Annotated in this window: 53 protein-coding genes and 2 pseudogenes (2 of these 55 cut by a window edge); 22 read left to right on the forward strand and 33 right to left on the reverse strand. The window is 67.6% G+C overall.

All coding sequences use genetic code 11. The features are described 5' to 3' along the window. Together M5C98_RS02255 and M5C98_RS02260 are read left to right on the forward strand one after the other, a co-directional pair. Positions 1-7 carry the 3' end of a TerC family protein gene (locus tag M5C98_RS02255; protein ID WP_272550714.1) on the forward strand. 977 nt of this gene lie to the left of the window's left edge, so 7 of the gene's 984 nt are visible here — the last part of the coding sequence; the start codon falls outside the window, past its left edge; it ends in the stop codon at positions 5-7. Between the two features lie 21 nt (positions 8-28). Next, complete coding sequence (locus M5C98_RS02260) at positions 29-187, forward strand: hypothetical protein (RefSeq protein WP_272550715.1); 159 nt, start codon at positions 29-31, stop codon at positions 185-187. 69 nt (positions 188-256) lie between these two features. Here the strand turns inward: M5C98_RS02260 and M5C98_RS02265 are convergent, their stop codons facing one another. The 5 genes from M5C98_RS02265 to M5C98_RS02285 all read right to left on the reverse strand — a co-directional run bounded on the left by M5C98_RS02265 (position 257) and on the right by M5C98_RS02285 (position 6,642). Continuing rightward, positions 257-865, reverse strand: a complete 609-nt coding sequence (locus M5C98_RS02265) for a thioredoxin family protein (protein WP_272550716.1) — start codon at positions 863-865, stop codon at positions 257-259. A gap of 132 nt (positions 866-997) precedes the next feature. After that, a complete protein-coding gene (locus M5C98_RS02270; protein ID WP_272550717.1) occupies positions 998-3,214 on the reverse strand; it encodes a protein-disulfide reductase DsbD family protein in 2,217 nt (738 codons plus the stop codon). Positions 3,215-3,261: 47 nt separating this feature from the next. Continuing rightward, positions 3,262-4,065, reverse strand: coding sequence for an alanyl-tRNA editing protein (locus M5C98_RS02275; RefSeq protein WP_272550718.1), 804 nt, complete (start codon positions 4,063-4,065; stop codon positions 3,262-3,264). Continuing rightward, positions 4,062-5,567, reverse strand: a complete 1,506-nt coding sequence (locus tag M5C98_RS02280) for an MATE family efflux transporter (RefSeq protein ID WP_272550719.1) — start codon at positions 5,565-5,567, stop codon at positions 4,062-4,064. Before M5C98_RS02280 ends, M5C98_RS02275 begins: the two co-directional genes overlap by 4 nt. Before the next feature lie 58 nt (positions 5,568-5,625). Continuing rightward, positions 5,626-6,642, reverse strand: coding sequence for a zinc-binding alcohol dehydrogenase family protein (locus M5C98_RS02285; protein ID WP_272550721.1), 1,017 nt, complete (start codon positions 6,640-6,642; stop codon positions 5,626-5,628). A gap of 101 nt (positions 6,643-6,743) precedes the next feature. Here M5C98_RS02285 and M5C98_RS02290 point away from each other — a divergent pair, with 101 nt between their 5' ends. The 3 genes from M5C98_RS02290 (at position 6,744) to M5C98_RS02300 (ending at position 10,359) form a co-directional block, all read left to right on the forward strand. Further along, positions 6,744-7,724 carry a LysR family transcriptional regulator gene (locus tag M5C98_RS02290; protein ID WP_272550723.1) on the forward strand — a complete coding sequence of 327 codons (981 nt, stop codon included), beginning with the start codon at positions 6,744-6,746 and terminating at the stop codon, positions 7,722-7,724. A 67-nt stretch (positions 7,725-7,791) separates the two neighbouring features. Beyond that, positions 7,792-8,151 (forward strand): DUF2946 domain-containing protein, encoded by a 360-nt coding sequence (locus tag M5C98_RS02295; RefSeq protein WP_272550725.1) that lies wholly within the window; start codon positions 7,792-7,794, stop codon positions 8,149-8,151. 138 nt (positions 8,152-8,289) lie between these two features. Then, positions 8,290-10,359, forward strand: coding sequence for a TonB-dependent receptor (locus tag M5C98_RS02300; RefSeq protein ID WP_442867220.1), 2,070 nt, complete (start codon positions 8,290-8,292; stop codon positions 10,357-10,359). Positions 10,360-10,441: 82 nt separating this feature from the next. Here M5C98_RS02300 and M5C98_RS02305 read toward each other — a convergent pair whose 3' ends face one another. After that, positions 10,442-12,247: a methyl-accepting chemotaxis protein gene (locus M5C98_RS02305; RefSeq protein WP_272550727.1), complete on the reverse strand. Its 1,806-nt coding sequence runs from the start codon at positions 12,245-12,247 to the stop codon at positions 10,442-10,444. A 238-nt stretch (positions 12,248-12,485) separates the two neighbouring features. Here M5C98_RS02305 and M5C98_RS02310 point away from each other — a divergent pair, with 238 nt between their 5' ends. Both M5C98_RS02310 and M5C98_RS02315 read left to right on the forward strand, forming a co-directional pair. Further along, positions 12,486-13,814, forward strand: a complete 1,329-nt coding sequence (locus M5C98_RS02310; protein WP_272550728.1) for a sulfatase family protein — start codon at positions 12,486-12,488, stop codon at positions 13,812-13,814. Between the two features lie 7 nt (positions 13,815-13,821). After that, positions 13,822-14,676: a creatininase family protein gene (locus M5C98_RS02315; protein ID WP_272550729.1), complete on the forward strand. Its 855-nt coding sequence runs from the start codon at positions 13,822-13,824 to the stop codon at positions 14,674-14,676. A gap of 13 nt (positions 14,677-14,689) precedes the next feature. Here the strand turns inward: M5C98_RS02315 and M5C98_RS02320 are convergent, their stop codons facing one another. After that, positions 14,690-15,082: a carboxymuconolactone decarboxylase family protein gene (locus M5C98_RS02320; protein ID WP_272550730.1), complete on the reverse strand. Its 393-nt coding sequence runs from the start codon at positions 15,080-15,082 to the stop codon at positions 14,690-14,692. Positions 15,083-15,248: 166 nt separating this feature from the next. Here M5C98_RS02320 and M5C98_RS02325 point away from each other — a divergent pair, with 166 nt between their 5' ends. Continuing rightward, positions 15,249-16,208 carry a LysR family transcriptional regulator gene (locus tag M5C98_RS02325; protein ID WP_272550731.1) on the forward strand — a complete coding sequence of 320 codons (960 nt, stop codon included), beginning with the start codon at positions 15,249-15,251 and terminating at the stop codon, positions 16,206-16,208. 67 nt (positions 16,209-16,275) lie between these two features. Then, positions 16,276-16,797 (forward strand): HD domain-containing protein, encoded by a 522-nt coding sequence (locus tag M5C98_RS02330; RefSeq protein WP_272550732.1) that lies wholly within the window; start codon positions 16,276-16,278, stop codon positions 16,795-16,797. Between the two features lie 27 nt (positions 16,798-16,824). Here M5C98_RS02330 and M5C98_RS02335 read toward each other — a convergent pair. From M5C98_RS02335 to M5C98_RS02390, 12 genes and pseudogenes are all read right to left on the reverse strand, one after another. After that, positions 16,825-16,941 (reverse strand): annotated as a pseudogene (locus M5C98_RS02335) (oxidoreductase); the annotation flags it as partial. Between the two features lie 21 nt (positions 16,942-16,962). Continuing rightward, positions 16,963-17,634 carry a histidine phosphatase family protein gene (locus tag M5C98_RS02340; RefSeq protein WP_272550734.1) on the reverse strand — a complete coding sequence of 224 codons (672 nt, stop codon included), beginning with the start codon at positions 17,632-17,634 and terminating at the stop codon, positions 16,963-16,965. A 141-nt stretch (positions 17,635-17,775) separates the two neighbouring features. After that, positions 17,776-18,882, reverse strand: a complete 1,107-nt coding sequence (locus M5C98_RS02345; RefSeq protein WP_272550735.1) for a hypothetical protein — start codon at positions 18,880-18,882, stop codon at positions 17,776-17,778. 3 nt (positions 18,883-18,885) lie between these two features. Next, a complete protein-coding gene (locus M5C98_RS02350) occupies positions 18,886-19,983 on the reverse strand; it encodes an Ig-like domain-containing protein (protein WP_272550736.1) in 1,098 nt (365 codons plus the stop codon). Between the two features lie 324 nt (positions 19,984-20,307). Next, complete coding sequence (locus M5C98_RS02355; protein ID WP_272553114.1) at positions 20,308-21,273, reverse strand: threonine dehydratase; 966 nt, start codon at positions 21,271-21,273, stop codon at positions 20,308-20,310. 169 nt (positions 21,274-21,442) lie between these two features. Next, positions 21,443-22,108, reverse strand: coding sequence for a VOC family protein (locus M5C98_RS02360; RefSeq protein ID WP_272553115.1), 666 nt, complete (start codon positions 22,106-22,108; stop codon positions 21,443-21,445). A gap of 35 nt (positions 22,109-22,143) precedes the next feature. Then, positions 22,144-23,019 carry a PhzF family phenazine biosynthesis protein gene (locus M5C98_RS02365; RefSeq protein WP_272550737.1) on the reverse strand — a complete coding sequence of 292 codons (876 nt, stop codon included), beginning with the start codon at positions 23,017-23,019 and terminating at the stop codon, positions 22,144-22,146. A 206-nt stretch (positions 23,020-23,225) separates the two neighbouring features. Further along, positions 23,226-24,092 (reverse strand): PhzF family phenazine biosynthesis protein, encoded by an 867-nt coding sequence (locus M5C98_RS02370; RefSeq protein WP_272550738.1) that lies wholly within the window; start codon positions 24,090-24,092, stop codon positions 23,226-23,228. A gap of 14 nt (positions 24,093-24,106) precedes the next feature. After that, complete coding sequence (locus tag M5C98_RS02375) at positions 24,107-24,727, reverse strand: glutathione S-transferase family protein (RefSeq protein WP_272550739.1); 621 nt, start codon at positions 24,725-24,727, stop codon at positions 24,107-24,109. A gap of 4 nt (positions 24,728-24,731) precedes the next feature. Next, positions 24,732-25,922, reverse strand: coding sequence for an aminotransferase-like domain-containing protein (locus tag M5C98_RS02380; protein WP_272550740.1), 1,191 nt, complete (start codon positions 25,920-25,922; stop codon positions 24,732-24,734). A gap of 138 nt (positions 25,923-26,060) precedes the next feature. Further along, on the reverse strand, positions 26,061-27,020 hold the full coding sequence (locus tag M5C98_RS02385; protein WP_272550741.1) for a DMT family transporter: 960 nt from the start codon (positions 27,018-27,020) through the stop codon (positions 26,061-26,063). A 46-nt stretch (positions 27,021-27,066) separates the two neighbouring features. Continuing rightward, positions 27,067-27,666, reverse strand: coding sequence for a LysE family translocator (locus M5C98_RS02390; protein ID WP_272550742.1), 600 nt, complete (start codon positions 27,664-27,666; stop codon positions 27,067-27,069). 123 nt (positions 27,667-27,789) lie between these two features. On the opposite strand from M5C98_RS02390, the gene M5C98_RS02395 reads away from it, so the two are divergent. From M5C98_RS02395 to M5C98_RS02435, 10 genes and pseudogenes are all read left to right on the forward strand, one after another. After that, a complete protein-coding gene (locus tag M5C98_RS02395) occupies positions 27,790-29,262 on the forward strand; it encodes an aminotransferase-like domain-containing protein (RefSeq protein WP_272550743.1) in 1,473 nt (490 codons plus the stop codon). Between the two features lie 216 nt (positions 29,263-29,478). Next, positions 29,479-32,028 (forward strand): type VI secretion system Vgr family protein, encoded by a 2,550-nt coding sequence (locus M5C98_RS02400; RefSeq protein WP_272550745.1) that lies wholly within the window; start codon positions 29,479-29,481, stop codon positions 32,026-32,028. Positions 32,029-32,066: 38 nt separating this feature from the next. Further along, positions 32,067-32,534, forward strand: coding sequence for a DUF1795 domain-containing protein (locus M5C98_RS02405; RefSeq protein ID WP_272550747.1), 468 nt, complete (start codon positions 32,067-32,069; stop codon positions 32,532-32,534). An 89-nt stretch (positions 32,535-32,623) separates the two neighbouring features. Continuing rightward, positions 32,624-37,552, forward strand: a complete 4,929-nt coding sequence (locus M5C98_RS02410) for an RHS repeat-associated core domain-containing protein (RefSeq protein WP_272550749.1) — start codon at positions 32,624-32,626, stop codon at positions 37,550-37,552. 52 nt (positions 37,553-37,604) lie between these two features. Further along, positions 37,605-37,898 carry a hypothetical protein gene (locus M5C98_RS02415; RefSeq protein WP_272550750.1) on the forward strand — a complete coding sequence of 98 codons (294 nt, stop codon included), beginning with the start codon at positions 37,605-37,607 and terminating at the stop codon, positions 37,896-37,898. A gap of 6 nt (positions 37,899-37,904) precedes the next feature. Continuing rightward, positions 37,905-38,138, forward strand: coding sequence for an RHS repeat domain-containing protein (locus M5C98_RS02420; RefSeq protein ID WP_272550752.1), 234 nt, complete (start codon positions 37,905-37,907; stop codon positions 38,136-38,138). Positions 38,139-38,228: 90 nt separating this feature from the next. Beyond that, positions 38,229-38,985: pseudogene (locus tag M5C98_RS02425) on the forward strand (RHS repeat-associated core domain-containing protein); the annotation flags it as partial. Positions 38,986-39,147: 162 nt separating this feature from the next. Then, the gene (locus tag M5C98_RS24740) at positions 39,148-39,330 is read left to right on the forward strand and encodes an HNH/endonuclease VII fold putative polymorphic toxin (RefSeq protein ID WP_442867270.1); all 183 of its coding nucleotides are present in this window, start codon (positions 39,148-39,150) and stop codon (positions 39,328-39,330) included. Then, entirely contained in the window at positions 39,324-39,737 is a 414-nt protein-coding gene (locus M5C98_RS02430; RefSeq protein ID WP_272550754.1) for an Imm50 family immunity protein, read from the forward strand. Before M5C98_RS24740 ends, M5C98_RS02430 begins: the two co-directional genes overlap by 7 nt. Positions 39,738-40,019: 282 nt before the next feature. Beyond that, positions 40,020-40,439, forward strand: a complete 420-nt coding sequence (locus tag M5C98_RS02435) for a hypothetical protein (RefSeq protein ID WP_272550755.1) — start codon at positions 40,020-40,022, stop codon at positions 40,437-40,439. Between the two features lie 341 nt (positions 40,440-40,780). Here M5C98_RS02435 and M5C98_RS02440 read toward each other — a convergent pair whose 3' ends face one another. The 12 genes from M5C98_RS02440 to flgB form a co-directional block, all read right to left on the reverse strand. Next, entirely contained in the window at positions 40,781-42,031 is a 1,251-nt protein-coding gene (locus tag M5C98_RS02440) for an HDOD domain-containing protein (protein WP_272550756.1), read from the reverse strand. Between the two features lie 31 nt (positions 42,032-42,062). Then, positions 42,063-43,349 carry a flagellar hook-associated protein FlgL gene (gene flgL, locus M5C98_RS02445; protein ID WP_272550757.1) on the reverse strand — a complete coding sequence of 429 codons (1,287 nt, stop codon included), beginning with the start codon at positions 43,347-43,349 and terminating at the stop codon, positions 42,063-42,065. A gap of 18 nt (positions 43,350-43,367) precedes the next feature. After that, the gene (gene flgK / locus M5C98_RS02450; RefSeq protein WP_272550758.1) at positions 43,368-45,299 is read right to left on the reverse strand and encodes a flagellar hook-associated protein FlgK; all 1,932 of its coding nucleotides are present in this window, start codon (positions 45,297-45,299) and stop codon (positions 43,368-43,370) included. Positions 45,300-45,312: 13 nt separating this feature from the next. Next, a complete protein-coding gene (flgJ, locus tag M5C98_RS02455) occupies positions 45,313-46,230 on the reverse strand; it encodes a flagellar assembly peptidoglycan hydrolase FlgJ (protein ID WP_272550759.1) in 918 nt (305 codons plus the stop codon). Positions 46,231-46,296: 66 nt separating this feature from the next. Beyond that, positions 46,297-47,442, reverse strand: coding sequence for a flagellar basal body P-ring protein FlgI (locus M5C98_RS02460; RefSeq protein WP_272550760.1), 1,146 nt, complete (start codon positions 47,440-47,442; stop codon positions 46,297-46,299). 211 nt (positions 47,443-47,653) lie between these two features. Continuing rightward, positions 47,654-48,376 carry a flagellar basal body L-ring protein FlgH gene (locus M5C98_RS02465; protein WP_272550761.1) on the reverse strand — a complete coding sequence of 241 codons (723 nt, stop codon included), beginning with the start codon at positions 48,374-48,376 and terminating at the stop codon, positions 47,654-47,656. A 62-nt stretch (positions 48,377-48,438) separates the two neighbouring features. After that, positions 48,439-49,221, reverse strand: a complete 783-nt coding sequence (flgG, locus tag M5C98_RS02470; RefSeq protein WP_272550762.1) for a flagellar basal-body rod protein FlgG — start codon at positions 49,219-49,221, stop codon at positions 48,439-48,441. A 40-nt stretch (positions 49,222-49,261) separates the two neighbouring features. After that, on the reverse strand, positions 49,262-50,002 hold the full coding sequence (gene flgF, locus M5C98_RS02475; protein ID WP_272550763.1) for a flagellar basal-body rod protein FlgF: 741 nt from the start codon (positions 50,000-50,002) through the stop codon (positions 49,262-49,264). Between the two features lie 56 nt (positions 50,003-50,058). Further along, complete coding sequence (gene flgE / locus M5C98_RS02480) at positions 50,059-51,336, reverse strand: flagellar hook protein FlgE (RefSeq protein WP_272550765.1); 1,278 nt, start codon at positions 51,334-51,336, stop codon at positions 50,059-50,061. Positions 51,337-51,394: 58 nt separating this feature from the next. Beyond that, positions 51,395-52,045, reverse strand: coding sequence for a flagellar hook assembly protein FlgD (locus M5C98_RS02485; protein WP_272550766.1), 651 nt, complete (start codon positions 52,043-52,045; stop codon positions 51,395-51,397). Between the two features lie 21 nt (positions 52,046-52,066). Next, positions 52,067-52,471, reverse strand: a complete 405-nt coding sequence (flgC, locus tag M5C98_RS02490; RefSeq protein WP_272550767.1) for a flagellar basal body rod protein FlgC — start codon at positions 52,469-52,471, stop codon at positions 52,067-52,069. 36 nt (positions 52,472-52,507) lie between these two features. Beyond that, positions 52,508-52,966, reverse strand: a complete 459-nt coding sequence (gene flgB / locus M5C98_RS02495) for a flagellar basal body rod protein FlgB (protein WP_272550769.1) — start codon at positions 52,964-52,966, stop codon at positions 52,508-52,510. Positions 52,967-53,180: 214 nt separating this feature from the next. On the opposite strand from flgB, the gene flgA reads away from it, so the two are divergent. From flgA to M5C98_RS02510, 3 genes are all read left to right on the forward strand, one after another. After that, a complete protein-coding gene (gene flgA, locus M5C98_RS02500) occupies positions 53,181-53,939 on the forward strand; it encodes a flagellar basal body P-ring formation chaperone FlgA (RefSeq protein ID WP_442867221.1) in 759 nt (252 codons plus the stop codon). Between the two features lie 91 nt (positions 53,940-54,030). Continuing rightward, positions 54,031-54,366, forward strand: a complete 336-nt coding sequence (gene flgM, locus M5C98_RS02505) for a flagellar biosynthesis anti-sigma factor FlgM (protein WP_272550770.1) — start codon at positions 54,031-54,033, stop codon at positions 54,364-54,366. A 43-nt stretch (positions 54,367-54,409) separates the two neighbouring features. Beyond that, entirely contained in the window at positions 54,410-54,772 is a 363-nt protein-coding gene (locus M5C98_RS02510) for a hypothetical protein (protein ID WP_272550772.1), read from the forward strand. 122 nt (positions 54,773-54,894) lie between these two features. On the opposite strand, the gene M5C98_RS02515 is transcribed toward M5C98_RS02510, so the two are convergent. After that, positions 54,895-55,611: an RNA polymerase sigma factor FliA gene (locus tag M5C98_RS02515; RefSeq protein ID WP_272550773.1), complete on the reverse strand. Its 717-nt coding sequence runs from the start codon at positions 55,609-55,611 to the stop codon at positions 54,895-54,897. A gap of 4 nt (positions 55,612-55,615) precedes the next feature. Beyond that, on the reverse strand, positions 55,616-55,956 hold the end of the coding sequence (locus M5C98_RS02520) for a hypothetical protein (protein ID WP_272550775.1). It continues 457 nt past the right edge of the window; the window shows 341 of its 798 coding nt (coding positions 458-798); the start codon falls outside the window, past its right edge — the gene reads right to left on this strand; the stop codon is at positions 55,616-55,618.

Genomic DNA, 55,956 nt, shown 5'->3' on the forward strand with positions numbered 1-55,956 from the left:
CCGTTAATAACCCCAGGAGAGACTTGCGATGTCCATGGTCGAATCGATTTTGCTGTGCCTGCTGGTGACCCTGGTCATCACCACGTACGTCGGCTGGCGCTCGGGCAACGAGCGCCGCGATGTGGGGCTGCTCGCGGGCCTCACCGCCCTGTGCGGGGTGGGGACCGCGACCGCGCTGGCGGTGTGACGCGGCAAATGCAGCAGTCAGCGGCGGCCTTCGGGCCGCTTTTTTTTGCCCGCGCTGGTTCGGACGCGATCAGGCGGGCGACTTGTACTTGATCGAGCAGCCGTAGGGCTGCGTGGTCGCCGTGGCGATCGGCTTGCCTGCCAAGGCGTCGGCCAGGCCGGCCTTCACGTAGTTGGTGGCCTTCGGAATGTCGGCCGGGCGTGCGGAAGGAATGCTGTCGATGCCGCCGGCGTACACCAGCGTTCCCTTCGGGTCCACGATGTACAGGTGGGGCGTGGTGCGTGCGCCGTAGGCATGGCCGGCGGTGCCTTCTTCGTCCAGCAGCAGGGCGGTGGGCACGGCCTTGCGCTCGGTGAACCAGGCGGCCAGTTGTGCGGGGGCCAGGTAGTCGCTGCTGGCCTTTTCGGTGGAGTTCACCGACAGCCACACCACCCCCTGGTCCACCGCGCCCTTTTGCGTGGCCGGCATGTTGCCGCTGTCGTAATGCTTGCGCACGAAGGGGCAGCCCGGGTTGGTCCACTCCAGCACCACGTGCTTGCCCTTGAAGTCCGACAGCCGCACGGTCTTGCCGGTGGCGTCCTTCAACGCGAAGTCGGGTGCGGGCTGGCCCACGGTGGCTGCTGCCTGGGCAGCGCCCGCGGCGAGGAAAAGGCAGGCGAAGAGGGTCCGTCGAAGCATGGCGTTTCTCCTGTCGAAAGAACGAACGGGGCCGGGGCCCCCGGGGCGGCCCAGTGTCACCGACCCTCCTGCGCATCGCCACCCAAAACCCCCGTGCCGGCAGGGCGATGGCGATCCCGATGAACGAAACGCTTACAGGCCGGCGATGGCCGCGCGCACTTCCTGCACGCCCAGGATTTCCGACAACACCACGGGCGGGCGGCCCGGCGCCTGCAGCACGTACACCGGCACGCCGCTGCGCCCCAGTTGCGCCAGCGCGGCGGTGATGGCGGGATCGCGGCGCGTCCAGTCGGCGCGCAGCAAGGCCACGTTCTTGGCGGCGAAGTCCTTCAGCACGTCTTCGTGGGCCAGGGTGGTTTTCTTGTTGTACTGGCAGGTCACGCACCAGGCGGCGGTGTAGTCCACGAACACCGGCTGGCCCTTGGCCACCAGTTCCTCGGGCAGCCCGGGCTGCCAGGGGCGCCAGCCACCCGCCGTGGCAGCGGCCGCCGCCACCGCCGGGCTGGGCGGGGTTTCAAGCACTTTTGGTGCCCATGCCGTAGTCAAATATGCCAAGAGCGCTATCGAAATAGGAGCAATCGCCCAGCGGGTGCGCCCGGCGAGCGTGAGCGCCCAGACCGCCATGCTGAGCGTGACCAGCAGCGCCAGCAGGGCCGCCGCGCCGTCGATGCCGCTTTGCTGGCCCAGCACCCACACCAGCCACACCACGGTAGCGAACATCGGGAAGGCCATGAACCGGCGCAGCGTGTCCATCCAGGCGCCGGGCCGGGGCAGGGCGCGCGCCACCGCGGGCACCCAGCTGGCGGCCAAATACGGCAGCGCCAGCCCCAGGCCCAGCGCGCCGAACACCGCCAGCGCCTGCGCGGCCGGCAAGGTGGCCGTGAGGCCGAGCGAGGCGCCCATGAACGGCGCGGTGCAGGGCGAGGCCACGGCCACGGCCAGCACGCCGGTCAGGAACGCATCCACCGCCGGGTGGCGGGCCTGCAGGCTGGCCACCGAACTGGGCAGGAAACGCCCGAACTCGAACACGCCCGCCAGATTCAGCCCGATCACGGTGAACAGCGCCGCCAGCAGCGCCACCACGCCGGGCGACTGCAGCTGAAAGCCCCAGCCCACGGCCTCGCCCGCGGCGCGCAGCGCGAGCATGAGCGCGCCCAGCGCCATGAACGACAGCACCACGCCGGCCGTGTAAGCCAGCCCGCCGATGCGATGGGCGCGGCGGTTTTGCGCATGCTGGGCAAAGCCCACCACCTTGATCGCCAGCACCGGGAACACGCAGGGCATGAGGTTGAGGATCAGCCCGCCCAGCAGCGCGCCCGCCAGCGCCGCCAGGAGCGTGCCCAGCGGCGCGGCGGTGACGGGGGGCGCGGCCGGCGCACCCCCGCCCTGGGCCGCGTTGGCGCGCAAGGCCGCCTCCAGTGCAGGCGAGACGCTGGCCATCGCCGCGAGCTGGGGCCAGCCGCCCTCCAGGGGCAACTCGGTGCGCCAGCCCTGGCCGGCATGGGCCAGCACCACGGGCATGGGCGTGGGGCTGGCGCTGCGCTGCGGCGACAGCGGCACGCGCGCCGTCCACACGTCGCCCTGCCAGGCCTGTGTCCAGTCGGCCGCGGTTTCGATCACACCGGTGGTTTCGGGAAAGAACTCCAGCGCCTTGCCGCGCAGCGCGGCGGGCAGCCCGGCCACGGTGAGGGCGATGGCGTCGCCGTCCACGCGGGCGCTGCTGGCCGGGGCGCCCTTGGCGGGCGCCGGCAGCGGCTGGGGGTGCGCCTGCTGCGCCGTGTCGAAGGCCGCGGCGCTCAGCGCCGTGGTGCTGCGGATCGGCAACTGCAGGGTGAAGTCGCCTTCTTCGGGAATGCACTCCTTGCGGCACACCAGCCACGAGGCGCGCAGGTGGAAGGTGGCGGTGCGCGCCAGCGGGCCAGGCGCGAACGCATCGGAGACGGCCATGGGCACCGGCAGCAGCACCGTGCCCTCGTAGCCGTAGTTGGCCAGGTTGCCGATGGGGATCTTGCGCGGGACAGGCCAGGCGATGTCGCCGGCCTCGATGCCTGCGGGCACCTGCCACTCCAGCTGCGTGGGCAGGCCCGAGTCGCCCGAATTCATCCAGTAGGTGTGCCACTCGGGCTGGTGCGTGATCGACAAGCCCAGCCAGAGCGGCTTGCCCGGCGCCACGCCCTCGGGGGCGTGGGCCACCAGTTCGGCCTGCACATGGGGGGTGGTGACGGTGCTACTGCCGCTGCCGGCGCCGGTGGTTTTTGGGGGCAATTGGGCCCCGGCGCCCATGTGGAAAGCGCTGGCAGCTATCAAAAACAGAGCAGGCAGCAAGCGCTGGAGCAGGCGGTGTGACATGTCGCAGGGTGGGAGCCGCAGCCCGGGGTTTGGTTCCTGGGCCAGTGTCAGGCGGCGAAGCCGAGCACCACGCGGCGCGACAGGGCGCCTTTCTTCTCGATCTTGGTCACGACCACGGCGCCGATCTCGCCGGTGTGCGCCACGTGCGTGCCGCCGCAGGGCTGCAGGTCGATCTGCGGCGCACCGGCCTCGCCCGTGCCGCCCACGCGCACGGTGCGCACCTGGCCCGTGCCGCGCGGGGGTTGCACGCTCATGCTCTTGACCAGGGCGGGGTTGGCGTCCAGTTCCGCATCGGTGACGGTGCCCAGGGTGACGGCATGGCCTTCGGCCACCAGCCGCGCGATGCCGGCGGTCAGCGCGTCCTTGTCCAGCGCGCCGTCCATGTGGAAATCGAGCCGCGCATAGTCGGAGGTGATCGAGCAGCCGTTCACGGGCTGCGCCACCAGGTGGCACAGCAGGTGGGTGGTGGTGTGAAAGCGCATCAGCCGGTGGCGGCGCTCCCAGTCGATGCGCGCGGTCACGGCCTCGCCCACTGCCCAGGGCGCTGCCTCGCCCGGTGCCGGCACGTGCACGATGGCGGCCGTGGGCCGGCCTTCGGCGTCCTTGCCCTTGCGCGTGTCGGCAATGGCGACGGTGCTGCCGTCCGCCCGCACCAGCACGCCGCTGTCGCCAGCCTGGCCGCCCCCGAGCGGGTAGAACACGGTACGGTCCAGCACGATGCCGCCGTCCGGCTGCACCGCCACCACGGTGGCCCGGCATTCGCGCAGGTAGGCGTCTTCGCGGAAGAGGTCTTGCGTGGCCAGTGCGGGTGGGTGAGCGGTCGCAGGGGCGGAGCGGTCTTCGGTCGTCATGGCCCGATGGTAACGGCGGCGCCTGCGGGAGCGGCCTCCGTGCGGCGCGCCGTGGGCGTCGCGTGTGCCGGTGTGCACACCGGCGCGGGCGGAAGGCCGCCCACCTCGGCGGGCGTGGCCACCGATTCGCCGGGCGGCAGCATGCGTGCCTGTCGCCAGCGGCCGAACCGGTAGTAGGCGATGGACATCAGCATGGCGCACAGCGCGCTGGCCGGAAAGCTCCACCAGATCGCGTCCGCGCCCAGCACCGGCTGCAGCCCGTAGGCGATCGGCAGGCGGATGCCCCAGAGCGCCAGACCCAGGATGATGAGCGGCGGCACCACCGCGCCCGTGGCCCGCACCACGCCCGACAGCACGAAGGTCACGCCGAAGAACAGGAACGACCCCACCGCGATGTGGTTCAGGTGCCGCGCTGCTTCCAGCGCTGCGCTACCCTGCGGCAAAAAGAGCGACAGCGCCATGCGGTCCAGCAGGATGAGCGGCGCGATCAGCGCGCCCGTGAGCAAAAAGTTGAACAGCGTGCCGCTGCGCGCCACGCCGTCCACCCGGTCCCAGCGGCCCGCTCCCACGTTCTGCGCCGCCATCGACGAGCAGGCGGCGCCGATGGCCATCGCCGGCATCTGCACGTAGGTCCACAGCTGCAGCGCCGCGCCATAGGCCGAGGCCGTGACCACGCCCTGGGCGTTGACCATCCCCATCACCATGAGCATGGCCAGCGAGATCATCACCATCTGCACGCCCATCGGAATGCCCTTGACCACCAGCGCCCGCAGGATGGCGGGGTCGGGCACGAACAGGCGCCACTGCGCGCGGCCGATCCACAGCGGATGGCGCCGGTAGCGCAGCCAGGCCAGCAGCGCCGCGAAGCTCAGGGCGTTGGCCACCAGCGTGGCCATGGCCGAGCCGGCGATCCCCATGCGCGGCAGCGGCCCCAGGCCGAAGATGAGCAGCGGGTTCAGCGCCGTGTCCAGCACCACCACCAGCAGCAGGAACAGAAACGGCGTGCGCGTGTCGCCCGCGCCGCGCAGCACAGCCGAGATAAAGGCGAACAGGTACAGCAGCGGAATCGCCAGGAACAGCGTGCGCAGATACGCCTCGGCCAGCGGCAACGCGTCGGCCGGCGTGCCCATCCAGCCGAGGATTTCGCGCGACAGCGGCAGCCCCACCAGCGCGATGAGCACCGACGTGCCCCCGAAGAACGTGGCGCTGGTGCCCATCACGCGCTGGGCCTGCGCCAGGTTCCTGGCGCCCATGGCCTGCGCCACGAGGATGGTGGCCGCCATGCCCACGCCGAACACGGCACCGATCAGCAGGAAGAGGATGTTGTTGGCATTCGCCGTGGCCGTGAGCGCCGCCTCCCCCAGGTAGCGCCCCACCCAGATGGCGTTGATGGAGCCGTTGAGGGACTGCAGCACATTGCCCGCGAGGATGGGCAATGCGAACACCAGCAGCGTGCGGCCGATGGGGCCTTGGGTCAGGTCGCGCGTGGGGGGCTTTGGCATGCGGCATGGTGCCAGCCGCCAGGGTGGCCCGGCTGTCGGCCGATGCCGGCACCGGCCATCAGAACCCCTGCAGCACGACCTTGCCGATGGTGCGCCCGCTTTCCACCAGCGCGTGCGCCTGGCGCAGGTGGGCCGCGTCGATGCGCCCGCCGTCGGTGGTGAAGGTGCTGCGCAGGCGCCCGGCGTCCAGCAGGCGCGCCACTTCGGCCAGCAGTTCGCCCTGGCGGTACAGGTCGGGCGTGCCGAACAGCGAGCGGGTGAACATCATTTCCCAGTGCAGCGAAATGCTCTTGCGCTTGAGCGGCATCACGTCCAGCGAAGGCATGTCGTCGATCACGGCGATCTGCCCCTGGGGCTGCACGCAGTCCACGTATTGCGCCATGTAGGCCGGCGTGTGGGTAAGAGCCGCCACATGGGCCACCTGCGGCACGCCCAGTGCGGCCAGTTGCGGGGCCAGCGGCTGGCGGTGGTCGATCACGTCGTGCGCGCCCATGTCCAGGCACCACTGGCGCGTCTCGGGGCGCGAGGCGGTGGCGATCACGCGCAGGCCGGTGAGCTGGCGTGCGAGCTGGATCAGGATCGATCCCACCCCGCCCGCGCCGCCTACCACCAGCAGGGACTGCCCTGCCGCGGCGCCGTCGCCGCAGGGAACGCGCAGCCGGTCGAAGAGGATTTCCCACGCCGTGATGGCGGTCAGCGGCATGGCGGCGGCCTGCGCATCGGACAGCGTGGCGGGCGCATGGGCGGCGATGCGCGCATCCACCGTGTGCAGTTCGGCATTGGAGCCGGGGCGGTCGATGGCGCCAGCGTAATACACGCGGTCGCCCACGGCGAACCCCTGCACCGCGCTGCCCAGCGCCTGCACGGTGCCCACGGCGTCCCAGCCCAGCACCTTGGCCGCGCCGCCCTCGGGTGCGGCACTGGCGCGCACCTTGGTGTCCACCGGGTTCACCGACACGGCTTGCACGCGCACCAGCAGGTCGTGGTCTCCCGGCATGGGGGCGGGAAGGTCCAGGTCCACCAGGGCTTCGGGGTGGTCGATGGCTTGGGGGGCGTGGTAGCCGATGGCTTTCATGGGCAACTTTCTTCAAAAAAGGGAAAGGGAAACAGCGATGGCCGCACTGTAGGTTGGCAAAATGGATTTGATAAGCCGGCTTGAATCTCTATCTCTTTCAAATGAAATTTGAAAATATCTCCGACCTGCGCGTGCTGGTGGAAACCGCCCGGGGCGGCAGCCTCACCGCCGCGGCGCGGGTGCTGGAAATCACGCCCGCCGCGGCCAGCGCCATGCTCAAGCGGCTGGAGGCGCAGGTGGGCGCGCGCCTGTTCGAGCGCTCCACCCGCGCCATGCGGCTCACCGACCAGGGGCAGACCCTGCTCGACTACGCGGCGCGGGCGCTCGAGTTGCTGGAGGAGGGCGCCAGCCAGGCGGCCTCGGAGGCCGGGGCGCTGCGCGGCACCGTGCGCGTGGCCGCACCGTCGGACCTGTCGCGCAGCCTGCTGCTGCGGTGGTTCGACGGCTTCCTGCGGCAGCACCCGGGCGTGCACCTGGCCTTGTCGGTGAGCGACCGCGTGCAGGACGTGCGCCGCGACGCGGTGGACGTGGCCCTGCGCTACGGCGCGCTGGCCGATTCGCAACTGGTCGCCCGGCCGCTGTGCATCACCCGGCGCTTGGCCTGCGCTGCGCCGGACTACCTGGCACGGCGGGGCGTGCCGCAGCACCCCGCCGACCTGGCACGGCACGACTGCCTGACCCTGCACATCGCCGGCCGGCGCGAGGTGCGCTGGCATTTCGAGCGGGCGGCCGATGGCGAGGCGGTCTCGGTGGCCGTGGAGGGCGAGCGCAGCGTGGACGACGGCGCCATCGCGCACGAATGGGCGCTGGCGGGCGGCGGCATCGTCTACAAGTCGGCGATCGACGTGCGCGCCCACCTGCGCTCCGGCGCCCTGGTCGCGCTGCTGCCCGACTGGCTTGGCCAGCGCTACGCCCTGCACGCGGTGCTGCCCAGCAACCGCTTCGTGCCGGCGCGGGTGCGGGCGCTGGTCGATCACATCGCGCAGTGCTGCACGGCCCTGGTGGCCGAAGAAGGGATGGCGGCCAAAGAGACCAGGGGGGCCGCGATGCCCGTCCATCCCGGCTGGGTGGCCCTGCCGTGACGCCGCGCGCCCTGCGTTGCGGGGCCGCCCTGCGCGCCTGGCCCCGGCGCCGATAATCCTCCCGCCCATGAATGCGCTGCGCACGCCCTTCCTCACCGCCCGCTGGCTGCTGGCGTGGTTCGCGCTAGCGCTGGGCGTGGCCGCGGTGTCGCCCCTGGTGCACCCGCAGTCGCTGATGGTGGTGTGCAGCGCCGCGGGCGTGTTCCAGCTCGTGGCGCAGGACGATGGCGCCCCGCCCGATGGCGGTGGGCTGCACACGCTCGACTGCGCGCTGTGCCTGCCGGGCGGTGCGCCACCACCGGCACCGCCGATGCGTGTGGCACCGCCGCAGCCGCTGGCCCACGCCGTTCAGCCCGTGGCGGCCGCGCGCATCGCCGCCCTGGTGGGCGCGCCGCTGCCCGCACGTGGGCCGCCGTTCGTTTCGTGATGCCTTGAATCGTGCGCCGCACCCCGGGCTGGGCCCGGGGCGGCGCGTGGGCGAGCGCCTGGGCGCAGCCCTTCGGTTTTCTTTGCCCTCGCCCTGCATCGCCGCGCACCGGCCGATGCGGGAGAGGGCCCACGGACGATGGCCATGAAACGACTTTCCTTTCCCTCGGGCGCTGCGCGCCACACCCTTGCGCTGGCTGCCGCCACGGCCCTCGCGGCCCATGCGCAACCCGCGCCCGGCACTGCGGCCGAACCCATGGCCGATGCCACCCTCACGCTCGGCACCGTGCAGGTGCAGGCCGCCAGCGCGGGCCCGCTGCCCGTGCGCAACGTGTTCAGTTCGGTCGATATCCTGGGTGCCAGCGTGCTGCAGGACCAGCATGTGGACCACGCCTGGGAGTTGCTCGCGCGCGCGCCGGGCGTGCAGGTCACGCCGTTCCGCCAGGGCACCGATGCCGGGCGCTTTTCGATGCGCGGCTTCAACGGCGAAGGCCGCGTGAACGCCGTCAAGCTGCTGATCGACGGCATTCCCTCCAACGACAACGCGGGCGGCATGCCCTACCTCGATGCGGTCTTCCCCATCGACATCGAGGCCATCGAGGTGGTGCGCGGCACCAACGACCCGCGCTATGGCCTGCACAACATCGCAGGCAACGCCAACGTGGTCACGCGCTCGGGCGGCAACGGGGGCCGCGCCATCGCCACGGTCGGCAGCTTCGGCACGCGCGAGGTGCAGGTGGCCAAGGGCATCGAGAGTGGCAACTGGAGCCAGAACTACACGCTGGCCTGGCGCGACTCGGACGGCTACCGGGCGCACGCCGAAGGCACGCAGCGCGCGCTGTCGGGCAAATGGTTCTACACCAGCGACGACGGGCGCTGGCGCACGGGCCTGACCGCGCGCCACTACCGCAACCGCGCGCTCGAATCGGGCTACCTCACGCGCGAGCAGGCCGAGGCCGCGCCGCGCTCGTCCCCCGCCTACGCCAGCGCCGATCGCAGCGAGCGCGAGACCGGCCAGCTCGCCCTGCACATCGACGGCGAACTGGCCGACCGCCTCTCCTGGTCCGCCAAGGCCTATGGCAACCACTATGAGAACCAGCGCTGGGTGCGCTTTTCGCAGGCCGGCGTGCAGCAGGAGCGAGACAACGACGAGACGCACCGGGGCGCCCTGACGTCGCTCACCTGGCGCCCGCGGGTGGACTGGGCGCACGAGTTCACGCTCGAAAGCGGTGTCGATGCCCAGTGGCAGAGCAACGCCGCGCAGCGCTACCGCACCATCGAGCGCGTGCGGACCTCGCCGTTTCGTGACTGGAACTTCGACCTGGACACGCGCGGCGCTTACGTGCAGGCCGTGGTGCGGCCCGTGGCGGCGCTGAAGATCGTGCCCGCGCTGCGCGTGGACCGCATCGGCGGGCATTTCTCCGACGGGCTCGCGGGCACCAACGCACCGGTGCACGACTACGGCACCATCCGCCAGCCCAAGCTCAGCGTGGCCTACGCGCTCACGCCGGACACCAGCGTGTACGGCAACTGGGGCCGCACCTTCCAGATCGGCACGGGCATCGATGCCTATCGCACGCAGTCGCGCAACCTCGATCCATCCATCAACGATGGCTGGGAGGTGGGCGCCAAGTTCCGTCCGCTGCCCTGGCTGGAGGCGCGCGCGGCGCTGTGGCGCCAGCGCGCATCGGGCGAGGTGGCGCGCGTGCTGGGTGTCGATGGCCTGCCCGATCCCGGTGGCCTGGGCAACGTGGGCCGCACGCTGCGCAAGGGCTACGACCTGCAGCTCAACGCGCAACTGCACGCCCGCTGGACCGGCTGGCTGGCCTATTCGCACCAGGTGGCGCGCATCACCACGCCCGACCCGAGCGCGCCGGCCACGGCGGACCGCGAGGTCGAGAACGTGCCGCACCACTTGGCCACGGCTGGCGTCACCTACCGCGCCACCGAGCAATGGGAACTGAGCGCCTCGGCCAGCGCGCAGGGCGACTACTTTCTGGACCGCACCAACACGCAGGGCCGCGCCGGTCGCTATGCGCTGTTGAACCTCGGCGCCACCTGGCACCTCACGCCCGAAATGGATGTGTCGGTGCAGGTGAAGAACGCCACCAACCGCCGCTACGTCTATGCGTGGTACGACAGCGGCTCGTCGGGCTATTCGCCGGGAGATGGCCGCAGCGTGCTGGCCTCGCTCGGCTGGCGGTTCTAGGCGCCGGGCCGGCCGCCCAAGAAAAACGCCCCACGGCCGGTGGGGCGTGGGGCGGCGTTCGGTGGCGCAGGGGGCAGCGGCGTCAGAAGGTTTCCCAGTCGTCCGCGCCTGTGCCGGTGCTCGCCATCGCAGGCTGCCTGGCGGCTTTGGCTGGCGTGGCGGCAGGCATGGCCGACGGCGCCTTGGCGGGTGATGCCTGCAGTTTCCGCGCAGGGGCGGGCATGGCGCGCGGGGCCTTGGTGGCCGGAGCATGCGCCGAGGCCAGCGAGGCGGGCGCCGGCGCGGTTCGGCTTTGCGCCTGCGCGCGGCGGATGACGGCGCTGGAGGCCGATTCTTCGAGCCGGAAGACGCTCACGATCTCCACCAGGCGGGTGGCCTGGTGGTTCAGGCTGTCGGCAGCCGCGGCGGATTCTTCCACCAGCGCTGCGTTCTGCTGCGTCACCTGGTCGAGCTGGTTCACCGCATCGCTCACCTGCGAAATGCCTTGCTCCTGCTCGTGCGTGGCGGCACCGATCTCGCCGATCAGGTCGGCCACGCGGCGGGCCTGCTCGACGATCTCGTTCATGGTGTTGCCGGCCTCGCTCACCAGCGCCGAGCCCTGCTCCACCGTCTGCACGCTCTGGCCGATCAGGGCCTTGATCTCCTTGGCCGCATCGGCGGAGCGGCCCGCCAGGCTGCGCACCTCGCTGGCCACCACGGCAAAGCCGCGGCCCTGTTCGCCGGCACGGGCGGCTTCGACCGCGGCGTTCAGCGCCAGGATGTTGGTCTGGAACGCGATGGAGTCGATCACGCCGATGATGTCGCTGATGCGGCGCGAACTGGCGGTAATGTCTTCCATCGTGCGAACCACGTTGCCCACCACTTCGCCGCCCTTGGTGGCCGTGGCGCTGGCCGAGGTCGCCAGCTGCGAGGCGGTGCGCACGGTGTCGGCGTTCTGCTTGACCGTGGAGGCCATCTCTTCCATCGATGCGGCCGTCTGCTGCAGGTTGGAGGCCTGCTCTTCGGTGCGCTGGCTCAGGTCGGCGTTGCCCGTGGCGATCTGCCCGGCGCCGGTCGCGATGGATTCGCTGCTCTCGCGCACCTGGCTCACGATGCCGCTCAGGCTGGTGCGCATGGCGTTCATGGCCGCCAGCACGCTGTGGGTGTCGCCCTGGCGCAACTGCACGCCGACCGCCAGGTTGCCGTTGGCCACCTGTTGCGCCACCTCGGAGGCATAGGCCGGCTCGCCACCCAGTTGCCCCTTGATCTGCCGGGTGATGGCCCAGGCCACCATGGCGCCCGCGGCGGCGGCGAGCGCAGCCAGCGCCAGCATCAGCGTGCCGGCGGCTGCTGCCGACTTCTCGGACTCGTCGGCCGTGCGCACGGTGGCGCCCTTCTGGTAGTCGATCAGGTCGTCCAGTGCCTTGAAATAGGCAGCTTGCACCGGGCGCACCGGGCCAAGTAGCTGCTCGCGTGCCTGATCGTTCTGGTTGGCCAGGCCCATGTCCACGGCCTTGTTCAAGGCTTCCACATAGGCCGGCCGCGCTTGTCCGATCTGGGCGATCAAGGCTTTTGCCTCGGGGCTGGTCATTTGCTGGCTCAGGTGGCTGAGCAATTCGGCATTGCGTGCCTGGGCCTTGTCGATGCGGCGTTTTTCATCGGTCATCTGTGGAATGTCTTCCAGCAGCGCGATGTTGCGCGCTGCCCGGGCCACGGTGTTGATGCCATCCTTCATCTCTTGAAGCACCAGCAGATTGGCGATGCGCTCATGCGACAGCAGCTTGATGTTGCCGCCGACATGATCGAGCTGGAACCGTCCGAAGGCGGCCACCAGGAAACCGATGGCGATGACGAGCGCGAAACCCGAGCCCAGCAAGGTGCCCAGTTTCATGCGTTGGAAGTAGTTCATGGGAAGCCGCCTTTTTGCTTGAGTCGAATGCCGATTTAGCCGGTGCAATGGGTGTGTGTCAATGTGTAATTTTTATTTGACTTATGTAATCAATTCGTAGGACATCCACTCGCCTGCCGGTGCGCCGATGGCGAGGGGTCTGCTGGATGCGCTGGTCGGGCGGCGACAATCCGAACTTTGGTTCGTGCCCTGCGCTGCCCACGCTTTTCCCGCGCCATTTCCTCACCGCAACCGGCCCATGACCGCTTCCCGTCCCAATCTGATCTTCATCCTTGCCGACGACCTGGGCTATGCCGACCTGGGCTGCACCGGCGCGCGCGACGCCTACAGCGTGCCCGTGGATGTCTCGCCGCGACTGGACGCACTGGCGGCCGGGGGCCTGCGCTGCACGCGGGGCTATTCCAATTCGGCCGTGTGTTCGCCCACGCGGTTCGCGCTGGCCACGGGGCGCTGGCAGTACCGCCTGCGCGGTGCGGCCGAAGAGCCGCTGGCCAGCGTGCACGGCGACAAGGTGCTGGGCCTGCCACCCGGCCACCCCACGCTGCCTTCGCTGCTGCGCGATGCGGGCTACGCCACCGCCCTGGTGGGCAAATGGCACCTGGGCTACCCGCCGCACTTCGGCCCGCGCATGTCCGGCTACGACACGTTCTACGGCTTCCATGCCGGCGGCTCGGATTACTTCGCGCATTGCGACCCGCGCGGCCGCCCGGACTTCTGGGTCAACGAAACCGAGCACACCGAAGACGGCTACCTCACCGACCTGCTCAGCCGCCGTGCGGTGGACTTCGTGCGCGATCAGTCGGCGGACCGCCCCTTTCTGCTCAGCCTGCACTACAGCGCCCCCCACTGGCCCTGGCTCACGCGGGAGGACCGCGCCGAATCCCGGCGCCTCGCCGGCTTCGGCAAGCATGTCGATGGCGGGAGCCTGGAAACCTACCAGCGCATGGTCCACCACATGGACGAGGGCATCGGCTGGGTGCTGGATGCGCTGCAGGAAAAGGGCCTGGCCGAAAACACCCTGATCGTCTTCACCAGCGACAACGGCGGCGAGCGCTACTCCAACAACTGGCCGTTCGTGGGCCAGAAGATGGACCTGCTGGAGGGCGGCATCCGCGTGCCGCTGCTGGCACGCTGGCCCGCCCGCATCGACCCGGGCCGCGTGAGCGACACCCCCAGCCTCACCATGGACTGGACTGCCACCTTCCTCGATGCGGCCGGCGTGGCCGCCCACCCCGACTACCCGCTGGACGGCACCAGCCTGCTGCCGCTGTTCGACGACCCCGCGTGGAACCCGGAGCGCGACCTGTGCTGGCGCATGAAGCACCGCGAGCAGCGCGCGCTGGTGCGCGGCCGCCACAAGTACCTGCAGGTGGACGGCGTGGAATACCTGTTCGATGTGGTGGCCGACCCGCGCGAACGCGCCAACCTGCGCGACCGCGAGCCCGCGCGCCTGGCCGAACTGCGTGCCGCGTGGCAGGCGTGGGATGCAGAGCTGCCCGCGATCCCGCCAGAGGCCAAGGTCTCGCTCGTGTTCACCCGCAACGAACTGCCGCAGGCCACCTTCTGAACCGCCCATGACTTCCGCCCGCACCACGCCCCCGGCTCCAACTTCCCGCTTCTGGGCCGAATGGTCCGCCCGCGACTTCGCGCAGGCGCTGGCCTCGGGCCGGGCGGCGCAAACCGTCGCCGTGCTGCCCGTGGCCGCCATCGAGCAGCACGGACCGCACTTGCCGCTCAGCGTGGATGCCGCGCTGCTGCAAGGCGTGATCGATGCCGCGCTGCCGCAATTGCCGGCCGAGGTGCCGGCGCTGTTCCTGCCGCCGCAGAACGTGGGCCTGAGCACCGAGCACACGGCCTATGCCGGCACCCTCACGCTCAAGCCCGCCACGCTCATCGCGCTGTGGACCGAGCTGGGCGAATGCGTGGCCCGCGCGGGCGTGAAGAAGCTGCTGCTGCTCAACGGCCATGGCGGCCAGGTGAGCGTGATGGACATCGTGGCGCGCGAGTTGCGCCAGCACTGCGGCCTGCTGGTGTACAGCGCCAGCTGGTTCAGCCTGCCGCTGCCCGAAGCCGTGAGCGCGCAGTTCAGCGCCGAGGAACACCGCTTCGGCATCCACGGCGGGGAGATCGAGACATCGATGATGCTGCACCTCGCCCCCGGCACCGTGCACATGGCGCATGCGCAGCATTGGCGCTCCACCTCGCAGGACCGGGCGGAGCGCTACGCCCTCCTGGGCAACGGCAAGAGCGCCAAGATGGGCTGGGCCATGCAGGACTACCACCCGGCCGGCGCGGTCGGCAACGCCGCTGGCGCCACGGCGGAAAAAGGCCAGGCGGTCGTGCAGGCCGCGGCAGCAGGGTTGGTGCAGTTGCTGGGCGAGTTGCACGCGCTGCCGCTGGACACCGTGGTGGAACGCCCGGGGGGCTAGCGCTTTTCGGCGATCACGCCAGCGGCAGCGCAATGCCCGATTCCTCGAAGACCTCGCGCACCACGGACAGCCCGTTGAGCGCCGCGGGAAAGCCCGCGTACACCGCCATCTGCATCACCACCTCCACGATCTCCTGCGGCTGGCAGCCGACATGCAGCGCCGCATGCACATGCACCCGCAACTGGGGCAGGGCATGGCCCAGCGTGCACAGCGCCGCGACGGTCGCCAGTTCACGTTCACGCAAGCCCAGCCCTTCCCGCGCATAGATATCGCCGAAGGGAAACTCCAGCAGGTAGCGTGCGAAGTCGGGGAACGATTTCGCCAGCCCCTCGACCACCGCCAGGCCTGCAGGGCCGTCCACGGCACCCAGCATGCGCCGGCCGCGTTCGTAGCGTTCGGCGCTCATTGGGCACCGCCTTGGCGCCGATGCGGCTGGCGGGGCGGGGTGGGGTGGCCAGTGGCCGGAAGGGGTTGGAGTCGGGTCATGAAAATCCTTGAAGTGGGTGGAATGCGTTCACTCTAGGGATGGCTTGCAGCGTTGGGAATGACGCGATTCGTGATACCTTTTCGGTATGCCAAGCCTTCTCGACTCCCGATCCCTGGCGCTCTTTCTTGCGGTGGCGGACGCGCTCAGCTTCCGGCAAGCGGCCGAAGCCCTGCACCTGTCCCAGCCACCCTTGAGCCGCGCGATCCGCGAGCTGGAGGAACGGCTGGGAACCCGGCTGTTCGACCGCACCACGAAGGGCGTGGGCCTCACCGATGCCGGCCAACGCTTGCTGCCCTATGCGCGCAGCGTGGGGAAGCTGCTGCGCGATGCCGAGGCGGCGGTGGCGTGCCGGGGCGTGCCTCCCGCGCTGCGGCTGGGGCTGACCAGCGCGGTCGAGCCGGCCTGGTTTCGCGGGCTGGCGCAAAGGCTGCAAGCGGCCCAGCCCGGCACGACCGTCACCACCGTGTCGGACACCTCGCCCAGGCTGGTGCGGCAATTGGGCGTTGGCAAGCTGGATGCGGCCTTCGTGGCATTGCCGACGCAGGCCCCAGGGCTCGACGTGCTGGAGCTGGACCGGTTGCCCATGGTGGTCGCGATGCCGTCGTCCCATCCTCTGGCCCAGCGCAGGCAGGTGCGCCTCGGCGATCTGGTGCATGCCCCGGTCTTCTGGTTCGAGCGTGCCCGCCAGCCCGCGTTCTACGACCACTGCCAGCAGGTCTTCGCGCGCCATGGTTTCGCCCCGCCGAAACTGCGGGAGCCGGCGGACCACCACGTTCTGCTGGCCGAGGTGGCCGGTGGGCGCGGCATGGCGCTGCTGCCCCGGTCGTTCACCGCGCTGCGGCGGCCTGGCGTGGTGTACCGCGCGCTGGCCGAGGGCGAAGCCCTGGCGGTCGGTATCGGCCTGGCAACGCGGGAGGGCCGGCAGCCGCTGCGTGAGGTGCTGGTCGCCGCAGCGGGCGTGGTCCCTCAATCGCTTGCCACGCCGCCCCCGGCCCGCGCCAAGGCGCGGCGCGAGGCGCCGGGCGCTACCACCCGGCGCCGCTGAGCGCGGCGCCCAGCGCCGCAAAGCGTGGGCTGGTGGCGGCCCCAGCCGCATGGATCAAAATCCCCGCATGCAAACCCCCACCGTATCCGACGCCCGCACCTACGCCATCACGATGCACGGCACGCAGAGGTATGGAGCGCACCCTTATTCGCACCACCTGGACGCGGTGGCTGCGGTCCTCGCGCCCTTTGGTGAAGAGGCTCAGTTGATCGGCTACCTGCACGACGTGGTGGAAGACACCGAGGCCACCGTGGCCGATGTGCGCGCCCGTTTCGGCGATCGGGTGGCCGATTGCGTGGACCTGCTCACGGACGAGCCCGGCGCGACCCGGAAAGAGCGCAAATCCAGGACCTACGCCAAGCTCGCCCAGGTGACCGGGCCATTGGAGCTGGCGCTGTTGGTGAAGGTGGCGGACCGGCTCTGCAACGTGCGCGCGTGCGTGGCCGACGGCAGCCGCGCGCTCTGGACGGTGTACCAGGGCGAGCACGCCGTTTTCAAGGCATCCGCGTTTCGCCCGGGGCTGTGCGACGCGCTGTGGTCCGAACTGGACGCTCTGCTGGCCGATGGCGCGCTGCCGCAGGGCGCCTGAGTCGGTCGGGTGGTGGCGCCCGGGCGGTCAGCCCGCAGCGCGATCGGCCATGCGGTCCAGGGTTTGCATGGCATCGTCCGACAACGCCAGCGTGGCCGCGGCCAGGTTCTCGCGCAGGTGTGCGACCGAAGACGTGCCCTGAACGCGCGTGCCGCCCGCATCCGGTCAGGCGTGCGTCACCCAGCTCGCGTGTTCTTCGGTGTCCAGGTGCGGCAGCGTGTTGAAGGTCTGCATCATGAGGCGCTTTGGGGCGATGCTGAATTCGGTCACCGCGCTGTTGCGGATGCGCATGTTGAGCGCGATCGTCACCTCGGGCGGCGTGCTCAGCACCTCGCCCACGGCGGTGGAGATCGGCCCGCCGCTGGAGACCAGCAGCACGTGGTGCCCTACGTGGTGGCGGCGCACATGGTCCAGCGCCGCGCGGATGCCGCTGGAAAACGCCACCCAGCTGGGCATCCCCGCCGGGCTGATGGTGCCGCCCATCCACTGCGCCAGCGCGTCGCACAGCAGCCGGAAGTGGTGCCGGTACAGCTCGGGCGTGTCGGGCCGGGGCAGCGGGCCGGGATGGATGGCGGCGATGAGCGCCGCGCTGTCGTACTCGTTCAGGCTGGGCAGGGCCAGCGGCTCGGGCGCGATCTGCAGGCCTTCGGCGATGCCCTCCAGCGTCTGCACGTGCCGGCGCAGCGTGCCGGTGATCACCGCATCGAAGCGCACGTTGCGGGCCCGCCAGTACTCGCCCAGGCGCACGGCCTGCTCGCGCCCGCGCGGGCTCAGCTGGTCGTAGTCATCCGCGCCAAACGAGGCCTGGCCATGGCGCACGAGGTAGAGGGTTCCCATGCCGGCGATTCTGGGCGGGGCCGCGTCGCACCTTTGTCTCTCGGGTGACGATTGCTACTATTTTGATAGCTAAATGCCGGCGATTTCAATGTGCTGGCGGCCATTCCGACACAGGTGTTGCGCAGAATCCGCAGTCGTCCGTCAACGTACCGAGTCCATTCGATCCATCAGGTAACGCAGGTCGAACATCAGCGCCCTGGCCGCCAGGCGGTCGAGGGCCGGAGCGGGCGTGGCACTGCGTTGTGCGGGTGTGCGTGGCAACGCGACCGAGACTTGCGTGTCATCGTCTTCGCCGGCCTTGGCGTCCACGAGATCGCGATGGTGATCGATGCATTCCTTGCGCATCGCCGCTACCGCTGCACGCGCTGTTGGCTTGTTGTTCATTTCCAGCGCGGGAATCAAAACGTCGAACTGGCGGTTTAATCGTGCCAGCGTGTCGGTACTGGCATGACCGTATTTTGGCCAAGTTTGTACATGCGCTTTGATGCGCCGCGCCAGTTCGCCAGCGTTGTACGGATCAGGGATGGGAATGAGGGGGGCTAGAACAGGCACCAGCAGGTAATCCAGTTCCTCGATTTCATCGACCTTCGCTTTCCAGAACGGAGTGTCTGGCAGTCCATCCAGTCCCCAAGGCTCGGCAATGCGCCCCTGCAGATACGTGCGTGCCACGCCGGGTAACTCGGCCCTTGATACTGTAAATCCACTCTGCGAGTGCCCTGGCTCTATTCCATAGGAGTCTGTGTCTTTCAACCCCAAAGTCCAGACAAAGCTGGTCTGCCCTGCTTCTTCGTCAACCCGCAGTCCGGCACTCCAGCCTTTTGGTGCCTTGATAACAGTTTGTTCAAAACTTCTTTTAGCGGTCAATTGATCCCAATACTGTTGGGTCCACTTGTCGTTCTCTGTCCGAGCATTTGACGTTATTGGTGGCAAATTCGGAGTCTCATAAATCATCGGGATACCCCAGATGTGAATAATGCTGATGTTTTGTTTTGCACCTCGTTGATTGCGGACGATGTATTTGTAAAAGAACGGCTTGCCGTTGCCTTTAATGCTTGATTGAATAGTCGGCTGAATGGCTGTGCGTGCCTCGTAGGTTTTTTGAACCCACTGAGAAGATTCAGGAGCTTGAAAGTGGAGTCTCCACACGTTTAGTGACGCATCATAAACCGCGCTGTCTTGAGCATGGGCTTGGTTTGTGCCCAATAGTAGAACCAACAGGGTGAGGCGAATGTACTGAGTGATGTTCATGATTTAATGTTCCGATTTCCAGCAAGCCGTTTGTTTTTCTAGATACACATGAAAGTGTGGGGCATTCACGTAGTGATGAAGAAGTGAAAAAGGAAAATTTACTTTTTTGTTCTTGCAGAACTTATCGTAAAAGTCACTTTGCTTAGATGCAGAAATTGGATTGTTGGCTCGCGCAAATGAAATGTCTATTTCACGACCTTCTCGATGCCCCGCATGTGGCCCGCGCCAGTTGGACGTGATGTCATAGCGGCCACCCCAAAACAGGCTGGCATCGTTCAATGCCACAGTTCCCCAACCTTCAGCGGCAAAAGAGCCAATTAAACCGAGCAGATTTTGCAACGACTGTTGCGTCAAATAGTACTGATTGTGGTGATACCGCCCATTGCCCTGGTGGGTTTTATCCACACTGGTCAATGCATAAACGAAAGTGCCATCTGCATTCTGGGGTGGATTCGGAGAAATGGGCAGCAGGTCTGCCACCTTGACTTGTATCTCTTTGGAAACCGGGCTATTGAAGCAAACGGCGCAAGCGACTTGGATCGTATGAATCCCCGCCACTTCGGGGGCTTTGAAGGTGATTTTGACTTCCCCATTGGCATCCGTGACGCCCTGGGTTGCGCTCAACACGCCCTTGGGGCGGGCCACGTCGTGGTGTTCATGCCCGCCGGAATTGGGGGTGACATCGACCGAAAAGCCGAGCGCCACACCGGACTTGGCGGCGGTGCTATTGGTGACCTTGGCAATCAAGGTGATTTCGGCAGAACCGCCCGTGCCGGCGGGGCGCGTTTCTGATGGTTCTGACAAACCGACCAAGGTTGGAAATTGCTCGTAGTAGCATTTGTTGATGGCGGCCCAATACGGGCCTTCCGTGCCCATTTCCTGGCAGGTGTAGCCCGTGCCAGCAGTGGGCGAAGGACTTAATTGCCCATTCCCGCCAATGGTGCAGGCTTCTTGAACGGAGGGATAACAACTTCTACCATCCGCTCCCCTGCCCCCAACTGTCCAGCCTTGCGCGGTAATCTGCCCCTGCACCGGGGACGCCGCCACTGCCGCTAGTACCAAAGAAAGCGTGTACCTTCGTGAAGAAAGTCGATACATCATTTATTCAAAGTTAACTTTTGGAAAAGTCCCGAAAGTTAACATGACTGGATGTGATTTCACGTTGTTTTTTTACAACGCCGTGGACACTGCTTTTACTGCCGTTTAAAGCAGAAAGATTGGAACGCCGCCTTTGGAAATTCGAATGACGGCGGATTTCCATTGGCCACTTCAGGCCGCATGGCGCATAGCGGCCCAAAAGCAATTGCTATTTTTTAATAGCGATATGCCGCCGTTTTTATTGGTTTGGAGGCTATTTTTTTGAATTTTTGACCATATTCATACCCCTCCAATTCGTGTTGTCCGGTGATTGGAGGGGCGCATGCTTCACAGCACGCCGGCGAACATCGCCGCATCCACGTTGCCGCCGGTGAGCGCCAGCCCCACGGCCAGGCCCGCCAGCGAATCGCGCTCTTGCATCGCGGCGGCGAACGCGGCGGCGCCCGCGCCTTCGGCGACGTTGTGCGTGTCGGTGAACAGGGCTCGCATGGCGGCGGCCACTTCGGCGTCGGTCACTTGCACCACGTGGTCCAGGTGCGGGGCCAGGATGGCGAGCGCGGCCGAGTCCGCCACGCGGCAGGCCATGCCGTCGGCCAGCTGCGTGGTGACGGGCGCCTCGACCACGCGGCCGGCGGCGATGGAGTCGGCATACGTGGTGGCGTGGGCGCTGACCACGCCGACGATGCGCACGCCGTGGCCCAGCGCGCGCTTGGCCGCGATGGCCGAGCAGGCGCCCGACCCCTGGCCGATGGGCACGTAGGCGACCGCCAACTGCGGCACCGCGCGCAGGAATTCCCACCAGTACGTGGCCACGCCGCGCAGCAGGTCGGCATGGAAGCTGGGGACCATGTGCGCGCCGCGGTCGGCCGCCAGTTGGATGGCGTGTTCGCGCGCTTCCTGGAAGTCGTCGCCATGCTCGATCAGGGTGACGCCCAGGGCGCGCATGGCGGCGTTCTTTTCCACCGAGTTGCCGCGCGGCACGACGATGGTGCAGGCCACGCCGTGGCGGCGCGCGGCCCAGCCCATGCTCTGGCCGTGGTTGCCGCGCGTGGCGCTGACCACCTCGCGCGGCAGGGCGCCGCGCCGGGCGAGCTGGTCGAAGTACGTGAGCCCGCCGCGGATCTTGAACGCGCCCACGGGCGTGTGGTTCTCGTGCTTGAGCCAGCACTCGGTGCCCAGGCGCTCGCTCAGCAGTGCCCAGCGGTACTGGGGCGTGGCGGGGAAGTCCGCGTACACCACCTGGGCGGCGGCTTCGATGTCGGCGAGCGTGGGGAGCGCCGACAGGGCGTCCATGGCGGCTGCGGCACGCGGGCCGGCGCTGGCCATGGTGCCGGGAGGGTTCTGCGCGTTCGCCGGGGTGGATGCCAGGGTGGATGCAAAGGGGGCGTTCATGCGAAGGCTTTCTTTCGGAACGGGGGGCGGAGCGCGAACGGCAGGAGGTCTTCGAGGATGGCGGGCCGCATCAAGGGGCTTCCTGCGATTGGAGGGTGACGGGGCCGCGGGGCGTGGTCAGCACGGCCTGCAGGCGCGGCGCGGCACCGGGCGAGACGGTCACCTGCGTGCCCAGTCCGAGGGCGGCGCAGGCGCTGGCCAGCGCCGTGGCCTCGGGGTGTTCCAGCCGCAGCGACTGCAACTGCACGCCGCTGGCGGCGGGCAGGCTGTAGCAGGGATGGCGCTCGCCCCACTGGATCAGCGTGGGCAGGCAGCCGCCCAGCAGGCGCTGGCCGTCCGGCCGCAGCGTGATCTGCCACTGCAGCAGTCCGAGCGGCGTGGGCCGGCTGGCGGTGGCGACCTCGCCGCGGTCCAGCCCGCGCGCGGCCAGTGCCGCATGGGCGGTGGCCACGTCGCGGACCGAGGCCACCCAGTGGATGAGCTGCGGGCCGTCGCGCGCCACGCGGGCCTGCAGCGCGGGGTCGTCCATGTCGAACCAGCGCCGCGTGCCCGCCGCTGGCCCGGGGGCGGCGGGGTTGATGGCGATGATTTCCAGGTAGGTGCGCGGGTGCGCCGGACCGCTCAGGTTGAGCAGTCGGTTGTGCGTGCCCATGAGCGGGTGTTCGCCCCCCATGGCCGGCACCACGCCCAGCGTGCGGCGGCACCAGTCCACGCCGTGGTCCAGGCGGTCCGCCATCACCACCAGGTGGTCGATGCCGGTGTCGGGCAGGTTCACAGCAGCACCTCGCCGTTCACGCAGGTGACCGATCCGCCGCCGACCCAGATGCGCTCGCCGTCCTGGTGCACGTGCACGCGCCCGGCGCGGCCCATGGCCGTGCCCTGGCTGGCGACGTAGCTGGGCGGCGCCAGGTGCGCGCCGATGAGCCACTGCGCCAGGGCGGCGTTCAGGCTGCCTGTCACCGGGTCTTCGGCCAGGCCGTTGTTGCCCGGGAAGAAGGCGCGCACCTCGAAGGCGATGCCCTCGTCGGCATGCGCGCCGATCACGCCCACCTTGCCGTGCGGGCCCACCACGCCGATGTCGAGCTGGCCGAGGATGGCGCTGTCGGGCTGCAGGGCCAGCACCTGCTCGGCGCTGGCGAGCATCACGCCGCGCCAGTTCGGGCCGTTGTCGCACCAGGCATGCGCCACGATGTCGCTGCGCTCGATGCGCAGGCCGCGCGCGATCAGGGCCACGTCCTCTTCGGCCAGCGGCCCGCTCTTGAGCAGCGGCGGCGCGGCGAAGGCCAGCCGGTCGCCATCGCGGCGCAGCGTGATCAGGCCCAGCGCGCATTCCTGCACCACCTGGCCATCGCTGCGCGGCTGGCCGCCCGCCTCCAGCCAGGCGTGGCAACTGCCCAGCGTGGGGTGCCCCGCGAACGGCAGCTCGCGGCCGGGGCAGAAGATGCGCACGCGGTAGTCGGCACCCGCCGCGCGGCCGGCGTCGGTGGGCGGCAGCAGGAACGTGGCCTCGGACAGGTTGGTCCAGTTGGTGAAGTGCTGCATCTGCGCGGTGGAAAGGTCCGAGCCGTCGAGCACCACGGCCAGGGGGTTGCCCAGGTAGGGCTGCTGGGTGAACACATCGACTTGTTTGAAAGGGCGTTGGCGCATGGTGTGGGCTTCTTTGCGAGGGATGAAAAGGGCGGCGGGTGGGCCGAAGGCGAAAGAGAAAAGAGCGAAAACGGACAGGGCGGGGCCCGGCCACGCGCCCATGCGGCGGCGCGGCGCGGGCGGCACCGGGCGATTCGAGACCCCAGGGGCGGCGCGTCAGCCGGTGGGGATCTCGCGCGGCGGTGCGGTGGCGGGCGGGGCGCAGGTCATAGGCGGGCAGTGCCTTCGATGCAGGTGAGGCTGCAGCCTCCGACCCAGACCTGGCCCTCTGCGTCCTGAGTGATGTGCACGCGGCCGGCCCGGCCGAGGCTCTCGCCCTGGGCCACGAGGTAGCTGCGCGGCGCGCGGCCTTCGGCGATGAGCCACTGCGCAAAGCTCGCGTTCAGGCTGCCCGTGACCGGGTCCTCCGGGTTGCCCATGGGCGCGGCGAAGGCGCGCACCACCACGCCGGGCTGCGTGGTGTCGGCGGCATGGGTGCCGACGTGGATCACGCCGACATCCTGGCCCAGGTCTTTGAGGCGGGCATGGTCGGGCCGCAGGCCGTGCACCGTCTCGGCGCTGTCAAGCACCAGGCCCAGCCAGCGCGGGCCGTTGTCCAGCAGTTGCGCGGCCTCGATCTGCTGGGTCCGGATGCCCAGCGCCCCGGCGATCAGCGGCACCAGCGCGGGGCTGGCATCGCTGCGGCGCAGCGGCGGCGCGGCGAACGCCAGCCGGTCGCCGCTGCGCTGGATGCGCACCAGCCCGCCGGCCGACTCCTGCACCACCATGCCGGCATCGCGCGGCGTGTGGCCGGCCTCCAGCCAGGCATGGCAGGTGCCGAGCGTGGGGTGCCCGGCAAACGGCAGCTCGCCCCGGCGGGGCGTGAAGATGCGCACGCGGTAGTCGGCCCCCGCGGCGCGGCCGGCCTCGGTGGGCGGCAGAAGGAAGCTGGTTTCCGACAGGTTGGTCCACGCGGCGAAGCGGCGCATGTCGGCATCGTCCAGGCCCTCGGCATCCAGCACGACGGCCAGCGGGTTGCCGTCGCCCGGGCGGTGGCTGAACACGTCGATCTGCTTGAAAGAGCGCTGGCGCATGGCGGGAACCGGTGTCAGGCCAGCGGCTGGTCGATCACGCCGCGCGCGCCGGGGCGCGCCAGCAGGCCCTGGTACCAGGCATCGAGGTGGGTGCGCGCAGCGCGCTCGTGCGGCAGGCCCCACCAGCGGTGGATTTCGCAGCCCACCACGATGTCGGCCATGGTGAATCGCTCGCCCGCCAGGCAAGGCTGCTGCGCCAGGTGCGCATCCAGCCGGTCCATGAGGGGCTCGGTGGCCGCCACCGACCGGGCGATGGCGGCCCGGTCGCGCTGCGCCTCGGGCGTGCGCACCCACTGCAGGAACGCATCGCGCCCCGCGGGGTTCAGCGTGGTCTGCTGCCAGTCCATCCACTGCTCGGCCACGAAGCGCGTGCGCAGGTCCTCGGGGTAGAGGGTGCCGCTGGCGTGCTTGGCGCACAGGTAGCGCACGATGGCGTTCGACTCCCACAGCGTGAAGCCGTCGTCCTCGATCAGCGGCACCATGCCGTTGGGGTTGAGCGCGAGGAACTGCGGCTCGCACACGATGCCGAACTGCCCGCCCGCGTCGGTGCGCTGCAGCTCCAGGCCCAGCTCCTGCACGGTCCACACGACCTTGCGCACGTTGATGGACGACATCCGTCCCCAGAGCCGCAGCATGCTTTTATGCCTTCTGGGCGACGCGCGCCCGAATGGCTGCGGCCAGCGCGCCCACGCCGGTGTTGATCTGCGCGGCGCTGGCCGTCACGAACGACAGGCGCAGCGTGCGCTGGTCGGCGTTGTCGGCATAGAAGGCCGCGCCCGGCACGAAGGCCACGTTGCGGTCCACGGCCTCGGGCAGCAGGTCGATGGCGCTCATGCCTTCGGGCAGGCGCACCCACAGGAACATGCCGCCGTCGGGCTTGTTCCAGTGCACGTCCAGGCCGGCCATCTCGCGCGTGAGCGCCTCCAGCATGGCGTCGCGCTGCTGCTTGTACAGCGCGCGGATGGTGGGCACATGGCGGCCCAGGAAGCCGTCCTTCATGACCTCGTGCACCATGCGCTGGTTGAAGCCCGGGCTGTGCAGGTCGGCCGCCTGCTTGGCCTGCAGCAGCTTGGGGAACACGGCCTTGGGCGCCACGATGAATCCCAGGCGCAGGCCGGGCGCCAGCACCTTGGAGAACGAGCCCAGGTAGATGCAGCCTTCCGGGTTGCGCGCGGTCAGCGGCGCAGGCGGGGGCTGGTCGAACCACAGGTCGCCGTAGGGGTTGTCCTCGATCAGCGGCAGGTTCAGCTCGGCCGCTTTCGCCACCAGGGCGGCGCGGCGCTCCTCGCTCATGGTGCGGCCGGTGGGGTTCTGGAAATTGGGCAGCACGTACAGGAAGCGGGCCTTGTCCGCGCCGCTGCCGGTTTTGGCTGCGAGGTCGTCGATCTGCACGCCTTCGTCGTCGCTGGCCACGCTCACCACTTCTGGCTCCATGGGCGCGAAGGCCTGGATCGCGCCCAGGTAGGTGGGCGTTTCCACCAGGATGCGGCTGCCGGCGTCGATCAGCACCTTGGCCACGAGGTCCAGGCCCTGCTGCGAGCCGGTGGTGATCAGCACCTGCTCGACGCTCACGTCCCACGGCAGGAAGTCGGCGACCGCCTGGCGCAGCGGCTGGTAGCCCTCGCTCGCGGCGTACTGCAGGGCGGCCTGGCCGTCTTGCGACAGCACGGCGCTGCAGGCCTTGGCGAAGTCGTCGATGGGGAAGGTCTTGGGGGAAGGCAGTCCGCCCGCCAGGCTGATGATGCCGGGCTTCTCGGTCACCTTCAGGATCTCGCGGATCACCGAAGGGTTCATCTTTGCGGCGCGTGCGGCCAGGGTCCAGTTCGTCATTGAATGCATCTCCAGGGGGCGCTTGTTCTCCGGGGCGCCGGGGTCGTCGTTGAGGAAGCCGTTGTGCGGCAGGTGGCGGGCATGCGGGTGGGCCCGCCGGGGAAAGAGCTTAACCGCGCATCGCGGCGGGTTGGGGGTTCATGCAGGGGCTTTGCGTACGGGCGCCCGGCGGCCGACGACCACCGTGGCCATCACGGCGACGCCGAAGCCCAGGCTGACCGCATCGAGCGATTCGCCCAGCAGCGGCACCGAAAACAGCATGCCCAGGAACGGCTGCACCAGCTGCACCTGGCTCACGCGCACCGTGCCGCCGAGCGCCAGGCCCCGATACCACGCAAAGAAGCCGAGCCACATCGAGAACACCGACACATAGGCCAGCGCGCCCCAGGCCGATGCCGGCATGGGCGCCGTGGGCCACGACCAGGCGCCCAGCGGCAGCGTGGCGGGCAGCGAGATGACCAGGGCCCAGCAAATCACAAAGCCCGAGGGCATGCGCTGCGACAGCCGCGCGCCGTAGCCGTAGCCCACGGCGGCGCACAGCACGGCCGCGAACAGCAGCAGGTCGGCCGGGTGCAGCGAAAGGCCGGCGCTGCCCGAGCGCAGCACCGCGAACGCCACCACCATCGCCGTGCCCAGCAGGGCGCACAGCCAAAAGCGCGGCGACGGGCGCTGGCGGTGCAGCAGCGCACCCACGCCAGCCGTGGCCAGGGGCAGCATGCCGATGATCACGCTGGCATGCACCGCGCCCACGTCGCGCATGGCCAGCGAGGTGAGCAGCGGAAATCCGAACACCACGCCCAGCGCGGTGAAGGCCAGCGGCCGCCATTCCTCGGGCCGCGGCCAGGGCGCGCGGCGCGCCCACAGCAGCAGCGCCGACAGCACTCCCGCGATCGCCGCCCGGCCCATGGCCATGAAGACGCCGGACATCTGCGGCGCCTCGGGCGTGCCCACGGCCAGCCGCGTCATGGGCAGGGTGAAGGCGAAGATGGCCACGCCCAGCAGGCCCCACAGCAGGCCGCGGGTTTCGGGCGACTGCCGGCCGGTGGCCGGGGCCGTGGAGGCGCCGGGGGCGCCCGGCAAGGTGGCGGGGTGCGTCATGGGCGGAGTCCGGTGAAAGAAAGGGTGCTGCGGCAGCGGGGGACGGTCATGCGTTCACCATCCAGGCGGCCGTGATCACCAGCACCAGCGCCATGGCGCGGTTGAACCACAGCAGCCGCGTGCCCTGGGCGAGCCAGTGGCGCAGCAGCGCGCCCGTGGCGGCATACAGCAGGTTGCTGGAGAACGCGAACACCACCATCACCGGCAGCACCACGCCCAGCCGCGCCAGGGCATCGTCGCGCCCGGCGATCCAGCCGGCCACGATGGTCAGCGCCAGCAGCCAGGCCTTGATGTTGACGAACTGCATCGCCGCGCCCTGCCAGAAGCCCACGTCCATGCGCCCGGCCTGGGCCTGGCCCAGCTGGGCGCTGCGGCTCAGCTTGAAGGCCAGCCACAGCAGGTAGCCGATGCCCAGCACCTTGATGCCCAGGCGCACCGCCGGCACTGCCATCACCAGTGCGCCGACGCCGCCCGCGCACACCAGCAGCAGAGCGCTCCAGCCCACGGGCACCGCCCAGACGAAGCGCATCGCGTGGCGCAGGCCGCGGTTGGCGGCGATCGCCGTGGCCAGCGTGGTGTTGGGGCCGGGGCTGAAACTCATGGCGGTGGCCAGGGCCAGCAGGGCGGTGAATTCGACGAAGGGCATGGGGACTTTGAGGGGTTTGTGGCTCCAATGTAGGAGCAGAGTCCATTACAGTTGCAATACAGTTATTTCGACAATTTCATGATCTGTATTGGTGTTTGCATCAGCACAGTGAAGGAGCCCTCCATGCTGACACGCACCGCCCGCCGATCCCTGACCGAACAACTGGCTGAGCGCTTCGCCGAGCGTATCCGGGCCCGGCTGCTGCCCGCCGGCGCGCGGCTGCCTTCCGTGCGCGAATGCGCGCGGCTGCAGGGCGTGAGCGCGTACACGGTGGTGGCCGCCTACGACCAGCTCCTCGCACAAGGGCTGGTGGAGGCCCGCAGCCAGCGGGGCTTCTATGTGCGAGATATTGCACAGAAAATGCCTGAAGGGCATATTCCACTAGGGCATTCTGCTATAGAAAAAGTAGCAAACGACCGCAAATCGTCCCCCGTGCTGTCGCCCCTGCCTTCGGGCTCGTGCGTCAACGCCACGGCGCTGATCCGGGGCATGTTCCACCAGGCCTCCAGCCACCCGCAGCCGGGGGCCGGCGTGTTCCCCCGCGACTGGCTGGAGAACACCTTCATGGGCGCGGCGGTGCGCAAGGTTGCCAGCGGCCGGGCACTGCAGGACAGCTCGCTGCAGTACGGCGACCCCATGGGCGAGCCCACCTTGCGCGAGGTGCTGGCCCGGCGCCTGCAGGGCTTCGGCGTGCCCGCGCAGGCCAGCCAGATCATCACCACCATGGGCGCCACGCACGCGCTGGACATCGTGAGCCGCACCCTGCTCAAGGCGGGCGATACCGTCATGGTGGAGGAGCCCGGCTGGTCGGTGGAGTTCGCGCGGCTCGATGCGCTGGGCATGCGCATCCTGCCGGTGCCGCGCGGCGCCCAGGGCCCCGACCTCGCGGTGATGGAGCGCTATTGCGAGGTGCACGCCCCCAAGCTGTTCGTGAGCGTGAGCGTGTTCCACAACCCCACTGGCTACTGCCTCACGCCGGGCAGCGCGCACCAGGTGCTACAGCTGGCCGGACGGCACGGCTTTCACATCGTCGAAGACGACACCTACAGCCACATCGCCCCCGAGCACGCCACGCGCCTCACGGTGCTGGACGGCCTGGCGCGCACCATCTACGTGAGCGGCTTCGCCAAGATCCTCGCGCCCAACTGGCGCATCGGCTACCTGGCTGCGCCCCCCGACTTGGTGGAGCCGCTGCTGGACACCAAGCTGCTGTCCACGCTGACCACGCCCTCGCTGCTGGAAAAAGCCATGGCCTTGTGCATCGAGCAGGGCATGCTGCGCCGCCACAGCGACCGCATGCGCCAGCGGCTGGCCCAGGCCCGCGCGCGCAGCGTGCAGCTGGCGCTGGAGGCCGGCTGCACCTTCGCGGCCGAGCCGGCCGGCATGTTCGGCTGGGTCGAGACGGGCGTGGACACCGATGTGCTGGCCCAGCGCATGCTGGACGAGGGCTACCTGCTCGCGCCAGGCGCGCTGTTCCACGCCAGCCGCCAGCCGTGCACGCTCATGCGCATCAACTTCACCACCACGCAGGACGCGGCGTTCTGGCGCGTGTTCCAGCAGCAGGCGGCGGCCCTGGCCGGCGGCGCGCGGGGGTGACTCCGGGAGGGGCGGGGCGCTCCCCCCGCCCTCCAAAACGGGCCCTCCGTCTGTGTGATTTCGTGCGAGTTGCGGCAGAAACGGCCGCAATTGGTTACATCTAGAGGCATTTTCCCGCTGGTGGGGGGATTTCCGGGGGGTGGGATGCGCTCAGCCGCGCACTATCATTCGGCCCATTCCAATCCGACCCAACGGCCCTTTGCGGCCGCTGCACCCATGACACGCCGAGTCACCATCCAGACGCCCCTGGGCGAGCAGTTGCAGTTTCGCCAGCTGCAGGGCAAAGAAGCGCTGAGCGAGCTGTTTTCTTTGGACGTGGACCTGCTGAGCGAGAGCAAATCCATCGACCCCAAGGCCCTGCTGGGTAAGAGCGCCACCATCGTGGTGGAGACCGAAGGGGGCGGCACGCGCTATCTGGACGGCATCGTCACGCGCTTCGGGCTGCAGGGCCAGGACCACCGCTTCTACACCTACAAGGCCCGCCTGAGCCCCTGGCTGTGGCTGGCCACGCGGCAAAGCGACTTCAAGATCTTCCAGAACAAGACCGTGCCCGACATCATCGAAGAGGTGCTGGGCAAATACGGCTACCCGCTGCAGCGCAAGCTCACCCAGAGCTACCGCACCTGGGACTACTGCGTGCAGTACAACGAGACCGACTGCGCCTTCGTCTCGCGCCTCATGGAGCACGAGGGCATCTACTACTTCCACGAGCACAGCGCCGGCCAGCACGTGCTCACCCTGGCCGACGACATCGTCGCCTCGCACAGCCCGCTCGCTGGCGCTGCCGTCATCCCGTTCTACCCGCCCGAGAAGGCCGCCGTCGCCGACAAGGAAAACATCCACGCCTGGCAACTGGCGCAGGAGATCAAGCCCGGGCGGCACTACAACGACGACTACGACTTCAAGAAACCCAAGGCCGACCTGTCCAACATGCGCCAGACCCCGCCGGGGCATGCGCACGACAGCCACGAGATCTACGAATGGCCGGGCGGGTACACCGAGTTCGGCGACGGCGAGGCCTACGCGCGCTCGCGGCTGCAGTCGAGCCTGACCGGGCACAGCACCGTGCGGGGCGAATCGCGCCACCGGGCGCTCGCCCCCGGCTACACCTTCACGCTGGAGAACCACCCTCGCGAGGACCAGAACCAGCAATACCTGCTGACCGGGCTGGAATACCACTTCAAGGAAAACCCCCAGGTCAGCGCCGTGGCGCCCGGCCCCAAGGGCACGCCGCAGGAAGAGGGCTCGTTCCAGAAGTTCACCCTGCAGGCCCAGCCCACCAGCCTGCCCTACACGCCGGCGCGCACCACCCCCAAACCCAAGACCACCGGGCCGCAGACCGCGGTGGTGGTGGGCCCGCCGGGCGAGGAGATCTGGACCGACCAGTACGGGCGGGTGAAGGTGCAGTTCCACTGGGACCGCATCGGGGCGATGGACGAGAACTCCAGCTGCTGGGTGCGGGTGTCGCACCCGTGGGCGGGGCTGAACTACGGCAGCATCCACATCCCGCGCATCGGGCAGGAAGTCATCGTGGACTTTCTGAACGGCGATCCGGACTACCCCATCATCACCGGGCGGGTGTACAACGGCATCCAGATGCCGCCGTGGAAGCTGCCGGACAACAAGACGCAGTCGGGCACGCTCACCAACTGGAGCAAGGGCGGGGGCGGGGCGAGCATGCTGCGCTTTGAGGACAAGAAGGGCATCGAGCACCTGGAGCTGTCCAACACCTACGGCAACACGTACCTGAACATGGGGTACCTGATGCACCAGGGCAGCGGCTCGCAGCGCGGGTACGGGTTCGAGCTGCGCACGGACCTGTGGGGGTCGATCCGGGCGGACAAGGGGCTGCTGATCACCACGTACCCGCAGGACTTCACCTCCAAGGTGGCGAGCAACAATCCGGATGGGTTCGATCAGCTGGGCAGCGGGCTGGCCGGCACCGCGGCGCTGATGAAAGAGGCCGGAAGCGCCGTGAAGGCCATGGACTCGGCCATCGGCGCCATCAACGGCCTCAAGACCTCGCACATGATGGCCCTGGGCGCCGGGGTCGCCTCCATGGTCGGCGGCCAGGCCGGGGCGTCGTCGCTGGCGAAGGCCGCCGCGGCCGTCGCCGCCTTTGCCGATGCCGGCGGGGACGGCGGTGGAGGGGGCGGGCCCGAGGTCAGCATGCCGACCAATACCGACCCGGCCATGCCCCAGTCGCAGGCGCTGCGCGAGCTGTCCAAGGACATCACGAAACCCATCGTGTCCATCGTCAGCCCCGAGGGGCATTCGATGATCAGCCCCAAGCCCATCGTGATCAGCTCGGGGCAGAGCGCGTCGATGCACGCCACGCAGCACATCACGGTATCGAGCGGCGCGCAGCTCACCCAGCTGGCCAAGGGCGGCATGCTCACCCACGTGTCCGAGGGCGGGCAGCGCAATACCGTGACCCAGGGCGACGTCGCGTCCGAGGCGCAGGCCGGCCACATGAACCTCACGGCCCACCAGAACATCACCATGGCGTCCAAGACGCTCGATGCGAGCGTGCTGGGCCACGAGAACGTCAACATCAAGGCCACGCAGGATTCGGTCCTGGTTGATGCCGGACAGCACATCCGCCTGGAGGCGGCCGATAGCATCACCCTGGTGTGCGGCAAGGGCAAGGCGTACATCAAGCTCACCAAAGACGGCGACATCGAGATCGTCGGCGTGCGCAAGGGCCTGCTGCGCTTCACGGAAAGCCTCGACGAGTTCGGCAAGCCCATCAACATGAACTGCTGATCCACCGGCATCGCCGGCAGCAGCCTAGGAATCCATCCATGCAATACCACATCCAGGAGGCGGCCTTCGAGCTGCCCTCCGACGGCTTCATCGACCGCAGCGTGAACGTGCTCATCTTCGGCGACCCGGCGCTGCCGTTCAACGTGGTCGTCACCCGCGACTACTTCGACGAAGGCAGCGGGATCGAGGCGCTGCTGCAGGAGCAGCTGCGTGCGCTGTCCACCGTGGGCAAGAGCTATAAGCAGCTCGACATGAGCCGGGCGCGCCTGCCGCTGCACGGCACCGGCGGCGCGCAGCCCGCCAGCGAATCCGACGCCCCCAACGCCGTGGGCGCATCGGTCTCGTACAGCAAGCAAGGCCACACCCTGTACCAGCGCATCGTGCTGATCGAGCTGCCCGAGCGCAAGGCGCTGGTGCTCACGGGCACCCATGCGGCGCCCTGGAAGCCGCACCACGAAGCGCAGTGGGCGTCCATCCTGCAAAGTGTGCGCGTGCGGCCGCAGTAAGGCACGCCCCAAGGCTCCACGCCGCCATCGCGACAGACCGCACGGCCTTTTAAAAACCCGCCCACCGGCGTACCTCCCTTCCGCGTTCCATGCCCAAAGCCGCCCGCCTGCACGATCCCATCGCCCACACCTATGCCCGCGAGGGCCATGCGGCGGGGGCGGCCACGGCGGTGGCGATCGAGTTCGGGGCGGCGGTGGCGATCGGCGCGGCCGTGGGCACCATCGCCTGCCCGGGGCTCGGCACCCTGGCGGGCTTTCTGATCGGCGCGGCCGTGTTCGTGGGCACGCTGGTGGTGAGCCACATGTTCAGCCTGGTGGGCGACTTCTTCCAGTCGTTCGGGGAGGCGCTGGGGCGAAGTTTCAGCTCCGATTGCGGCGAGCTCACCGCGACGGGGTCGGCGACGGTCTTCATCAACAAGCTTCCCGCCATCCGCGCCGGGCTGGACGTGGCCATGTGCGACAAGCACAGCATGCCGCCCAGCCTCGTCAACTTCGGCAGCGAGAACGTCTTCATCGACACCTTCCGCGCCGGCCGCGAGGGCGACTACGTGGATTGCGAGGCCAAGATCAGCAAGGGCTCGGAGGACGTCAACTTCGGCGGCGAGTCCGTGCCCGTGGCCAATTTCCGGGCGCAGGAAATCCCGGACTCCGACCGCGAACTGGCGGCCAAGGCCCGGTTCTGGGCCGGCATCCTGGGCGGGGCCGCGGGCGCCCTGAAAGCCGGCATCAAGTGCTTCGGCATTGCCGTGGGCATGGGTGTGGTCGGCGCCAAGGTGCTGGGCGAGGTCATGCCCTCCTTCGATGGCGGGCAGGGCGCTGCGAAGGGCGCGGGCAACAGCGCCGGCACGGCCCTGGGCAACCTGCTGCAGGGCAAGCCCGTCCACGCCGTCACCGGGGCCAAGGTGCTGCTGGGCGACGACGACACCGACTTCGCGCTGAGCGGCGCCTTGCCCATCGTGTGGCAGCGCACCTATGCCTCCACCGATGCACGCACGGGGGTGCTGGGGACCGGCTGGAGCCTGCCGTTCAGCGTGGAGCTGGTGTTCCAGGACGGCAAGGCGCATTACATCGACGAGCAGGGGCGCGACATTCCGTTCGACGACCTGCCCCCGGGCGGGCAGATGTTCAGCGTGCCCGAAGGCCTGCAGCTGAGCCGCAGCGAAGGCGGCGTGTACTACATCGGCATGCCTTCGGTCGGCTGGGTGTACACCTTCGGGGCCCGCCAGAGCCAGGCCGAGGGCGAGCGCCTGTCCCTGCGGCAATGGGCCGACCTGAACCACAACGCCATCGATTACCACCGCGACGCCCAGGGCCTGGTGCGCCACATCACCGACACCAGCGGCCACCGGCTGGCGCTGCACTACACCCCGGACGCGGTGGCCGGGAGCGGGCCGCGCCTGTTGCGCATCGACCTCACCGCGGGCGGGCCGCCCGGCACCCTGGTCGAATACCGCTACAGCACCGAAGGCGACCTGGTCCAGGTGACCGATCGCACCGGCCGCACCGTGCGCCGCTTCGCATGGGCGGAGCACGCCATGGTGGCCCAGACCTTCGAAAGCGGCCTGGTCGCCCACTACCAGTGGGACCGGCCGGGCCCGCAGGGCCGTGTGCTGCGCCACTGGCTCGACGATGCGGGTGGCGGCCTGCCTGCCACCAGCTGGACGTTTGAATACGACCTGCCCGGCGAAGCCGACGGCGACCGCCGCACGCGCGTCACCGACCACCTGGGGCGCGTGCAGCTCTTCGATCATGACGCTGACCAGAACGTCACCCGCTACGAAGACCCCCTGGGCCACATCCAGCGCATGGAATGGAACGGCCAGTGGCAACTGCGGGCCTGGACGCGGGCGGATGGCAGCCGCTACACCTTCGACTACGACCGCCTGGGCAACCTCGTGCACGCCACCGACCCGCTGGGCCAGAGCGCGCGCATCGACTGGCACGAACGCTTGCAGCGCATCCGCGCCACGACGGCCGTGGACGGCTCGCGCTGGCACTACGAATACGACGAACGCGGCAACTGCACCGAAGTGCTGGGCCCGCCCCTGGCGCAGGATGCGCCGGATGCGTCCCTTGCGCCGGATGCAAACCCTTCGGGCACTCCGGCCGCTGCCCGCTACCGGGAGGCCACCGTGTACGACGCGCGCGGCCTGCCCGTGCTCACCACCGATGCCAATGGAGGCCGCCAGCAATGGCGATGGACGCCGCAGGCCCTGCTGGCCAGCCATACCGACTGCTCGGGCAAGACCACCCGCTTCGAATACGACGCCAGCGGCCACCTGCGGGTGCGCACCGATGCCCTGGGCCAGGCCACCCAGTACATCCACGACCCGCTGGGCCGCCTGCTGAGCGTGCAGCACCCCGATGGCAGCGTGCAGAACTACGCCTACGACGCGGCCGGCCGACTGGCCTCCACCAGCGATTCGAGCCAGCGCGCGACCCGCTACCAGTACAACCTGCACGGCCAGCTGCTGACCCTGCAGGCCCCGAACGGGCGCGCCATCCACCTGGGCTACGACGCAGCGCACCGCCTGGCCACGCTGGTCAACGAGAACCACGCCAGCTACGAGTTCGCCTACGACACCGCCGACCGCCTGCTGGAAGAGCGCCGTCCCGATGGCAGCCGCCACGCCCTCGACTACGACCCCGCCGGCCGCGTGGTGGCCTTGGTGGAGCACCCGGGCGAGGACGACGTGCGCCTGCAGGGCATTGCCGGGCATGTGCCGGCCTCGCCCATCCGCACGCTCTACCGGCGCGATGCGCTCGGGCGCCTGCAGGAAAAGCAGATCCTTCCCTCCGGCGAGGGCGCGCCGGGCGGCGCCCTGCTGCAGCGCTTTGCCTACGACCCGCTGCACCGGCTGGTGCGCGCGCAGATGCTGGACGCTGAGACGCAGGCCCCTGTCCACACGCTGGAGTACGCCTACAACGCCCTGGGCGATGTGGTGAAGGAGGCTGCCACCGACGCCGCCACCGGCGAGCGCACCGAGCTGCGCCATGCCCACGATGCCCTGGGCAACCGCACCGAGACGGGCCTGCCCGATGGGCGCACGCTGCACCACCTCTACTACGGCAGCGGCCACCTGCACCAGATCCATCTGGACGGCGTGGTCGTGGCCGACATCGAGCGCGACGACCTGCACCGGGAAGTGCTGCGCACCCAGGGCCGCCTGGCCAGCCGCTACGCCTACGACGCCCTGGGGCGGCGCAGCGCGCAGTGGACCCAGTCCGCCGCCCTGCGGGTGACCGGCGCATGGGCCCCCGGCCGCGCTGCCGGCCAAAGCGCCGCCTGGGCCCAACGCCTGCAGCGCCCCGCCGCCACCGACAGCCTGCTCAAGCAGTGGGAATACGACAGCGCGGGCGAACTGGCGCGGGCGCGGCACAGCCGCCATGGCGAGACCGAATACCGCTACGACCCGGTCGGCCGGCTGCTCTCGGCGGTGCACGCCGGCCTGCCGTCCGCCCTGGCGCCTTCCGGCCAGGGCGCGGCGGGCGAAGGCGCCGCCGCCGTGCTGAACGAAGTCTTCCACTACGACCCGGCCGGCAACCGCGTCGCCGACCGGGCCCAGGCGATGGACAGCGCCGGCCGGGGCTGGGTGCGCAACAACCGGGTGAAGGTGCTGCAGGACAAACGCTTCGACTACGACGGCTTCGGCCGGCTGGTGAGAAAGCGCATCGGCGCGCACACCGAGCAGCACTTTCGCTACGACGCGCAGCACCGCATGACCCAGGCGGCCGTGGTGCGCGCGGGCCAAAACGGCGAGCCGGTGAGCCAGGTCTTCCGCTACCGCTACGACGCGCTGGGCCGGCGCATCGCCAAGGCCGACGCCTTCGGCGAAACCACCTTCACGTGGGAAGGCCTGCGCCTGCTGCAGGAGCGCCGGGGCGGGCAATGCAGCAGCTACGTCTACGAGCCGGGCAGCTACACGCCCCTGGCACGCATCGACGGCCAGGGCGCGCTGGAGCCGGAACACCCCGCGTCCGCGCTGGCCCTGGGCGATGTGGACACCGCGCGGGGCAAGGAAAACTCCGTGCCGACGACCAATGGCGAGTGGGCGGATGCGCACCACGCGGTCGCTGGGCCGGTGGGTGGGTTAGCGCGCATGCTGGCGGCGCAGCAGGAGCCAGAGCGCCGGGCCGCCGACCAGCCCGTTCCCGCCGATCCGGCGCCGGCCCAGGTGGAATCCGGGCGGGCACGCATCTACTACTTCCACACCCAGGCCAATGGCCTGCCGGAGGAGCTATCGGACCGCAACGGCAATCTGGTGTGGCGGGCGCAATACCGGGCCTGGGGCAGCGCGGTGGCGGAAGAGTGGCAGGCGTTCGATACCGTGGGCCGCCCGGTCGGGGCGCCGGTTGCCGAAAGCTGGGCGCGGGCAAGTCAGCAGACGGCAGCGGCGCCGCAGAACTTGAGGATGCAAGGGCAGTACCTGGATCGGGAAACGGGGCTGCACTACAACACGTTCCGGTATTACGACCCTGATTTGGGGGCGTTTACGACGCCTGATCCGATTGGGTTGGCGGGGGGGCTCAACCTGCACGGGTATGCACCTAATCCTGTCAGCTGGGTTGACCCATGGGGTTGGAGTTGCACTTTTGACAGTAAGGCAAATAGGTGGCGCGACGCAGAGACTGGACGATTTACTAATCGTCCAGTAGATCCTTCTGAATTGGTTGTCAATGGAAAATTGAATCACGGAGATGTAAATAAATGGGCTGCTCAGGGAGGCATTCCCGATCAGTGGCAAGCTTCTCCGCAATTTCCTTCAGGAGGATTTAAATATAAGACCTCTTCTGGAGGTGTTGATTACTCAATCCATGGGCACGGATCGAATCCCAATGCGCCTGCGGGCAGTAATGCGTCACAGGGGCCAACGGCTTCCATTACTTCGCGGCCCACAGGAGGCAATTTTGGTTCTCAGCAGAGCACTTTGTCCACAGGGGGTAAGGTGCAAAGTCAAGGGCGGAGTAATAGCCAAATCAATGAGTCCCACATCCCATTGGATGGATCACCTTATTAATTAAATTATGCTAGAGAAAATTGCTAATCGACTGAATGAGGCTCCAACTATTATGAATCTTGCCCAGATGAAAGGATTCATTTTGGAATTAATGGCTGTTCCTTTTGGTGTGCTCAAGGGTGATATCCTGGCATTTTGCAATATATTGGAGACTCTTTTAGAGTCTTATAATGCGGGAACATATTTTGAAGTGGGGGAAGGTGATAAGCAATTTTTTCTTGATTTTTCCACTTGGATTCAGGAATTTTCAAAGGAAATAGGTATATCTGCCTGGAACAGGGAAGGGCTTGAATCAATAGCAAAAGCTTTTTTAATATTTCCTGACGAGGTTTATGGAGGTAATTGAAGGAAAATGGGCTTTTATATAGCCTGGAGTGTAGTGGGCCGCGCCGGCTGTGGCTGGGTGCGCAACAACCGGGTGAAGGTGCTGCAGGACAAACGCTTCGACTACGACGGCTTCGGCAGGCTGGTGAGAAAGCGCATCGGCGCGCACACCGAGCAGCACTTTCGCTACGACGCCCAGCACCGCATGACCCAGGCGGCCGTAGTGCGTGCGGGCAAGAACGGCGAGCCGGTGAGCCGGTGAGCCGGTGAGCCGGTGAGCCAGGTCTTTCGCTACCGCTACGACGCGCTGGGCCGGCGCATCGCCAAGGCCGACGCGTTCGGCGAGATCACATTCGTGTGGGGAGGCCTGCGGCTGCTGCAAGAGCGCAGAGGGGGCCAGACCAGCAGCTACGTCTATGAGCCGGGCAGCTACACGCCCCTGGCGCGCATTGACGGCCATGGCGCGCTGGAGGCGGAACACCCAGCGGCGGCGCTGGCCCTGGGCGATGTGGACACCGCGCGGGGCAAGGAAAACTCCGTGCCGACGACGAATGGCGAGTGGGCGGATGCCCACCACGCGGTCGCTGGGCCGGTGGGTGGATTGGCGCGCATGCGGGCGGTCATGGACAAAGCCCATTCGGCGCAACCGGCCGTGATGGAAAACAGCACGCCAACGCCGAGGGTTGAAGAAGTAAGCGCCCGGTCAGCGCCGCCAGGCGCCCGGATTTATTACTTCCATACCCAGGGCAATGGCTTGCCGGAAGAGATGTCGGACCGAAACGGCAACCTGGTCTGGCGTGCGCAATACCGGGCCTGGGGCAGTGCGGTGGCGGAAGAGTGGCAGGCGTTTGATGCCGTGGGCCGCCCGGTCGGGGCGCCGGTTGCCGAAAGCTGGGCGCGGGCGAGTCAGCAGACGGCAGCGGCGCCGCAGAACTTGAGGATGCAGGGTCAGTACCTGGACCGGGAAACGGGGCTGCACTACAACACGTTCCGGTATTACGACCCGGATCTGGGGGCATTTACGACGCCTGATCCGATTGGGTTGGCGGGAGGCGAATCTACACAGCTATGCACCTAATCCGATTACTTGGATTGATCCATGGGGATGGTGCGATAAAAATGCGGAGACTCCTCGTGGAAGAAATGCTGCACTTAATGAGGCAAAGCGTGATTTAGGTATTCCTCGTTCTCAGCATCCGGATGCTGTCAATAAAGTGCCCATGACAGACCGTAATGGGAAAGCAATTTTAAGATCTGATGGTAAGCCACTTATGACCCGTGAGTATACATATACCCGTCCAGATGGGACTAAGGTAGTTATTCAAGATCATTCTGCAGGACATCAATTTGGTCAAGGTGGCGTTGGAGATCAAGGGCCGCATTTTAATGTGAGGCCGCCTGAGAAAACCCGCACAGGTTCGGTGCCGGGAACAAAGGACCATTATTCATGGTAAACATCACAGAAAATTGGTTGGAGATGCTTGCGGATGGGGCTGGGGCGATCAGAGCTATATATGGAGAAAAAATCCCTGGCCTCGAGAACTTGGAGATTCATGAATTGATTATTCATCATGATGGTCCTAGAGTTTCGCTGAGATTTGATTTGCCGGAATTTCCAGTTCGGCCGCCTAAAAAATGGTTAGCTGCTGGCGCTAATAAAGTTCAAGTTGTTTTTTTATTGGTATCTGTCTGCGATTTAAAGATATCTGGAATTAAATCAAATGGAAAATTTAATATAAATCTTGATAAAGACGGCGCGCATATAAATTTGCAAGGAGGCGGTGATGAATTCGAGATTTTCATAAAGGCAGATTTTTTAATGGTCAATGCCATAAGTGCTTATAAAGATAGCGCTATTTGATGCGGACACGCAGGCCCCGGTCGTTTTCTATGGATCTTGTGGAGAAGAAGATCAGGGAATTCATGTTGTTATCGTCGGGTGGAGTTTTTTAATCTAATATATCCTTTCACGAGGCTTTGAGTGGGCTGACTTATGAAATATCTGATGATTTTGCGGGTGTTAGCTTGAAAGAAATGTTTAAAATAAAAAATTAAGAATATTTTGAGGATTGGAGGTGTTTTTTATTGCATTAAGCAGTGCTATTGAGAAATAAAATTCGGGTATGTTTGGAGTGCAAAAAATATGTTATTAAACTCAGATATTATTCCCGGGGCGTCTTTGGGAGGGGTATTGATTGGTGAAACAATTGACTCTGTTTTTGAGAGGTTTTCAGAAAAATACGAAATAGAAATATTTGATGAGATTGCGGTTTTCGAGGGTGGTTTGATTTCGATTGGCTACACGCCATCAGGTATTGTTCACTCTGTGATGTGCGGTGATCGATTTCCTGGCAACTACAAAGGAATATTGTGGGTCGGGATGACTGTCTCCGACGTAATCGCTAAAACCAAAAAGCAGATTGCATTTGGCGGTTGTGTCGTCGTTGACGGAATTGAAGGAATTGGCTTGCCCTTGCCGCCAAGCTTCGATGATTTTGAAAAAATCACTGACTTTCTATCTCTCGACCATATGTTCGGGAATTTGTCAGTTTTTAGAGCCTGAATGCATCTGGTTCTGCAGCCATCGGCGCGATCTGGCTATCGATTCACAGAGCTGGTTTTACTGGCGGGTAGCGAAAAATCCGCGGGAAAACCCAAAGCTGCTGAGAGAATATCAAAACAGGGAATCGGCGCAGGAGCCCTGGCCATGCGGCCTTCGATCAAGGCGTCAGAAAAGTCCCCGCGTCGCTGCGCACGAGCCCAAGCCAAACAGGAGCGACCGGAAGGCACTTCGCGAGGCTCCGCCGCGTACTGCCAGCGGAACAGTGATCGTCCCGCTACCGCTTTTACGAACCACGGGGCCCAACGCCATGCCCCGACCGCGATCTCCAACGCTTGGCGCCCTCAGCCCCCGCGCTTCACATCCAGATCCGCCAGCACCCGCAGCAACCCCCGGTTCACCTCTTCCAGATCCATCTCGTGCGTCTCGCACAGCTGGCGGATCGCCGCGCCGTTGTCCGTTTCCAGCGCGCAGGCCATCTCCAGGCTGGCTGCGTACGGCCCGGTGTGCAGCACGGTGGCGTCGTAGATGCGTTCGGACAAAGGCAGGCGGCGCAGGATGGCGCCCAGGGGTTCGCCCAGCAGGTCGTCCATCTGCGAGAGCAGGCCGCACAGGTAGATTTCGCGCCGCAGGTCGTTTTCCACGCCGGCGTCCAGCAGGCGCTCGGTCAGGCGGGCGCGCAGCACCATGGATTCGCGGATGGGCTGCAGGTTGGGGTCGGTGCTGGCGTGCGGCAGCTGGTCCGACAGCCAGCGCTTGAGCGAGCCGTAGCCCATCATGACCAGGCCGCGCCGCAGCGAATCCACGCCGGTGCGCAGGCCGAGCGCTGCCGAGTTGGTATAGACCATGAAGCGGTAGGCGAGCAGCGGGTCTTCGCCCAGGATCTGCTCGAAGGCTTCCAGCGACTGCTCCGCGTCGATGGCTTTCATCAGCTTGAGCACGGTTTCGTGCCCGGGCTGGGGCGGCTGGTGGCGCAGTTCGTACAGCACGTCTTCCGCGGGCCAGCCGGCCAGGGCCAGGGCCTTGTGCCGGTCCAGGCAGTGTTCCATGAGGGCGCGGCTGGCCACGTTCTCGTACATCTGTCCGGCCAGCACCGGGCTGGGCTGCTGGCCTGCACCGCTGTGGCTGGCGCCCGCTCCGGCACTGCGGGGGGCAGCTGCGGTGGTTTTCAGCGCAGCCATGGCGTCGGCGGCGCTGAGGGTGAGCAGGCTGTTGTCGAAGCAGCCGGCCACGGCGGGTTCGGGCAGGTGGTGCAGTTCGCCGCGCCAGACGAGTTTCAAGCCGCGCTGGTGGGCGGCTTGCACCAGGGCGAGCAAGGCCGGATCGCCCAGCCATTCGTTGCGCACTTCGATCCAGGGCGCGCCGCGCGGCGCCTGGGTGAGCAGGTCGGTGAGCAACTGCGGCGTTTGCGGGGACAGCAGCAGGGGGGGCGAGCTGGCGCTCCACAGTTCCTGCAAGGTGCGCAGCAGATGGGGCGCATCCACGACGGCGGCGCCATCGCTTTGCACATAGAGCTGCACGGCGGCGAGGCGCCGTGCCTGGTTCCAAAGGGGACGGTAACCGAGGAGGAGGCTGCCAAGAACGGATTGGACCATGGGATGCGAAGGCGGCCGTTACCGCGCGGGCTCAGCCGATGTAGTTGAAGAGAGACAGCTTTTGCACCTGGGCATAGGACTTCAGGGCCGCTTCATACCCGACCTGGTTGTTCTGGAAGTCGGAAATGCCCTTGATCATATCGAGATCCTCCGCGCGCGAACGGTCGGCTTCCAGCTGCACGGCGCGCTTGTCCTGGTCGCCGGTGATGCGGTCGGCGCGGTTGAGCAATTCGCCCGCGTAGCCGCGCATGTTGTGCATGCGCTCCATGCCGATGTCGATGTTGTTCAGGGCCTGGCCCACGGCCTGCGATGCAGCGCCGCTGGTGGTGGCGCTGCCAATGTCGCGGATGGCGCTGTCCAGCGTGCTGAAGATGCTGGCGCTGGGCTGCAGCGAGATGCTGTCGCCGTTGGCGGGCGAGAGGCTGTAGGTGCCATCGACCTTCTTGACGGGCGTGCCGGTGATGTTGAAGCTCATGCCGGGGATGCCGGTCACGCCGATGCTCACCGGCTTGTCGGACGGAAAGTCGGGCACCGTCACGGGCGCGGACGACACGCCGGTGGTGGTGTTGGTGATGGTGTACGTGGCCGTGGTGGTGCCGGCCGTGGCGCCCGGGCCCACGCCGCTGAAGACGATCTGGTAGTTGTTGCCCGTGATGAGGCTGGTGTCGGTGGGCTTGATGCCGTCGGTGGTCAGCAGGTGGTCGGTCGAGCTGGTGGTGACGGCGGCGTTGTAGGCGCCGTCGCGCTGCGGCACGAACATGAAGGCCGATTCGCCGTCCAGCGACAGGGGCAGCGAGTTGTCGGTGCCCGAGCCCTGGCCGGGCAGGCCGGAGAAGGTGTAGTCGGGGCTGCCGGACTGCGGCCCGAGAAACGGCGTGAGCGCGCTGCCCAGGGCGCCCAGCAGCGGCATGCCGTTGCTGTCCTTGCGGTTGACCATGGAGGACAGCTGCTCGCGCAGGCCCTGCAGCTGGTTGGCGATGGTCTTGCGGTCGTTGGGCGTGAGCGATCCGTTGCCGGCGCTCACGATGAGCTGGCGGGCCTCCTGCACCAGGTCCACGGCTTCGCCCATGGTCGATTCGGCCTGGGCGATGGAATTGCGCTGGTTCTCCAGCGCGCGCTGGTCGGTCTGCACGCGCGACAGCCGGGTCATCGCGCGCTCGGCCTGCGCGGCGGCCACCGGGTCGTCGCTGGCGCGCACCACGCGCTTGCCGGAGGTGAGGTTTTCCTGCAGGTTGGACAGCGCCGTCTGCCGATTGCCCAGATTGCGCAGGGCGTTGTCGTACATGTTGGCGGTGGAGGTGCGATAGAAGTTGGCCATGTCTTTCTCCGGCGCGGTTTATCGGCCCATCGTCTGGATCAGGCTGTCGAAAATGCTCTGGGCGATCTGCAAGACCTTCGCGGAGGCCTGGTAGGCCTGCTGGTATTGGATCAGCTTGGCGGCCTCTTCGTCCAGGTTCACGCCTGAGACGGCCGTGCGGTCTTTTTCCAGGTTGCCCGCGATGGTGGTGGACAGCTGGGCGGAGTTCAGGGCGCTCTGCGTGCGCGTGCCCACCTGCGCCATGAGGCCGGCGTAGCCGTCGCTCATGGTGGACTCGTCGAACATCTTCACGTCGCGCAGCGCGTTCATCGCGCTGGCGTTGCCGGCGTTGCGGGTGTAGGTGTCGCCGTATTGCGGATCGAGCGCATTGCCCACCGTGACGGTGTCGCCGGTGTTGGGCGTGCCCTTGAGCGTCAGTTCCCAGCCGTCGATCTGGATGGGCTGGCCCGGCGTGTAGGCCAGGCCCGAGGTGCCCGAGGGCGGCGTGGTCGAGCCCGTCACCGTGTAGGTGGTGGGCGGGCCGGCCGCGAAGCTCAGGCTCACGCCCGCTGGAATGGGGGGCGCGGTGAAGCCGGTGGAGGTGGCCTGCACGCCGGTGAGCTGCAGCGATCCGCCATTGGTCTTGCCCATGGCGGCGTTGACGGGGCTGGCCACGGCCAGGTCGCGGGGCGACAGCACCTTGGCCTGGATGTTCGCGGCCGTGGTGCTGAAGGGCTTGAACAGCACGCGCTCGCCCGTGCTGCCTGCGGCCGTCATGTTGAAGTTGAGCCCGTCGATCTGCTTGCTTGCCAGGTCGGTCAGGTCGGTGAAGGCGGTGGCCTTGCCGTCGGACATGCGCACCACCTGGCCGGCGGGCGGCGTGGTGAAGCGCACTTCGTAGTCGGACGCGGCGAACTTCGTCGCATCGGTGAACGACACGTTGCCCACCGCCGTGCCCTTGGTGTAGCCGGGCATGCTGGCCGGCACCGAGAACAAATCCTTGCCGGCTTGCCCGTCGAGCGTGAGGCCCAGCTTGTGCTGGGCATTCATCGTCATGCCGATGGACTGCGCCATGCGGCCGAGCAGGTTCACGCCTTCGGCCAGGTCGGTGTTGTTGAAGCGCAGCAGGCCCGAGACCTCGCCGCCGCCGAGCATGTTCTCGTCCAGCTCCACCGGCGTCACGCCGGGGCGGTTGAAGAACAGCTTGGTCTGCCCGCTGCCGGGAAAGGCCGTGGCCTCGCCCACCGACAGCTGCGTGGCGGTGGAGCCCAGCACCAGCGGCTGGCTGCCCGCGACGAACAGGCCCACGGTGCCGTCGTCGGCCTGCACCTGCGTGGTCTGCACGTACTGGTTGAGCTCGCGGATGATCTGGTCGCGCTGGTCCAGCAGGTCGTTGGGCGATTGGCCGTTGCCGGTGGCGCGGGCGATCTGCTCGTTCACGCCTGCCATGCGGCTGGCCAGGCTGTTGATCGCGTTGACGTTGCTGGTGAGCTGCTCGGTGACGGTGTACTGGATCTCCGACAGGCGGTCGGCCGCGGAGCGCATGCGCCCGGCGGTCTCGTCCATGCGCGTGAGCACCACCGTGCGCGCGGTGATGTCGGTCGGTGCGGCCACCACGTCGGACAGCGCGTTCAGCATGTCGGTGATCGATGCGCCCAGGCCGCTGGTGCCGCCGCTGAACACGTCCTGCATCTGCGACAGCCGCTCGCCGCGCGTCTGGTCGGCCGCCTGGGTGGCGCCTGCCGCGGCGGCCTGCCGCGTGAGCAGTTCGTTGTGGTTGCGCAGAATGGTCTGCACGTCCACGCCCTGGCCGATGTAGCCGCCGCCCGTGAACTGGCCCTGCACGGTCTGCAGCGACAGCGTCTGGCGCGAATAGCCGGCGGTGTTGACGTTGGCGATGTTGTGGCCCGCGGTCTGCAGGGCCACCTGGTTGGCCAGCAGGGCGCGGGCGCCGACGTTGAGCAGGCTCATAAGGTGTGTCCTGTCACGCCGCCGTGCGCGAGACGCGCAAGGTGCTGTTGATGGCCCGGCTCAGCTTGTTGGCGTATTCCGGGTCGGTGGCGTAGCCCGCCTTTTGCAGCTCGGTGGCGTAGGCCACGGCGGAATGCGTCTTCTCGCGCGCCTTCTCGTAGCGCGGGTTGTCGTTGATGAGCTTGGCGTAGTCCTTGAAGGAGTCTTCGTAGGAGTCGTAGGCGCGGAACTTCGCCGTCACCTTGCGCGGCACGCCGCCGATGTATTCGGTGGTGGTGATCTCGGCGACCTTGCCCGTCCAGCCCTTGCCGGCCTTGATGCCGAACAGGTTGAAGGAGTTGTCGCCGTCCTTGCTGCGGATCTCGCTCTTGCCCCAGCCGGTCTCGTGGCCGGCCTGGCCCAGCATGAAGCTGGCGGGAATGCCGCTTTCCTGTGCCACGCGTTCGGCCGCGCCGCGGTGGTGCTGCACGAAGCTGTCGCGGCCCTTGGGCGCGGGGGCGGACGGGTCGGCCGCCGCGGCGGCGCTGCGCTGGCTGGCGGCGCCCAGGCTCAAGGTGGAAGGCACGGAAAACGTGGGCTCGGCACCTGCGGCGCCGGCATCGCCGCCCCCCATCTGGCGCGTCAGCTGGCGCTGGATGGCTTCGGACAGCCCGCCCTGGCGGCCCGACATCTGCACCGACAACTGCTGGTCGAGCATGTCGGTGCCCAGGTCGGCTTGGCCGCCTTCCATGAGGCCGGATTTCATCGTGGCCTCGCGCATGCTCTTGATCATCTCGCGCATGAAGAGCGATTCGAACTGCTTGGCGGCTTCCTTTGCGGCCTGCGGGTTGTTCTGCCCGGCCTCGTACTTGAGCGCGTTGAGCGAGCGCGAATCGACGGCCAGCGCATGGTTGGTGCTGGTGGTCGAGGCGGCGGGCAGGGTGAAGGCCATGTGCGTTCTCCCGTCAGGTCGGGCGCCGTCCCGTGGGCGGCAGGGGCGAAAGGAAGGCGGCCATGGTCAGATGACCTCCAGCTCGGCGTTCAGGGCGCCCGCGGCCTTGATGGCCTGCAGGATGGCCAGCAGGTCCTGCGGCGTGGCGCCCAGGGTGTTGAGCGCGCGCACCACATCGGCCAGTTGCGGCGACGGCGGCATCTGGATGATGTTGCCCGGCTCCTGCTTGACGGTGATGTCGCTCTTTTGCGCCACCACGGTCTGCCCTTGCGACAGCGGGTTGGGCTGGCTGATGACGGGCGTGGAGCTGATGGTGATCGACAGGTTGCCGTGCGCGATGGCGCAGGGGCCCAGCGTCACGGCCTGGTTCAGCACGATGGAGCCGGTGCGGGCGTTGATGACGACCTTGGCGGAGGGGACGGAGTCGGCCACCGCCAGCTCTTCCAGGTCGGCGATGAAGTTCACCCGGGCGCCGGGGTCCAGGGGCGCGCGGACCTGCACCGTGCGGCCATCCAGCGCCGTGGCGATGCCGGCGCCGTTGCCCAGCTTGCCGTTGATGGCCTGGGCCACCTTGCGGGCGGTCTGGAAGTCGGAGGCGTTCAGGCCCAGGGTGATCGTGTCGCTGTCGTTCAGCGGGGTGGGCACCGAGCGCTCCACCTGGGCGCCATCGGGAATGCGGCCGGCGCTCAGGTGGTTGATCTGCACCTTGCTGCCGCCGGCAGACGCCCCTGCGCCGCCCACGACCATGTTGCCCTGCGCCATGGCGTAGATCTCGCCGTCGGCGCCGCGCAGCGGAGTGGCGATCAGCGTGCCGCCCTTGAGCGACTTGGCGTTGCCCATGGAGGACACGCTCACGTCGATGGACTGGCCGGGCTGGGCGAAGGCGGGCAACTGGGCGGTGACGATCACCGTCGCCACGTTCTTGAGCTGGGGCGCCGCCGTGCCGGGCGGCAGACTGATGCCCATCTGCTGCAGGTAGTTCGTCATGGCCTGCGTGGTGAAGGGCATCTGCGTGGTCTGGTCGCCCGTGCCGTCCAGTCCCACGACGAGGCCATAGCCCGTCAACTGGTTGCTTCGCACGCCTTGCACGGCCGCCACTTCCTTGATGCGCAGGGCATGGGCGGGCAGCGCGGCGCAGAGGATGGCCAGGGCGGCCAGCAGCCACACGAGCCGCGACGCGCGCGAAATCAGGGGAGAGGGCAGGGCTTTCATGGCCTCGATTGTGAAAGCGGACCGCTTCACGGGATGGGCCAAAAAGATGCCGGATTACCGGTCAATTGGGGCGGCCGGCCCCGGGGAATACAAGAAAAAAACGCCTCCAGTGCAATCAGCACTAGGGCGTTATGCTATAAAAATAATAGCGATCTGCCGCCGGGGCACGGCGGCAGCGGCGGGGGCGGCAGTCAGTCCGTGGCGATCGGCTTCAGAACGGCGTGACCGAATTGAATGCCCGCGACAGCCAGCCCATGGCCTGGGCTTCGCTCTGGGCGCCGCGCCCGCGCGATTGCACCCGGGCGTTGGCCACCAGCGTGGAGCTGATCACGCTGCCCGGCTGCAGCGCGCGCGGGTCCACCGTGCCGGAAAAGCGCAGCACGTCCACGTTGTCGTTCACGCCGATCTGCTTTTCGCCGGCGATCACCAGGTGGCCGTTGGGCAGCACGTCGATCACGGTGGTGGTGATGGTGCCGGTGAAGGTGTTGGTGCTTTCGGTGCCGCCCTTGCCTTCGAAGTTGTTGGTGCTGGTCGCGCCCAGCGAGGCCTTGCCCAGGTTGGCCGAACTGATGAACGGCAGCGCGGTGATGCCCGACGCCGTGCCCGACTTGCGGTCCACGGTGGAGGTCGATTTCTGGCTGGCCGACACCGTCTCGATGATCTGGATGGTGACCACGTCGCCCACCAGGCGCGCGCGGCGGTCCTCGAACACCGGCCGGTAGCTGGCGGCGTGGAACAGGCTGCCCGTCGCCGGGCCCGAGGGGCGCGGCGTGGCGGCCACGGGCGGCGGCGTGGTGGGCAGCAGGTCCACGGGAGGTGGCGGCGACAGCGTGGCGCAGCCGGTGCACAGCAGCACGAGGCCGGTGGCGACGGCCAGGCGCGTGGACGGCGCCGCCAGGGCGGACGAACGGAAGAAGAAAGAGGCGGTACGCATGGCGGAATCCTGCAAGCGGTGGGGGCGTGGGCGTTCTTCGTGGGAACGGTCGGCGTTGCGCTTCAAAGCTGCGCGAGCTTGGCCAGCATCTGGTCCGATGTCTGGATGGCCTTGGAATTCATTTCGTAGGCGCGCTGGGTCTGGATCATGGTCACCAGCTCTTCCACCACGTTCACGTTCGACGTTTCGAGAAAGCCCTGGCGCATGTAGCCCAGGCCGTTGGTGCCCGGCGTGCCCTGCTGGGGCTGGCCGGAGGCGGCGGATTCCTTGTACATGTTCTGCCCGATCGGCTCGAGACCTGCCGGGTTGATGAAGTTGGCCATGGCGATGCTGCCCAGCTGCTGTGGTGCCGTGCTGCCCGGCACCGTGGCCGAGACGACGCCTTCGGTGCTGATGCTGATCGCGGTGGCATTGGCCGGCACGGTGATGCCGTTGGCCACCGGCAGGCCGCTGGAGGTGACCATGCGGCCCTGCGAATCGAGCTGGAACGAGCCGTCGCGGGTGTAGCCGATGGTGCCGTCGGGCTGGGTGATCTCGAAGAAGCCGTTGCCGTTGATCGCCACGTCCAGGTTGTTGTTGGACTGCTGCAGGCTGCCCTGCGTGAAGTTGCGGCTGGTGGCCACCGTGCGCACGCCCAGGCCCAGGTGCAGGCCGGTGGGCAGCTGGTTTTGCTCGGTGGTCTGCGCGCCGACCTGGCGCTGGTTTTGGTAGATCAGGTCTTCGAAGACCGCGTTGTTGCGCTTGTAGCCGTTGGTGGAGACGTTGGCCAGGTTGTGCGAGATGACGTCCAGCTGGGTTTGCTGGGCGGACATGCCGGTCTTGGCGATCCACAGGGAATTGATCATGGCGGTTCCTTCGGGGAGGCGGTTGCGTCGGGTTCGGCGGTCAGCCGTTGATGCTCAGCAGCTGGCTGGCGGACTTGTCGTTGGTCTCGGCCGTCTGGAGCAGGCGCAACTGCGCCTCGAACTGGCGGGAGGCGGCGATCATTCCGACCATGCTCTCCACGGCATTCACGTTGGAGCCTTCCAAGGCGCCCGAGAGCATGCGCGCGTTGGGGTCGCTGGGCAGGGGATCGCCCGAGACGGTGCGGAACAGGGCGTCGTCGCCGCGCTTGAGCGGGTCTTCCAGCGTGGGCGTGGCCAGCTTCAGGCGCCCCACGGCTGCGGGGCGCTGGCTGCCGACCTTGGCGGTGATGGTCCCGTCCGAGCCCAGCGCGATCTCCGCGCCCTGGGGCACGTCGATGGGGCCGCCGCCGTCCGAGAGCACGGTCAGGCCGTTGCTCGTGAGCAACTGGCCCGTGGCCGAGACTTCCAGGCTGCCGTTGCGCGTGTAGGCCTCGGTGCCATCGAGCCCCTGCACCGCGAACCAGGCATTGCCCACCGCCATGGCGTCGAGGTTGCGGCCGGTGCGTTGCACCGGGCCGGACGCCTCGGAGTGGCCCGACGTCGCCTCCAAGGCGAACACGCGCGTCTTGGCGCCATCGCCCTGAATGGGCACGGCGCGGAAGGTGGACATCTCCGCGCGAAAGCCGTTCGTGGAGGCGTTGGCCAGGTTGTTGGACAGCACCGACTGCCGCTGTGCGGCGGCGTTGGCGCCCGTCATCGAGGTGTAGATGAGGTGGTCCATGGTGGGTCTCGCGCAGGCGTCTCAGTCGGTGGGGGCAGGGGGTGTCAGGGCGCGGATCAGCGCAGGTTGACCAGCGTGGACATCACCTGGTCCTGCGTCTTGATGGTCTGCGCGTTGGCCTGGTAGGCCCGCTGCGCCGTCATCATGTTCACCAGCTCGGCCGTCAGATCGACATTGGAGTCTTCCAGTGCGCCGGAGCGCAGCGCGCCGAACTTGCCGTCCGTGGGCGAGCCCATCACGGCCTGGCCGGATTCGAAGGTTTCCGCCCAGTTGTTGTTGCCGATGGAGGCCAGGCCCTGCGTGTTGCGGAAGCTGGCGAGCGCCAGCTGGCCCTCGGCACGCGTCACGCCGTTGGAGTAGCGCGTCATCACCATGCCGTTGTTTTCGATGTTGATGCCCGTCAGTTCGCCGGCGGTGTAGCCGTCTTGCGACAGGTCGGACACGGCGAACTTGGTGCCGAACTGCGTCACATCGTCGAGCTTCACCTCCACGGTGTAATTGGCGAGGTTGTTCGGGTTCGGCGGCGTGGGCGAGATCGTGAGCGGCATCTGAAAGCCCGTGGCGGGCGGCGTCGCTGCCGGCGCGGTGATCTTGCCGTTGTTGTCGAACGTGATCTGGCCCACGGGCGTGGCCGTCACGGGCGGGGTGGCCGTGGGGTCGTCCAGCTGGTCGTACACATCCCAGGTGTTGGCGCCGTTCTTCTGGAAATACAGGCTCACCGGCTTGGCGACGCCCTGGCTGTCGTACACGTTGATCGACGTGCCGTAGGTGGCGCGCGGCGTGGCGGGCACGGGCGGCGTGGCGGTGGAGTCGCCTGCGGCGTCCGGCGCGCGCGCATCGAGGTTGAACGATGCGGTGATCGACGTGGTCTGCTTGGCCGGGATCGGCTGCGACGTGGGGAAGGTGAGCGGTGCGGCGTTGCTCGACGAGCGAAGGCCCGTGGCCGGGTCCACCGCGTAGCCCATCACCTTGGCGCCGCTGTTGGTGATCACGTTGCCCAGGTCGTCGAGCTTGAAGTTGCCCGCACGGGTATAGGCATTGGTGCCATCGGGCTGCTGCAGCTTGAAGAAGCCGTCGCCGTTGATGGCCACGTCCAGGCTGTTGCCGGTGATCGACAGGTTGCCCTGGTTGAACTGCTGCGCCACATCGGCGGTTTCCACGCCGATGCCGGCGTTGGTTCCCCCCGCGGAGCCGATGGCAGAGGCCACCATTTCAGCGAACTCGGCGCGGGAGGCCTTGAAGCCCACCGTGTTGGAGTTGGCGATGTTGTGGCCGATCACGTCCAGGTTCTTGCTGGCGGCGTTGAGGCCGGACAGGCCTTGCTGAAAGCTCATGGTGTTCTCCTGAGAGGAAGAAGGAAAGCGCGTGGAAAAGGAAGGGTGGGCGTGCCGGTCAGAGCACCGCTTTGATCTGGCTGTAGTTGACGGTGCTGCCGGTATCGAGGTCGAGCGTGAGCGCACCGTTGGCAGAGCCGGTGCCCACCACCTTCGCCTGCATGAGCGCCGTGGACTGCACGGTGCCGTCCTTGGTGGAGGCGACCACGCGGAACTGCAGGTCGCTCTTGTTGCCGGCGTATTTGCTGGCATCGAATTCGAAATCGTGGCGACCCTTGTCTTGGGCGCCCATGTCCACCGTGCCGACGACGGCGCCGCCGGGCGTGACGACCTCGACCTTGGTGCTGGTCGATGCGCCGGCCAGCTCGAAATAGCCCTTGCCCGTGCTGTCGGTGAAGGTCATCTTGGAGCCTTCCGCCAGCACCGAGCGGCCGATCATGGCCGTGCCCTGCAGCGTCTGCATCGTGGAGAACTGCTCGGCCATGGTCTGCATGGTGAGGTTCAGCGTCTGGATGCCGGTGACGGTGTTGATCTGCGCCATCTGCGAGGTCATCTGCGCGTTGTCCATCGGATTCATCGGATCCTGGTTGTTCAACTGCGCGACCAGCAGCTTCAGGAAGCGGTCCTGCGCGGCATTGGGGTCGGTGGCCGAATTGGCGCTGGTGCCCGAGTTCACGGTGGCGGTGGAGCCGATGGGATTGAGGATCATGGCGAGGTTCTTCCCGAAAAGTTACTGGCCCATCTGCAGGGTCTTGAGGAGCAGCGACTTGGCCGTGTTCATGACCTCGACGTTGTTCTGGTAGGAGCGGGAGGCGGAGATCATGTTGACCATCTCCTCCACCGCGTTCACGTTGGAATGGGTGACGTAGCCCTCCGCGTCGGCGGACGGGTGGCTCGGGTCGTGCACCCGCTTGCCCGGCGCATTGCTCTCGCTGATGGCGCTCACCCGCACGCCGGCGGAGCTCTCGGCCCCCATGGGTGCGGTCTGGAACACCACCTGGCGCGCCTTGTAGGCCTGGCCGTCCGGGCCGGCCACGGCCTCGACGTTGGCCAGGTTGCTGGCCACTACGTTGAGCCGCTGCGACTGCGCACTGATGGCGCTGCCCGAGACATTGAAGATGGAGAACATGGACATGGCGGTTTCCGCTTTCCGTGGGTCTGGCCGTTACGCTTACTGGCCCTGGATGGCGCTCAGCATCGTCTTGGCGTTGCCGTTGATGAAACGCAGCGTGGCTTCGTAGCGCACGGCGTTGTCCACGAAGGCGGCCCGCTCGCGGTCCAGGTCCACCGTGTTGTTGTCCAGGTTGGGCTGGGTCTGCACCGAATAGCCGAGCGTGCTGCCCGATCCCATGCCCGTCGTGGCGGCCGGCAGCGGGATGTGGCGCGGGTCGGTGGCGCTTTGCTGGCGCTGGCCGGTGGCCAGTGACATGCTGGCGCCCGATCCCGTGCTCAGCGTGGTCGAGCCGCCGCCGGTCGCATCGCGCATCGCGTCGGCGAAATTGAAGTCGCGGGCCACGTAGCCGGGCGTGTCGGCGTTGGCGATGTTGCTGGCGATGGCACGCTGGCGCTCGGCACGCAGCAAAAGCGCGTTACCGTGGAAATCCAGCCTTTCGGTCATCTTGTTGAGCATGTCAGCCTCGCACAGCGGTGGGTCGTGGCCGGAAGGAAAAAGGGTCTTCCGGCGTGGGTTCGATTATGGAAATGGGCCGGTTTTTCTAAAGCGCGAAGAACGCGGCGATTGGCGCGCAGTTCGGTGCTTCGTCCGCGCCGCCGGGCCCTAAAGTGCCAGGGGTCGAATGGCCTTCCCTGGTGGGCGGCGCATTCCCCGCCACAGGAGGCTTGCCATGTCACTTACTACCGCTCCCCGATTTCTTTCTTCCCTGCGACTGGCCCGGATGGCCGCGCTGGCGGCGGCCTTTGCCCTGCCCGCTGCGGCACTGCGGGCCCAGGCCGTGGCCGACCCGTCTGCGGACCTGGGCGGCATCACCCAGCGCTGGCTGGACGATGCCCTGCAGCGCGGCCAGTCGGGCACGGCCAGCATGCCGCTGCGCATGGAAGTGAGCGTGGGCGCGCTGGACCCGCGTTTGCGCCTGGCGCCGTGCGCCCGCGTCGAGCCCTACCTGCCTGCCGGTTCGCGCCTGTGGGGCCGCACCCGCCTGGGGCTGCGCTGCGTGGACGGCGCCACGGCATGGAATGTGTTCCTTCCCGTCACCGTCAAGGCCTACGGCCCGGCCTGGGTGCTCACGGGCAATGTGGCGTCCGGCGCCGTGCTCTCGGCTGCCGACGCGACCGAAGCCGAGGTGGACTGGGCGGCGGAAACCACCGCCATCGTGGCCAACCCGGAAAGCTGGGTTGGCATGGTGGCCTCGCGCCAGCTCATGGCCGGCCAGGCCGTGCGCCAGCACATGGTCAAGGCGCCAACCCTGTTCAAGGCGGGGGCGGCCGTGCGGGTCGTGGCCCAGGGACGGGGTTATTCGGTAACATCCGCCGGCCAGGCGATCACCGCCGGCGCCGTCGGCGAGACTGTGCGCATCCGTATGGAGAATGGCCGTGTCGTCGCCGGTGTTGTGTCCGAAAATGGAACAGTAGAGATCACTTTGTAAGCGATGGGGCGCAAGAAAAGCCTAAAGTCCCTGTCGAAGTGGTCGAAAACATTGCTACTGTGCCCCACATCGAGCGGGGTGGGAGAGAGCGATGAAGATAGGTCAAAACCCCGAAATAGCCAATGCAGTGTCGCAAGCCGCCACTGCCGCCAAGCAGGCCAAGGCCCCTGCGGCTGCCGCCGAAACGGCTGCCAAGAGCGCCGCGCCCGCTGCCGCTGCGGCCGCTGGCGTGCCTGTCACGTTTTCCAGCGCCGCCCGCGGACTCGAAGCCAATGGCCGGGCCAGCACCGATTTCGATGCCAACAAGGTGAAGGCCGTGCGCGCCGCCATCGAAAAGGGCACCTTCACGGTGGACGCCGATGCGATCGCGGACAAGCTGCTGTCCAATGCGCAGGAAATCATCTCCCACAACAGCAACAGCCACTGAACCCCGGGTTTCCTGCAGGGGTTGATCGGCACAGGATCCACCCATGCAACTCGAAACCACGCTGTCTGAAGTCGAATCCCGGTTGAAAGACGTCGGTGCCGCCCTGCTGGAGACCGACGCGCTCGCGGTGGAACGCACCGCTCCCTTGTTGCGCCAGGCAGCCCTCGAACTGTCACAGGCGCTCCAGAAAATCCCCCGTCCCACTGAACTGCCGGCCGACATCCAGCGCCGCATCCAGGCCATCCGCAGCCAGTTGTCCCAGCAGCGCGAGCATTTGGCGCGCCTGTCCGCGCTGACCGAGCGCCAGGTGGCCACCCTGCTGCCTCCCCAGGAGGCATCGACCTACGGAAACGGCGCCCCGGCCCGCTCGGGCGGCGCCGCACGGATCTACCGGTCCCAGGGCTGATCCCGGCCGGCTTCCCTCGATCCCCTGGCAAAAGCCAGGCCCCAAGCAAAAAGGCCGCATCTGCATGCGGCCTTTTTTCGTTGGTTCAGGGCGCCCGGTGGGCGTGCCCTGAACAGCAGGGGCTAATGGCTCCGCATCTTGGCCCGCAGCCGGGCGATGGACTGGCTGTGCAGCTGGCAGATGCGCGATTCGGTCACGCCCAGCACGGCCGCGATCTCCTTCAGGTTCATGTCGTGCTCGTAGTACATGCCCATGATGTGCTGCTCGCGCTCCGGCAGGCCCTTGATGGCGGCCACCAGCGAGGCTTTGAGCCGCTGGTCGCGCAGCATGGCCATCGGGTCTGCTTCGCCATCGGCCACATGCCGGTCGAGGAAGCTGTCGTCGCCGTCGTCGCCGCGGGTCATGTCCTCCAGATAGACCAGCTGCGTGCCGCGCACCTTGCCCAGCAGCGTCTGGTATTCGCCCAGGCTCAGGTCCAGTTCGGCGGCGATTTCGGACTCGAGCGGACTGCGGCCGAGTTTTTGCTCCAGCCGGTGGACGGCATGTTCGATTTCCTTCTGGCTCTTGCGCGAGCTGCGCGACATCCAGTCGCCCTCGCGCAACTCGTCGAGCATGGCGCCGCGGATGCGCTGGGTGGCGAAGGTCTCGAACTGCACGCCCTGCGTTGCTTCATAGCGCGACAGCGCTTCGCTCAAGCCCATCATGCCGACCTGGATCAGGTCGTCCAGCTCCACGTTGGGCGGGAGCTTGGCGATCATGTGGTGCGCAATCCGGCGAACCAGCGGCACGTGCTGGCGGATCAGCGCATCGCGGTCGAGCTGGCCTTTGGCGGTGTACATCGGGTCAATGTCTCCGGGCGAAATGCGCAGCCGTCTCCGTCGTGCCGAAGGGCGGGGTGGGAGGCGGCGTTGTGGCGCCAATGGTGCACGCGTTTTCCAGCAGTTGCAAGGCCAGGCGCTGCACGTCCTGCGCGTGGTTGGCGCGCACCGTGCTGGTGAGGATGTCGCTGCCCAGGTGCCGTTCGGCGCAGCGCTGCAGCGTGTTCAGCGCCGCGTGGGTCGGGTCGGCCTGGGCCGGCCCTCCGGGCGGCAGGATCGACGCGACGGAGCAATGCACGCCGGCGTGCATCGCCATGTGTTTCAGTTGCCGGTAGCTTTGCACCACGCTGTCGGGGCCGCCCTCGG

This window comes from Acidovorax sp. NCPPB 3576 (assembly GCF_028473605.1).
In the GTDB taxonomy this organism is placed as follows: Bacteria; Pseudomonadota; Gammaproteobacteria; order Burkholderiales; family Burkholderiaceae_C; genus Paracidovorax.

Coding starts and splice junctions, on each gene's coding strand:
- M5C98_RS02260 (WP_272550715.1), top strand. CDS start 29: ATGTCCATGGTCGAATCGATTTTGCTGTGCCTGCTGGTGACCCTGGTC.
- M5C98_RS02265 (WP_272550716.1), bottom strand. CDS start 865: ATGCTTCGACGGACCCTCTTCGCCTGCCTTTTCCTCGCCGCGGGCGCT.
- M5C98_RS02270 (WP_272550717.1), bottom strand. CDS start 3,214: ATGTCACACCGCCTGCTCCAGCGCTTGCTGCCTGCTCTGTTTTTGATA.
- M5C98_RS02275 (WP_272550718.1), bottom strand. CDS start 4,065: ATGACGACCGAAGACCGCTCCGCCCCTGCGACCGCTCACCCACCCGCA.
- M5C98_RS02280 (WP_272550719.1), bottom strand. CDS start 5,567: ATGCCAAAGCCCCCCACGCGCGACCTGACCCAAGGCCCCATCGGCCGC.
- M5C98_RS02285 (WP_272550721.1), bottom strand. CDS start 6,642: ATGAAAGCCATCGGCTACCACGCCCCCCAAGCCATCGACCACCCCGAA.
- M5C98_RS02290 (WP_272550723.1), top strand. CDS start 6,744: ATGAAATTTGAAAATATCTCCGACCTGCGCGTGCTGGTGGAAACCGCC.
- M5C98_RS02295 (WP_272550725.1), top strand. CDS start 7,792: ATGAATGCGCTGCGCACGCCCTTCCTCACCGCCCGCTGGCTGCTGGCG.
- M5C98_RS02300 (WP_442867220.1), top strand. CDS start 8,290: ATGGCCATGAAACGACTTTCCTTTCCCTCGGGCGCTGCGCGCCACACC.
- M5C98_RS02305 (WP_272550727.1), bottom strand. CDS start 12,247: ATGAACTACTTCCAACGCATGAAACTGGGCACCTTGCTGGGCTCGGGT.
- M5C98_RS02310 (WP_272550728.1), top strand. CDS start 12,486: ATGACCGCTTCCCGTCCCAATCTGATCTTCATCCTTGCCGACGACCTG.
- M5C98_RS02315 (WP_272550729.1), top strand. CDS start 13,822: ATGACTTCCGCCCGCACCACGCCCCCGGCTCCAACTTCCCGCTTCTGG.
- M5C98_RS02320 (WP_272550730.1), bottom strand. CDS start 15,082: ATGAGCGCCGAACGCTACGAACGCGGCCGGCGCATGCTGGGTGCCGTG.
- M5C98_RS02325 (WP_272550731.1), top strand. CDS start 15,249: ATGCCAAGCCTTCTCGACTCCCGATCCCTGGCGCTCTTTCTTGCGGTG.
- M5C98_RS02330 (WP_272550732.1), top strand. CDS start 16,276: ATGCAAACCCCCACCGTATCCGACGCCCGCACCTACGCCATCACGATG.
- M5C98_RS02340 (WP_272550734.1), bottom strand. CDS start 17,634: ATGGGAACCCTCTACCTCGTGCGCCATGGCCAGGCCTCGTTTGGCGCG.
- M5C98_RS02345 (WP_272550735.1), bottom strand. CDS start 18,882: ATGAACATCACTCAGTACATTCGCCTCACCCTGTTGGTTCTACTATTG.
- M5C98_RS02350 (WP_272550736.1), bottom strand. CDS start 19,983: ATGATGTATCGACTTTCTTCACGAAGGTACACGCTTTCTTTGGTACTA.
- M5C98_RS02355 (WP_272553114.1), bottom strand. CDS start 21,273: ATGGACGCCCTGTCGGCGCTCCCCACGCTCGCCGACATCGAAGCCGCC.
- M5C98_RS02360 (WP_272553115.1), bottom strand. CDS start 22,108: ATGGCGGACCGCCTGGACCACGGCGTGGACTGGTGCCGCCGCACGCTG.
- M5C98_RS02365 (WP_272550737.1), bottom strand. CDS start 23,019: ATGCGCCAACGCCCTTTCAAACAAGTCGATGTGTTCACCCAGCAGCCC.
- M5C98_RS02370 (WP_272550738.1), bottom strand. CDS start 24,092: ATGCGCCAGCGCTCTTTCAAGCAGATCGACGTGTTCAGCCACCGCCCG.
- M5C98_RS02375 (WP_272550739.1), bottom strand. CDS start 24,727: ATGCTGCGGCTCTGGGGACGGATGTCGTCCATCAACGTGCGCAAGGTC.
- M5C98_RS02380 (WP_272550740.1), bottom strand. CDS start 25,922: ATGACGAACTGGACCCTGGCCGCACGCGCCGCAAAGATGAACCCTTCG.
- M5C98_RS02385 (WP_272550741.1), bottom strand. CDS start 27,020: ATGACGCACCCCGCCACCTTGCCGGGCGCCCCCGGCGCCTCCACGGCC.
- M5C98_RS02390 (WP_272550742.1), bottom strand. CDS start 27,666: ATGCCCTTCGTCGAATTCACCGCCCTGCTGGCCCTGGCCACCGCCATG.
- M5C98_RS02395 (WP_272550743.1), top strand. CDS start 27,790: ATGCTGACACGCACCGCCCGCCGATCCCTGACCGAACAACTGGCTGAG.
- M5C98_RS02400 (WP_272550745.1), top strand. CDS start 29,479: ATGACACGCCGAGTCACCATCCAGACGCCCCTGGGCGAGCAGTTGCAG.
- M5C98_RS02405 (WP_272550747.1), top strand. CDS start 32,067: ATGCAATACCACATCCAGGAGGCGGCCTTCGAGCTGCCCTCCGACGGC.
- M5C98_RS02410 (WP_272550749.1), top strand. CDS start 32,624: ATGCCCAAAGCCGCCCGCCTGCACGATCCCATCGCCCACACCTATGCC.
- M5C98_RS02415 (WP_272550750.1), top strand. CDS start 37,605: ATGAATCTTGCCCAGATGAAAGGATTCATTTTGGAATTAATGGCTGTT.
- M5C98_RS02420 (WP_272550752.1), top strand. CDS start 37,905: ATGGGCTTTTATATAGCCTGGAGTGTAGTGGGCCGCGCCGGCTGTGGC.
- M5C98_RS24740 (WP_442867270.1), top strand. CDS start 39,148: ATGACCCGTGAGTATACATATACCCGTCCAGATGGGACTAAGGTAGTT.
- M5C98_RS02430 (WP_272550754.1), top strand. CDS start 39,324: ATGGTAAACATCACAGAAAATTGGTTGGAGATGCTTGCGGATGGGGCT.
- M5C98_RS02435 (WP_272550755.1), top strand. CDS start 40,020: ATGTTATTAAACTCAGATATTATTCCCGGGGCGTCTTTGGGAGGGGTA.
- M5C98_RS02440 (WP_272550756.1), bottom strand. CDS start 42,031: ATGGTCCAATCCGTTCTTGGCAGCCTCCTCCTCGGTTACCGTCCCCTT.
- flgL (WP_272550757.1), bottom strand. CDS start 43,349: ATGGCCAACTTCTATCGCACCTCCACCGCCAACATGTACGACAACGCC.
- flgK (WP_272550758.1), bottom strand. CDS start 45,299: ATGAGCCTGCTCAACGTCGGCGCCCGCGCCCTGCTGGCCAACCAGGTG.
- flgJ (WP_272550759.1), bottom strand. CDS start 46,230: ATGGCCTTCACCCTGCCCGCCGCCTCGACCACCAGCACCAACCATGCG.
- M5C98_RS02460 (WP_272550760.1), bottom strand. CDS start 47,442: ATGAAAGCCCTGCCCTCTCCCCTGATTTCGCGCGCGTCGCGGCTCGTG.
- M5C98_RS02465 (WP_272550761.1), bottom strand. CDS start 48,376: ATGCGTACCGCCTCTTTCTTCTTCCGTTCGTCCGCCCTGGCGGCGCCG.
- flgG (WP_272550762.1), bottom strand. CDS start 49,221: ATGATCAATTCCCTGTGGATCGCCAAGACCGGCATGTCCGCCCAGCAA.
- flgF (WP_272550763.1), bottom strand. CDS start 50,002: ATGGACCACCTCATCTACACCTCGATGACGGGCGCCAACGCCGCCGCA.
- flgE (WP_272550765.1), bottom strand. CDS start 51,336: ATGAGCTTTCAGCAAGGCCTGTCCGGCCTCAACGCCGCCAGCAAGAAC.
- M5C98_RS02485 (WP_272550766.1), bottom strand. CDS start 52,045: ATGATCCTCAATCCCATCGGCTCCACCGCCACCGTGAACTCGGGCACC.
- flgC (WP_272550767.1), bottom strand. CDS start 52,471: ATGTCCATGTTCTCCATCTTCAATGTCTCGGGCAGCGCCATCAGTGCG.
- flgB (WP_272550769.1), bottom strand. CDS start 52,966: ATGCTCAACAAGATGACCGAAAGGCTGGATTTCCACGGTAACGCGCTT.
- flgA (WP_442867221.1), top strand. CDS start 53,181: ATGTCACTTACTACCGCTCCCCGATTTCTTTCTTCCCTGCGACTGGCC.
- flgM (WP_272550770.1), top strand. CDS start 54,031: ATGAAGATAGGTCAAAACCCCGAAATAGCCAATGCAGTGTCGCAAGCC.
- M5C98_RS02510 (WP_272550772.1), top strand. CDS start 54,410: ATGCAACTCGAAACCACGCTGTCTGAAGTCGAATCCCGGTTGAAAGAC.
- M5C98_RS02515 (WP_272550773.1), bottom strand. CDS start 55,611: ATGTACACCGCCAAAGGCCAGCTCGACCGCGATGCGCTGATCCGCCAG.